The 57,671-nt window shown below is 60.2% G+C and carries 46 protein-coding genes and 1 pseudogene (2 of these 47 running past the window's edge); 21 read left to right on the plus strand and 26 right to left on the minus strand.

The genetic code is table 11. The features are described from left to right. On the minus strand, positions 1-118 hold the 5' end (the start) of the coding sequence (gene tpx, locus J3D54_RS24685; protein WP_253423890.1) for a thiol peroxidase. It extends 395 nt beyond the left edge of the window; the window shows 118 of its 513 coding nt (coding positions 1-118); the start codon lies at positions 116-118; its stop codon lies off the left edge, out of view. Positions 119-467: 349 nt separating this feature from the next. On the opposite strand from tpx, the gene J3D54_RS24690 reads away from it, so the two are divergent. Further along, the gene (locus J3D54_RS24690) at positions 468-893 is read left to right on the plus strand and encodes a YciI family protein (protein ID WP_253423893.1); all 426 of its coding nucleotides are present in this window, start codon (positions 468-470) and stop codon (positions 891-893) included. 156 nt (positions 894-1,049) lie between these two features. Here the strand turns inward: J3D54_RS24690 and J3D54_RS24695 are convergent, their stop codons facing one another. From J3D54_RS24695 to J3D54_RS30435, 4 genes are all read right to left on the minus strand, one after another. Beyond that, entirely contained in the window at positions 1,050-2,615 is a 1,566-nt protein-coding gene (locus tag J3D54_RS24695) for a bacteriocin immunity protein (RefSeq protein WP_253423896.1), read from the minus strand. 106 nt (positions 2,616-2,721) lie between these two features. Continuing rightward, positions 2,722-2,997: a bacteriocin immunity protein gene (locus tag J3D54_RS24700; protein ID WP_253423899.1), complete on the minus strand. Its 276-nt coding sequence runs from the start codon at positions 2,995-2,997 to the stop codon at positions 2,722-2,724. Beyond that, on the minus strand, positions 2,997-4,991 hold the full coding sequence (locus J3D54_RS24705) for an S-type pyocin domain-containing protein (protein WP_367399631.1): 1,995 nt from the start codon (positions 4,989-4,991) through the stop codon (positions 2,997-2,999). The genes J3D54_RS24700 and J3D54_RS24705 overlap by 1 nt, the downstream gene beginning before the upstream one ends. 82 nt (positions 4,992-5,073) lie before the next feature. Next, positions 5,074-5,586 (minus strand): hypothetical protein, encoded by a 513-nt coding sequence (locus J3D54_RS30435; RefSeq protein ID WP_367399632.1) that lies wholly within the window; start codon positions 5,584-5,586, stop codon positions 5,074-5,076. 307 nt (positions 5,587-5,893) lie between these two features. Here J3D54_RS30435 and J3D54_RS24710 point away from each other — a divergent pair, with 307 nt between their 5' ends. Beyond that, positions 5,894-6,031, plus strand: a complete 138-nt coding sequence (locus J3D54_RS24710) for a hypothetical protein (protein ID WP_253423902.1) — start codon at positions 5,894-5,896, stop codon at positions 6,029-6,031. Between the two features lie 59 nt (positions 6,032-6,090). On the opposite strand, the gene J3D54_RS24715 is transcribed toward J3D54_RS24710, so the two are convergent. The 3 genes from J3D54_RS24715 to J3D54_RS24725 form a co-directional block, all read right to left on the minus strand. Beyond that, on the minus strand, positions 6,091-6,762 hold the full coding sequence (locus J3D54_RS24715) for a DUF3313 domain-containing protein (protein ID WP_253423905.1): 672 nt from the start codon (positions 6,760-6,762) through the stop codon (positions 6,091-6,093). A gap of 134 nt (positions 6,763-6,896) precedes the next feature. Continuing rightward, positions 6,897-7,406 carry a DUF934 domain-containing protein gene (locus tag J3D54_RS24720; protein WP_253423908.1) on the minus strand — a complete coding sequence of 170 codons (510 nt, stop codon included), beginning with the start codon at positions 7,404-7,406 and terminating at the stop codon, positions 6,897-6,899. Then, on the minus strand, positions 7,403-9,076 hold the full coding sequence (locus J3D54_RS24725) for a nitrite/sulfite reductase (protein WP_253423913.1): 1,674 nt from the start codon (positions 9,074-9,076) through the stop codon (positions 7,403-7,405). Before J3D54_RS24725 ends, J3D54_RS24720 begins: the two co-directional genes overlap by 4 nt. A 427-nt stretch (positions 9,077-9,503) precedes the next feature. On the opposite strand from J3D54_RS24725, the gene ccoN reads away from it, so the two are divergent. Beyond that, the gene (gene ccoN, locus J3D54_RS24730) at positions 9,504-10,931 is read left to right on the plus strand and encodes a cytochrome-c oxidase, cbb3-type subunit I (RefSeq protein WP_253423916.1); all 1,428 of its coding nucleotides are present in this window, start codon (positions 9,504-9,506) and stop codon (positions 10,929-10,931) included. Positions 10,932-10,946: 15 nt separating this feature from the next. Next, complete coding sequence (locus J3D54_RS24735; RefSeq protein ID WP_253423918.1) at positions 10,947-11,168, plus strand: cbb3-type cytochrome c oxidase subunit 3; 222 nt, start codon at positions 10,947-10,949, stop codon at positions 11,166-11,168. Between the two features lie 175 nt (positions 11,169-11,343). On the opposite strand, the gene J3D54_RS24740 is transcribed toward J3D54_RS24735, so the two are convergent. Both J3D54_RS24740 and J3D54_RS24745 read right to left on the minus strand, forming a co-directional pair. Next, the gene (locus J3D54_RS24740; RefSeq protein WP_253423921.1) at positions 11,344-11,838 is read right to left on the minus strand and encodes a hypothetical protein; all 495 of its coding nucleotides are present in this window, start codon (positions 11,836-11,838) and stop codon (positions 11,344-11,346) included. Between the two features lie 70 nt (positions 11,839-11,908). Next, positions 11,909-12,685, minus strand: a complete 777-nt coding sequence (locus tag J3D54_RS24745; protein WP_253423924.1) for a helix-turn-helix domain-containing protein — start codon at positions 12,683-12,685, stop codon at positions 11,909-11,911. 77 nt (positions 12,686-12,762) lie between these two features. On the opposite strand from J3D54_RS24745, the gene J3D54_RS24750 reads away from it, so the two are divergent. Further along, the gene (locus J3D54_RS24750) at positions 12,763-13,455 is read left to right on the plus strand and encodes an aspartate/glutamate racemase family protein (RefSeq protein ID WP_253423927.1); all 693 of its coding nucleotides are present in this window, start codon (positions 12,763-12,765) and stop codon (positions 13,453-13,455) included. Position 13,456: 1 nt separating this feature from the next. Here J3D54_RS24750 and J3D54_RS24755 read toward each other — a convergent pair whose 3' ends face one another. From J3D54_RS24755 to J3D54_RS24765, 3 genes are all read right to left on the minus strand, one after another. Further along, on the minus strand, positions 13,457-13,975 hold the full coding sequence (locus J3D54_RS24755; protein ID WP_253423930.1) for a GNAT family N-acetyltransferase: 519 nt from the start codon (positions 13,973-13,975) through the stop codon (positions 13,457-13,459). A 106-nt stretch (positions 13,976-14,081) separates the two neighbouring features. Then, a complete protein-coding gene (locus J3D54_RS24760; protein ID WP_253423933.1) occupies positions 14,082-15,068 on the minus strand; it encodes a LysR family transcriptional regulator in 987 nt (328 codons plus the stop codon). Between the two features lie 115 nt (positions 15,069-15,183). Next, positions 15,184-15,624, minus strand: coding sequence for a carboxymuconolactone decarboxylase family protein (locus J3D54_RS24765; protein ID WP_253423936.1), 441 nt, complete (start codon positions 15,622-15,624; stop codon positions 15,184-15,186). A 207-nt stretch (positions 15,625-15,831) separates the two neighbouring features. On the opposite strand from J3D54_RS24765, the pseudogene J3D54_RS24770 reads away from it, so the two are divergent. The 3 genes and pseudogenes from J3D54_RS24770 (at position 15,832) to J3D54_RS24780 (ending at position 18,384) form a co-directional block, all read left to right on the plus strand. After that, positions 15,832-17,264, plus strand: a pseudogene (locus tag J3D54_RS24770) (PLP-dependent aminotransferase family protein). Between the two features lie 123 nt (positions 17,265-17,387). After that, positions 17,388-17,681: an antibiotic biosynthesis monooxygenase family protein gene (locus J3D54_RS24775; protein ID WP_253423939.1), complete on the plus strand. Its 294-nt coding sequence runs from the start codon at positions 17,388-17,390 to the stop codon at positions 17,679-17,681. 283 nt (positions 17,682-17,964) lie between these two features. Beyond that, complete coding sequence (locus J3D54_RS24780) at positions 17,965-18,384, plus strand: cupin domain-containing protein (protein ID WP_253423941.1); 420 nt, start codon at positions 17,965-17,967, stop codon at positions 18,382-18,384. A 201-nt stretch (positions 18,385-18,585) separates the two neighbouring features. Here J3D54_RS24780 and J3D54_RS24785 read toward each other — a convergent pair whose 3' ends face one another. After that, positions 18,586-23,493, minus strand: coding sequence for an NAD-glutamate dehydrogenase (locus J3D54_RS24785; protein ID WP_253423944.1), 4,908 nt, complete (start codon positions 23,491-23,493; stop codon positions 18,586-18,588). A 515-nt stretch (positions 23,494-24,008) separates the two neighbouring features. Here J3D54_RS24785 and J3D54_RS24790 point away from each other — a divergent pair. From J3D54_RS24790 to J3D54_RS24835, 10 genes are all read left to right on the plus strand, one after another. Beyond that, entirely contained in the window at positions 24,009-24,362 is a 354-nt protein-coding gene (locus J3D54_RS24790) for a hypothetical protein (protein WP_253423947.1), read from the plus strand. A gap of 224 nt (positions 24,363-24,586) precedes the next feature. Then, positions 24,587-25,546 (plus strand): MoxR family ATPase, encoded by a 960-nt coding sequence (locus tag J3D54_RS24795; protein ID WP_007941298.1) that lies wholly within the window; start codon positions 24,587-24,589, stop codon positions 25,544-25,546. A 5-nt stretch (positions 25,547-25,551) separates the two neighbouring features. After that, positions 25,552-26,496 carry a DUF58 domain-containing protein gene (locus J3D54_RS24800; RefSeq protein WP_253423950.1) on the plus strand — a complete coding sequence of 315 codons (945 nt, stop codon included), beginning with the start codon at positions 25,552-25,554 and terminating at the stop codon, positions 26,494-26,496. Further along, positions 26,493-26,987, plus strand: a complete 495-nt coding sequence (locus tag J3D54_RS24805; RefSeq protein WP_253423953.1) for a DUF4381 domain-containing protein — start codon at positions 26,493-26,495, stop codon at positions 26,985-26,987. The genes J3D54_RS24800 and J3D54_RS24805 overlap by 4 nt, the downstream gene beginning before the upstream one ends. Further along, a complete protein-coding gene (locus J3D54_RS24810) occupies positions 26,980-28,074 on the plus strand; it encodes a VWA domain-containing protein (RefSeq protein ID WP_253423956.1) in 1,095 nt (364 codons plus the stop codon). Before J3D54_RS24805 ends, J3D54_RS24810 begins: the two co-directional genes overlap by 8 nt. Next, on the plus strand, positions 28,071-29,807 hold the full coding sequence (locus tag J3D54_RS24815; protein ID WP_253423959.1) for a tetratricopeptide repeat protein: 1,737 nt from the start codon (positions 28,071-28,073) through the stop codon (positions 29,805-29,807). The genes J3D54_RS24810 and J3D54_RS24815 overlap by 4 nt, the downstream gene beginning before the upstream one ends. Beyond that, positions 29,804-31,456, plus strand: coding sequence for a BatD family protein (locus J3D54_RS24820; RefSeq protein WP_253423962.1), 1,653 nt, complete (start codon positions 29,804-29,806; stop codon positions 31,454-31,456). The genes J3D54_RS24815 and J3D54_RS24820 overlap by 4 nt, the downstream gene beginning before the upstream one ends. A gap of 270 nt (positions 31,457-31,726) precedes the next feature. Next, positions 31,727-32,971 (plus strand): exonuclease SbcCD subunit D C-terminal domain-containing protein, encoded by a 1,245-nt coding sequence (locus tag J3D54_RS24825; protein ID WP_253423965.1) that lies wholly within the window; start codon positions 31,727-31,729, stop codon positions 32,969-32,971. Next, entirely contained in the window at positions 32,968-36,609 is a 3,642-nt protein-coding gene (locus J3D54_RS24830) for an AAA family ATPase (protein WP_253423968.1), read from the plus strand. Before J3D54_RS24825 ends, J3D54_RS24830 begins: the two co-directional genes overlap by 4 nt. Further along, complete coding sequence (locus J3D54_RS24835; RefSeq protein WP_253423970.1) at positions 36,606-37,208, plus strand: glutathione S-transferase; 603 nt, start codon at positions 36,606-36,608, stop codon at positions 37,206-37,208. Before J3D54_RS24830 ends, J3D54_RS24835 begins: the two co-directional genes overlap by 4 nt. A 180-nt stretch (positions 37,209-37,388) precedes the next feature. Here the strand turns inward: J3D54_RS24835 and J3D54_RS24840 are convergent, their stop codons facing one another. The 9 genes from J3D54_RS24840 to J3D54_RS24875 form a co-directional block, all read right to left on the minus strand. Further along, positions 37,389-37,646 (minus strand): hypothetical protein, encoded by a 258-nt coding sequence (locus J3D54_RS24840; protein WP_253423973.1) that lies wholly within the window; start codon positions 37,644-37,646, stop codon positions 37,389-37,391. Beyond that, positions 37,643-37,855 (minus strand): hypothetical protein, encoded by a 213-nt coding sequence (locus tag J3D54_RS24845; protein WP_253423976.1) that lies wholly within the window; start codon positions 37,853-37,855, stop codon positions 37,643-37,645. Before J3D54_RS24845 ends, J3D54_RS24840 begins: the two co-directional genes overlap by 4 nt. A gap of 115 nt (positions 37,856-37,970) precedes the next feature. Continuing rightward, positions 37,971-38,096 (minus strand): hypothetical protein, encoded by a 126-nt coding sequence (locus J3D54_RS30365; RefSeq protein WP_007901166.1) that lies wholly within the window; start codon positions 38,094-38,096, stop codon positions 37,971-37,973. Between the two features lie 205 nt (positions 38,097-38,301). Next, positions 38,302-38,481, minus strand: coding sequence for a hypothetical protein (locus J3D54_RS24850; protein ID WP_253423980.1), 180 nt, complete (start codon positions 38,479-38,481; stop codon positions 38,302-38,304). 155 nt (positions 38,482-38,636) lie between these two features. Continuing rightward, the gene (locus tag J3D54_RS24855; protein WP_253426747.1) at positions 38,637-39,806 is read right to left on the minus strand and encodes a lactonase family protein; all 1,170 of its coding nucleotides are present in this window, start codon (positions 39,804-39,806) and stop codon (positions 38,637-38,639) included. Then, complete coding sequence (locus J3D54_RS24860; RefSeq protein ID WP_253423983.1) at positions 39,799-40,095, minus strand: DUF5629 family protein; 297 nt, start codon at positions 40,093-40,095, stop codon at positions 39,799-39,801. The genes J3D54_RS24855 and J3D54_RS24860 overlap by 8 nt, the downstream gene beginning before the upstream one ends. A gap of 203 nt (positions 40,096-40,298) precedes the next feature. After that, positions 40,299-41,879, minus strand: a complete 1,581-nt coding sequence (locus tag J3D54_RS24865; protein ID WP_253423986.1) for an aldehyde dehydrogenase (NADP(+)) — start codon at positions 41,877-41,879, stop codon at positions 40,299-40,301. Positions 41,880-41,889: 10 nt separating this feature from the next. Continuing rightward, positions 41,890-42,882: an AraD1 family protein gene (gene araD1 / locus J3D54_RS24870; RefSeq protein ID WP_253423989.1), complete on the minus strand. Its 993-nt coding sequence runs from the start codon at positions 42,880-42,882 to the stop codon at positions 41,890-41,892. Positions 42,883-42,958: 76 nt separating this feature from the next. Further along, positions 42,959-44,281 carry an MFS transporter gene (locus J3D54_RS24875; RefSeq protein ID WP_253423992.1) on the minus strand — a complete coding sequence of 441 codons (1,323 nt, stop codon included), beginning with the start codon at positions 44,279-44,281 and terminating at the stop codon, positions 42,959-42,961. Positions 44,282-44,475: 194 nt separating this feature from the next. On the opposite strand from J3D54_RS24875, the gene J3D54_RS24880 reads away from it, so the two are divergent. The 3 genes from J3D54_RS24880 to J3D54_RS24890 all read left to right on the plus strand — a co-directional run bounded on the left by J3D54_RS24880 (position 44,476) and on the right by J3D54_RS24890 (position 51,999). Further along, positions 44,476-46,212, plus strand: a complete 1,737-nt coding sequence (locus J3D54_RS24880; protein WP_253423995.1) for an IlvD/Edd family dehydratase — start codon at positions 44,476-44,478, stop codon at positions 46,210-46,212. A gap of 208 nt (positions 46,213-46,420) precedes the next feature. After that, complete coding sequence (locus J3D54_RS24885) at positions 46,421-47,140, plus strand: FadR/GntR family transcriptional regulator (RefSeq protein WP_253426750.1); 720 nt, start codon at positions 46,421-46,423, stop codon at positions 47,138-47,140. Between the two features lie 143 nt (positions 47,141-47,283). Beyond that, a complete protein-coding gene (locus tag J3D54_RS24890; RefSeq protein WP_253423998.1) occupies positions 47,284-51,999 on the plus strand; it encodes a DUF6543 domain-containing protein in 4,716 nt (1,571 codons plus the stop codon). A 59-nt stretch (positions 52,000-52,058) separates the two neighbouring features. On the opposite strand, the gene J3D54_RS24895 is transcribed toward J3D54_RS24890, so the two are convergent. The 3 genes from J3D54_RS24895 to pepN form a co-directional block, all read right to left on the minus strand. After that, on the minus strand, positions 52,059-54,443 hold the full coding sequence (locus tag J3D54_RS24895) for an RND family transporter (RefSeq protein ID WP_253424001.1): 2,385 nt from the start codon (positions 54,441-54,443) through the stop codon (positions 52,059-52,061). 28 nt (positions 54,444-54,471) lie between these two features. Next, positions 54,472-55,539, minus strand: coding sequence for a YCF48-related protein (locus tag J3D54_RS24900; RefSeq protein ID WP_253424004.1), 1,068 nt, complete (start codon positions 55,537-55,539; stop codon positions 54,472-54,474). 388 nt (positions 55,540-55,927) lie between these two features. Beyond that, on the minus strand, positions 55,928-57,671 hold the 3' portion of the coding sequence (pepN, locus tag J3D54_RS24905; RefSeq protein ID WP_253424007.1) for an aminopeptidase N. 914 nt of this gene lie beyond the right edge of the window; the window shows 1,744 of its 2,658 coding nt (coding positions 915-2,658); its start codon lies off the right edge, out of view — the gene reads right to left on this strand; the stop codon is at positions 55,928-55,930.

A 57,671-nucleotide genomic window follows, 5' to 3' on the forward strand; every position in this document is an offset into this window, starting at 1 on the left:
CCAGGGTCACGTCGGACAGATTGCCGGCAACCAGGGAAAAGGCTGGCGCCTTGGAACCGGCTTGTGGCAATTGGCCGTTGACTTGAACCGGGTTGCCTTTAAGAGTGACTTGAGCCATGAACGGAGTCCTTCTGAACGTTGATGTAGAGAATTTTGACGAGGCCGAAGTTAACCACGAAATTGACTGACGACCTATGCAAAAACACAAATTGTCATGAGCCCGAGAGAGACCAGCCTCGCTCCTACAGACAGGCGTCAACCCGGCAACTGCAACCTATCGCGCGAAGGCTGCGATTTTTTGATCTTCAGCGCCCCCCAAGAGGTCAATAGAAAGAGATCGCAGCATGGGCAACGCCTGCTAGGGGGATCAGAAGGTTTGCGGCGATCTTTCTTTGGCCGCGCTGTCGATTTAGCGCACGGCCATTCGACTAGACAGTGAGTCACTCAAAACCAGTGGAGGCAAAACCATGCGATTCATGATCATTGTAAAAGCCAGCCCCGATTCCGAGGCCGGTGTGATGCCCAGCGAAGAACTGATGACCGCAATGGGCAATTACAACGAGGAACTGGCCAAGGCCGGCATCCTCATCGATTGCGACGGCCTGCAACCCAGCAGTAAAGGCGCCCGTGTGCGTTTCTCGGGTGACAAACGCACGGTAATCGACGGCCCGTTTATTGAAACCAAGGAACTGATCGCCGGCTACTGGCTGTGGCAGGTGAAGTCGAAAGAGGAAGCGATCGAGTGGGTCAAGCGCTGCCCCAACCCGATGCCGGGTACAGAGGCCGAGATCGAGATTCGCCAGGTGTTCGAGGCCGAAGATTTCGGTGCCGAGTTCACCCCGGAACTGCGTGAGCAGGAAGAGCGCGTGCGGGCACAGGCGAAGAAGCACTGAAGCATATCTGATACACCCATTACACCGTAGGAGCAGCCTTCGGCAGCTCCTACGCACACGTCTTCACGAGCAAGCCCGGAAGGTGGTGAGCTCCAGAACACGCATAGACGAGAAACATTCCTTTGTTTGGCGAGAGTGCGTTAGGACAAAGTCGCCTTAGGACTTCGCTTCAGCAAGGGCCATTTCGGGATATTCGCGCCGGTCTCTGAACAGGATGTAAAGCGGGTCCAGGCCAGATGCTGGCGGAAAGACGACGACATAGTCATCGAAACCAATCGCAGCCAAGTCGCTGAAGGACTCCAATACTGGCACGGGTGAAGACCGGAGGAATCCCAGCCGATACTCGGGGGCTGGGGCCAGGGTCGAGGTAGTTTCAAAGGTCGCTGGCGCGCTCCAACTCACGATCATCGGGGCCGTCCCGTCAGCGGTGAAGCAGTAGGTTTTCAGTTGCTCATTCCAGATGGCGGCTCGCGTCCTCACCCTGGACGGCAATACGCTGCCATTCGTTGGTGTAATGGCAACCTGGAACAACGTCTTTATTTCTCTCAGGCCTCGGGACATCGTCCCTGGCGGAACAGCGTAGGTGCCGCTACTCATCCTGAACGGAAGATCGACGTCAGCCCCCGACGCGGCCAGGCCTTGCCAATCCTGGCCCTCGATCGGCAGCAACTCATGCAAAGGAACGCTGAGCCCATACCTCCCCACTTCGGCGCGACTGGAAAAATCGAATTGCAGCACGGCTGCGTATTGACCTTGATGGTCTTGGGCGCCCGAGGTGATCTGCCACGTAAACTCCGCCACCGCCGAGCGTATGGCTTTTTGCAGCGCGACCCGATGGGTCTCCAAGGGTTGCGAAAGACCACCATCGAGGAAAATACCTGGTCGCGCATTGGCAAAGGCAAGCGGTGCAAACAGCAGCCCGGACGCCTGAGTCGGCCCTGTTCCCTGCTGATAACGCTGATCGACGAGTTGTGTTTGCGCGGCCACCAGCGACACTTCAGCGTCCACTTGAAAGCGGTGGAGGCGTTGATTGATCTCATTCAAATTCGTCAGATAACCGTCGTAAGTGGCGTTGATCTGCTGGGCGATGCTTTGCCACTGCGCCTGCTCGGACCCGGCGTAGGACAGGTCGCGCCGGGCGCTGTCCTTTTTGAACTCGATGCGCATTTTCCAGAATTCGTACCGGCGGGCTGCCAGGCGCGCTTCAAGTTCAGAAGCCTCCAGAGCACGGATGTCCGCTTCACGCTCACGGATGTCCACATGTGCACCTTGCTGGTGACGCAGGTGTTTGATGCGTTGCTCGAAAAGACTGAGTGCGACTTCTGCCGCGCGCTCTGAAGCCGCCAGATCGACGGCGATTTTTTGTACGTCAGCCAGATTTTGCGCAATACGTTGCTGCGTCATCTGCGCCAAGGTCAACCGCGCTTGCGGCCTTGGCGCAACAGGTTTGGGGACAGGGACATTTTCCCCTTTGAATGCCGCACGGCCCTGTTTGTGATGCCAGTCTTTGACGTAGTACACGACCGCGACCGATGAATTAGTGTTCGTATTGTCCTCTGGATAAAACAGCAGGTCCGCCCCTTTGGGATGATCGACGATGCGGTCGAAATGATTGATTAGCCGATCATGGTCCGCTTTTGACAAATCGACGGCCCAGATCCTGTCGACCAGCGCCTGGAATTCGGGGGCGGTGTAATCTTTGAGTGTAGTTTTAAGTTCCATCTTTGGTTCTTCCTTGTTCTGGCACACAACTGCAGCCAGATAACAACATCTGCTCATAGGGTGATGAGCAGATGCGTGTGAATTGTTTGCGCTTACGTCAGTGCAGTTACTCTGGCTTGAAGCCGGGTTTGTTATTGAGTGCGCGCCATTCTTTGACTTCTTTCAGGATGCGTTCGGGGCTATCTTCCTGGCCTTCCTTAGGATGGAGGATGACATCCGACCCATCCGGATGCTCAGTCACCGCCTCGAAGTGCAATACACCTTTGATTATGTATGCGTCGAAATCATCATCGGATAAATCTCGCCCACCTTCAAAAAGGCCTCGAAGAAATTCCAGAAATTCAGACTCTGTGTAGTCCTCAAAATGCTCTTTAAACTCCATCAGTCAGTTCCTTTGCCATGTAGAAGAATATGCCGCTTAGGCGTCATGACTAACAAGTTATCCATGTCGTAAACACTTCCTCCTTGTGCAACTTCAAAAATATGATGAATCTCAAACTTAACTCGGCCTCCATTCCGATCGTTAGGCGAGGCGAAAGGCGCTTTGCCTTTTCGCATCAAGATCAAATCAATGGTTTTAAATTGGTTGCTCAACTCTGCATCCGCCGCAACAGCCTTCCAAAACGCCCGCCTGAACCCATGAAAATTCCTGAACTCCTGCCACCGCAATTGATCCGCAATGGGCGAAGGAATCGGTGCACCCTCTCCCCTCGCGTTTTCCCCTAGCCAAACCTCCGAGGCATCGGATCCCCAACCTGTCGCAGTTCCTGGATCATCACGCCGATCCAGAAACAGAACATCCGACGAAGGCAACTCCATATCCGCCGGATACCCAGGAATACTGGCACCGATCTGCCCTTCGTCAACAGCCGGAAACGTCTCGTTTTGCGGTAGGACCGGGATGGCCGGGGTGCCGGGATATACCGCTGGAATCGACGGTGTTACCGGTAAGGTTGTAGGACCAAGGTGTTCGATACCCGGCGGAACCAGAGGTGTCCAGGTTCCGACGCCAACGGGGCGAATTGGCCAAGGCAAAACCGCAGGGGTGATCCCCAACCGTCCTTGGGCGCTTTGCGGCGTGGTGATGCTGATTTTGTCGAGGTTGAAAGGATTGGCGCCCAGTTCCGCCCGTTCCTGATAACGCAGTTCGAACTCGCGTCGCTCACCGACCCAGGTACTTTTCGGCGCATAGGGCGCGAAGCCTTGTTCGATGCGTTTTTTGTTCACCTCATCGAACTGGGTAATGAGCGCCGAATGCTCGCCCAGTGTTCGCCACAGCGCTTGGTCGAAAGCACCAAACGAGCTGATTTCCCGGCCTCGGAACTGGTCGCCAATCTGCACCGGGATGGCTGCGCCCTGGGCCTGGCTCGCGGTTTTCCACCAGCCATTGGCAGCCGGCTTGCCGCTGCCCACAACGATGCCCGAACCCATCGGCAACAAATTGAAGGTGAAGTAGATCGGCGGCTGTCCAGGCACGCACACAATGCAATCGCTGATACGCAGATCGACGCCCGTCGGGATTGTCTCAACCTGTGGAGACATCACCCTCAGCCCGGGCGGATCCGACGCGGCAGCCTGAGCCGTGACGTCGGGAGTAAACTGCAGGTGCCGCGTCGGTGATCCGGGAATTTCGGCGCTGTAGAGGCCGGTCAACGGGTCAAGCACTGCGTTGACGACCGGCACATGGGCACCTGTCTCCTTATCGGTGCTGGCAATGACGATCGCGGTGCCTTCCGGCACGGTCTCAGGTTTGAGTCGGTACGCGACCTCCACGGAACCGCCCGCATCGGCAATCGATTGCAACGACTGGTGGTCAGTAAGGCCCAACGCTTGCGCCGGCACCCCGACAGCCTGGAACAAACGCCGACGTTGCTCAGGGCTCAGCTCGCCATGGCCGAGGGTGGGCGAATACACCATCGCGGTGACGAACACCGGCCCCGTTTTTGCGGCATTGCGTCCGAAATCAGTGAGCGTTCTGACCGCAGACTGGACTGCCGCTTCAAGCACTGCCGCCGCTTGCCGCGCCACGAATGCGCCGTCACGCGTCAGAACCATCCCGCCAGCGTTGGTCACCGAAGACACCGGGACCGTCAGCGTATTGGCCTGCCGGACCCGTTCTATGCGCGCATCTTCATCGGCCTGCTGCTTGAAGCGAATGCGCGCATCGCGTTGTTCGGCGTACTGACGCTGGGCCTCCCAGACGGCTTCCCTTTCGCGCCAGACCACGGTCTGGTCAGCGTGATGCATTGCCAGCGCGTTGGATTTTTCCGTAAGCGCATTGATTTGCGATGTCAGCAACTGCGCTTCATGGGCCGCGTTGTAGGCGTTTTCCCAAATTTGGTGGCCGTCATTGGGCGCCTGGCCGAACGCCCCCAATCGCGTCAGGTAATCATTCGAAGTGCGGGTAAATGGATCGTGCCCATCGAAGGACCGAGCAAGCGCGTTTTTTGCATTGAGCTCAGCGGTCTTGCGGGCGAGCAGCCCGTCGATTTCGTTTTTTTTCTTTGGTGATGGTGTAGAGCTGCCAACGCTCGGTCTGGTTGGCGTCAGGGGGCCTCCTTGTTGCGAGAACTTCCTGTTCGAGCGCTGGGGCGAGTTGTCTGGCCTTCTCGGCAAAACGGCGATCCACCTCGGCTCGGATGGCGTCATGGCGCTGCGTCAGGCCTGCCAGAAATTGCAAATGCGCTTGATGCTGCGCCTGCTCCTGCGCTTGCGCAGCGGCCGCTTGTGCTCGCGCCGCTTCGGCTTGAGCGTTGGCTGCAGCCTGAGCCCGCTCTTTTTCCTGCGCCTGACGGTGAGCTGCCAAGGCTCGTTTACGGGCTCTTTGCTTCTTCTTGCTGGTTCCACCAAACCCGCCGGAAACCCCGCCACCACTACCGAAGCCACCGCTCGAACCACCACCCGAAGCAGGCGGCCCGGATCTGATGACGACACTTCCTGACGATCCATCGTTATGTATTTGTTGTGCCATACAGTCACTCCTTGTCTGTAGGGCACAGCATGTCGATGGAGCAGTGGTCAGGTGCGGTACATAGTTATCGGATGGGATCTATATCGAAGGTCGGCGTTTTCAGAGCAGCCTGTCGTAACGCAACATGTCGCCCAGGTGGTCCGGAACCGAGTGGTAGATCGCAGGGGTCGAAGGGCCTTTCGTTCAAAGGGATTGCTTCAATAAAAAAGCGGCGTGGTTAGACAGTTGACGCGACAACCACCTGCTAGAGTAAAAAAGACTTCATGTAGGCCGAACTGAATATCATCTTCGGAAATGAGGAACGTCTATGAATGGTTTGCTTCGCGCTGCGGCATTCAGCCTGATGGCGCTTTTCGCAAGTTGTGGTGTCGGTGCTCAGACAATGCAAAGTCATGCGGCGCCGATTGCGCTCACCGTCACACCGGCCGATATCCAGGGAGGATAGCCAAAGACATTGATCGTTCCCATACCTGGGAACGATCTTGCGCGAACAGTCATCCCGCGTTACTTGGACTTGAACTTTACAAACGACTGACTCATGTCCGAAGCCCAGCCATCGATCACGTTTTTCACGTCATCGACCTTCATCACCTGAGCTTCGTTTTCCAGCGGTTTGCCGGTGCCCTTGCGCACCACTTGGGCGATGACTTTGTGGGTGCGGCCATCGAGAAACACCGCTTCGGTAGCCAGATCGGTTTGCTGATCGCGAGCACCGCTGGCGGTGGTGACGGCCGCCGCTACCAGGGCGATCGGGATCACTTCATACGGCTTGAGGCTTTCGGTCTTGCTGCTGACGGCGGTGATCGCCGCACGTACCACAATCACGCCTGGGCCGGGGGCGCTGGCCAGTGGCAGGGATTTACCCAGCTCACGTTTGAGTGCCTGATCGTAGTAACTGATGATGCCGTTCAGCGTGGTCTGAGGGATTTTCACTGTCGGTTGCGGTTTGGGATAGAGCTGAGTCGGCTCGATGTAGGCACTGGTGTATTTGTTGACGTCGAGCTTGGGATCGAACCAGCGCATCACCACCGCGCCCGATGGCGACTTGGCCTCCTTGAGCTGGCTGTAGTCCTTGAGAAAGCCGGAGTACTGGTCTGGCTCGACGACTTTGCTGGCGCAACCCACCACCCCGATCGAGACGATGCACAGTGCGCTCGTCATTAACGCAAGCTTCATGCTGTAACTCCTGTCAGAAAGACGGCAACGGTATTGCCTACGAGAGTTACAGGTATAGCCAATGCCCGGTGTTTTTTTATCGAAAATCACAATGCGGCAATATTCAAAGGCCCCTTCGCGGGCAAGCCTCGCTCCTACGGGTTCTGTGGGCCGCGTCGCCGAAACAAAGGCCTGGGCTCAATCACCGAACGCCCATACAACACACTCATCCCCGCCAATCCCTTGAGCGCATCTTCGGCAGACTTGTCTTCGCGCACGGCAAAGCTGTCGAAGCCGCATTGGCGCATGTGGCTGAGTTGATCACGCAGCACATCGCCAATCGCGCGCAGTTCACCTTGCCAACCGAATCGCGTGCGCAACAGATAAGCCTGACTGTAGGCACGTCCGTCGCGAAAACTCGGGAAGTCCAGGGCAATCAGCGGCAGGCTGGGAAACCATGGGGTCAGGTTAGTCACTTCATCGTCAGGGCCCAGCCAAACGCCTTCGAGCGCGGATGACCGGTCGGCATTCAGAGCCAGCCACTGGGGTAACGGCAGGATCAGCGGCCCGGCCGGCAGCTCACCGGCCGTTTCACGAATCAACTGCCACGGGTCATCGCGCACCCACTCGGCACCGCCCTCTCGCAAACGCAGCAGATTGATCATGCCGACACCTCCAGGACTTTCGGGTAGACGCGCTCCTTGAAGGGCTCCAGACCGATGCGCGCCAAGGTATCGACGAACAGCTCCTCGCTCTCGCGGTAGCGCACGAACGTGCCGATAATCCGCTCAATCACATCGGGCACTTCGGCGGCGCTGAAGGACGGGCCGATGACCTTGCCCAACGCACTGTCCTTGCCCTGGGCACCGCCGAGGGTGATCTGGTACCACTCGCTGCCGTTCTTGTCGACGCCAAGAATGCCGATGTTGCCAATGTGATGGTGGCCGCAGGCGTTCATGCAGCCGGAGATGTTCAGGCTGATGTCGCCCAGGTCATGCAGGTAATCCAGATCCTCGAAACGCGCCTGAATCGCTTGCGCGATGGGGATCGACTTCGCGTTGGCCAGGGCGCAGAAGTCGCCACCGGGGCAGGCGATGATGTCGGTCAGCAAGCCGATATTGGCACTCCCCAGGCCTTGCTCGCAGGCCACGCACCACAGCGCGAAAAGGTCGGCCTTGGGCACGTCGGGCAGGACGATGTTCTGTTCATGGGCGATGCGGATTTCGCCGAAACCGAACTGCTCGGACCACTGCGCCACCGCGTCCATTTGCTCGGCCGTGACATCCCCTGGCGGCGAGGCGATGCCCGGCTTGGTCGACAGCACCACGCTGGCATAACCCGGCACCTTGTGCGGCTGAACGTTGCGCGCCACCCAACGGGCGAACGCCGAGTGCTCGGCCAGGCGCGTGCCGAAGTCCAGGTCGGTGCCGGCCAGTGAACGGTAATCGGGCGGCACAAAGGCGCTGGCAACACGCTCATACTCGACGTCGGTCAACTGCGCCGGACCGTCCTTGAGGTGTTGCCACTCCTCCTCCACTTCTTTGGCGAAGGCTTCAATACCCAGGGCCTTGACCAGAATCTTGATCCGCGCCTTGTACTTGTTATCGCGCCGCCCGTGGCGGTTGTAGACCCGCAATACTGCCTCGACGTAAGACAGCAAGTGCTGCCACGGCAAGCCTTCGCGAATCTGCAAACCGAGAATCGGCGTACGGCCCAACCCACCGCCAACGATCACCCGCAAGAGCATTTGCCCACGATCATCGCGATAAAGATAAAGGCCGATGTCATGCATCATGATCGCCGCGCGGTCTTGCCTGGCCGAGCAGATGGCAATCTTGAACTTGCGCGGCAGAAACAGGAATTCCGGGTTGATAGTCGACCATTGCCGCAGGATTTCCGCCAGCGGACGCGGGTCCATCAACTCGTCCGCCGCGACGCCGGCGAAGGCTTCGGTGGTGATGTTGCGCACGCAGTTGCCGGAGGTCTGGATCGCATGCATTTCCACTTGGGCCAGGCGCTCGAGGATGTCCGGCACTTGGGCCAGTTCAATCCAGTTGAACTGCATGTTCTGCCGGGTGGTGAAGTGGCCGTAACCACGATCGTAGTCCCGGGCAATGCTCGCCAGCATGCGCATTTGCCTGGCGCTCAGCGTGCCATAGGGAATCGCTACGCGCAGCATGTAGGCATGCTTTTGCATGTACAGGCCGTTCTGCAAACGCAGGGGCAGGAATTCTTCTTCGCTCAACTCGCCGGCTATGAAACGTTCGACCTGATCGCGAAACTGCGCAACACGCTCGAACACCAGGGTCCGGTCATAGTCATCGTACTGATACATGTGGCTGCCACCTCATCAGGAATTTTGCGCAGAACCTGTGGGAGCTCCTGTGGCGAGGGGGCTTGCCCCCGTTTGAGTGCGTAGCACTCACAAGATCTTCGGTGTATCAGAGATTTTGGGGCTGCTTCGCAACCCAACGGGGGCAAGCCCCCTCGCCACAGGAGCTCCCACAGGAGTTGCGGTGGATCGAACTCTGCGGCTCGTTCTTGGGGTGCAACTATGCGGCAGCAGCGCAGCGTGTTACAGATTCAGCTAAACACTAAAAAACCGTATCAGGACGCGACTTATGGCCGCAGGCGTGCCCCGCATCTGATCCGTATAAATGAAAGTTTCCTGAGACTGTTTTGTTTCCGGCAGGGTTTCTACAGTTCATGGCATGCCAGACCGAGTGGCCTGGCAAGACTTTGCAACCGTGGAAGAACTGACCATGAGCACAGCAACAATCGGACTGGCCTATAACTACAAGGTGGTCCGCCAATTCGTCGTGGCAACCGTGATATGGGGTGTCGTCGGGATGGCGATGGGGGTATGGATCGCCTCGCAACTGGTATGGCCCGAGATGAACCTCGACCTGCCGTGGACCACCTTCGGTCGCTTGCGTCCGCTGCACACCAGCCTGGTGATTTTCGGCTTTGCCGGCAGCGCGCAATTCGCCGCCAGTTACTACGCCGTGCAGCGTACCTGTCAGGTGCGACTGTTCTCGGACAAACTGGCCGCGTTCACCTTCTGGGGCTGGCAATCGGTGATCGTGGTGATGCTGATCAGCCTGCCGCTGGGCTACACCACCACCAAGGAATACGCCGAGATCGAGTTCTCCGGCGCGGTGTGGATGACGGTAGTGTGGCTCGCCTATGCCATTGTGTTCTTCACCACCGTGGTGCGACGCAAGACCAAACAAATCTATGTCGGCAACTGGTTTTTCGGTGCGTTCATCGTGGTGATCGCCATGTTGCATGTGGTCAATCACCTGTCGATTCCGGTGGACTGGTTCAAGTCGTATCCGGTGTATTCCGGGGCCACCGACGCGATGGTGCAGTGGTGGTACGGGCACAACGCGGTGGGCTTTTTCCTCACCACCGGGTTTCTCGGGATGATGTATTACTTCGTGCCGAAACAGGTGGGTCGACCGGTGTATTCCTATCGCTTGTCGATCGTGCACTTCTGGGCGCTGATCACCCTGTACATCTGGGCTGGCCCGCATCACTTGCACTACACCGCACTGCCGGACTGGGCGCAGTCGCTGGGCATGGCGATGTCGCTGATTCTGCTGGCGCCAAGCTGGGGCGGGATGATCAACGGCATGATGACGCTGTCGGGGGCCTGGCATAAGCTGCGCACCGACCCGATCCTGCGGTTTCTGGTGCTGTCCCTGGCCTTCTATGGCATGTCGACCTTCGAAGGGCCGATGATGGCGATCAAGACGGTCAACGCCCTCTCCCACTACACCGACTGGACCATCGGCCACGTTCACGCCGGCGCCCTCGGCTGGGTGGCGATGATCACCTTCGGCGCCATCTACCACATGGTCCCGAAAGTTTTTGGGCGCACGCAAATGCACAGCGTGCCGCTGATCAACCTGCACTTCTGGCTCGCGACCATCGGCACCGTGCTGTACATCGCCTCGATGTGGGTCAACGGCATCACCCAGGGCCTGATGTGGCGCGCAATCAACGACGACGGCACGTTGACCTACTCGTTCGTCGAGGCACTGCAGGCCAGTCATCCAGGCTTCATCGTGCGGTTTGTCGGCGGGCTGTTCTTCCTCAGCGGCATGCTGCTGATGGCTTACAACGTATGGCGTACGGTGCGAGTTGCGGACATGAAGATGGCCGAACTTGAAGCGCAGTTTGCCTGAGGCAAGGAGCCTGAAATGATCGAGATGGCGTTGAATCTATTGGGTGTGCTGGGGCTTTGGCTGGCGATCGAGTACTGCCTGAAACAGCAGACGGCCGAGAGCCTGGACGATGCCAGCCTGATTCCGTTTGCCGATGATCCCGAAGTGGCGCGGCGGGTTGAACTGGCTACCGGCAAGACCGTGAAAGCGGTGGCGCCGGAGGAGCTGAAGCCTGGCTGGGGTAACCTCGAAATCTGACACACCTTATCCATTGTGGAAGCGGGCTTGTGGCGAGGGGGCTTGTCGGACCGCCGCACCGCCCCGTTCGAGTGCGCAGCGCTCGCAGGTTCTGGGTCCGCTGCGCGGCCCAACGGGGGCAAGCCCCCTCGCCACAGGCCCGCTCCCACAGGGTTGAGTGTCGATCACATGGACGTTAACTCCGCTCGCGGGGAATCAGGCTCTGTAGCTGTTGCGCCAGGAAATTCGCATCAAAAGCAAAGACGTCCGGGTCTTTCAGCCCATTGGTCTTACGCCATTGCCAGTCGCTGGACGGCGGCAGGCACACCAGCGAAATACTGCCATAGCGCGCCGCGGTCAATCCCATCACGGCCAGGGAAATCTGCCCACCAACGCCCATCACGTCCGGCACAAACTCCACCGGTTTGCCGGCGATAACGATGCTCAGTTTCTCGGTCTTGAACGTCGAAGTCTCGACCGGCACGCTCGGCCCGGACGCAACATACGCCTCGCGGCTAACCTCCAACAGATTCGGCGCCAGGACCGGTGCCAGCCACTGCTGGATCTGATCGAACAACTCACCAATGCGCGTCGCCCACACGGCCGATTGCGCTTCAAACAGTTGCTTATTGTGCGCTTCGCTTTCTGCGTAGTGACGAAGCATCTCGCCCAGTTGCTGTACGTCGTCCATTGCGGTGTTCCTTTGGTTGAAGCGGTGCTGCGGACTTTGAGCATGGCAGATGCGCGCTGCCGGCGTGCGACTAAAAGCGTGAACGGTACTGGCTGGGGGTCACGGCCAGGTATTTGCGAAAGGCACTGCCCATGTGGGACTGATGAGCGAAGCCGACATCCAGAGCGATGCTGGCCAAGGGTAGCGATGTGCGCTCGATCAGCCTGCGTGCGGCCTGAAGCCGCACCTCAATGAGGTAAGCGTGGGGTGTCAGGCCAATCGCCCGGGTGAAATCGCGCAGAAAGCGCAGTTCGTTGTGCCCATAAGTGGCAGCCAATTGCTCCAGCGTCAGAGCTTGCTGGAACTGCTCGGCGATCTGTTCCATGACTCGGGCGAACACCTTAGGCGTGGCACGCTGCGTTGTATTGGTTATCGAACTCGCTACGCCAACCAGCGCCACGGCACATTGCTCAAGCGCCAGCAGATCAGATTGCGTGGCGAGCAACTGACGCCGTATATCTCGCGCCAGGGTCAGCGCACGCCGATTGCCGCAAGATTGCATGCGGTGAGTGGCGGCCGGTAACAGTTCGCTGGCGAACGGCTCATCCAGCCGCATCAGCAGATACTCACCACCGGTGGCCGATTCGGAAAACACCTCTACGCCGACCGGCGTGTGCGCCAATACGCCCGGCCAGGTATCGAAATCCGTCCGTCGATCAGAATCGATCGCGTGCACACCTTGCTGACGTTCCAGCGTCACCCCGAGGGTTTGCGACTGTGCCGGATCCTGCACGCTGTACGGCGCACGGGGCAAGAGCTGCAAGCAGAGTTTGCCGCCCGACAGGTTCTGGCTCAGCACATTGGGCATGTGAAATTTCCTGATAGATCAGAACAAGGATCCACTGGCACTCTCGTGCAAGGGTTTGCCATTCACAGGAGCACGACATGCGCACCATCGGCCTTATCGGCGGCATGAGCTGGGAGTCCAGCGCCGAGTATTACCGCCTTATCAACCAGCAGGTACGCGATCGCCTCGGGCCGTTGCGTTCGGCAAAATTGCTAATGTACAGCGTCGACTTCGGCCCTGTCGAACAGGCCCAGCATGCCGGGCGCTGGGACGATGCGGCGGCGATTCTGGTGGATGCAGCGCAACGTCTGGAGGCTGGCGGCGCTGACTGCGTGGTGCTGTGTACCAACACCATGCACAAGGTGGCCGGGCAAATTCAGGCGGCGATCGATATTCCGTTCCTGCACATTGCCGACCCGGCCGCTCAGGCGGCGCTGGACGCTGGTGCGCTGCGGGTGGGCCTGCTCGGTACTGCATTCACCATGGAGCAGGACTTTCTCAAGGCACGTCTGACGGCCAAGGGCCTGACGGTGCTGGTGCCGGAGGCTGAAGAGCGTCAGGCCGTGCACCGGATCATCTATGACGAGTTGTGCGTCGGGGTAATCAGCGAGGTATCGCGCCAAGTCTATCAACGGGTGATCGAAGCGCTGACCGAACGCGGCGCCCAGGCGATCATCCTCGGCTGTACCGAAATCGGCCTGCTGATCAAACCCGAGCACAGCGCCCTGCCCTTGCTCGACACCACCGAACTGCATGCGCAGGCGGCGGTGGCGTTTGCGTTGGGCGACTGACTCAATCGGCCTTGGGCGTACGACGCAGGCGCGCCATGCTCAGGGTATCGACCAAGCGACCGTCACGCACGGCATAGTCGCGAAACAGGCCTTCGGTCTCGAAGCCGAATTTTCGGTACAGGCCGATGGCCGCTTCGTTGTCGGCGTACACCGAGAGCTCGACCCGTTGCAGGTTCATCCAGTTGTCGGCGACATCGAGCGCCGCCGCCAGCAGTGTCGAACCGACACCCTTGCCCTGCCAAGCCACGGCGACACCCATGCCGAGGCTGCCGGCGTGGCTGCGGCGAATTCGCGAAAACTGTTCCAGACCGATGTTGCCGATGACCGATCCCTGGTGCAGCGCCACCAGTTTCACCGCCCGTTCGTTGTCCGCCATCAGGCGTTGGCGCCAGACCTCGGTGGACTGAAACGGCATCTGTAGCATCTGACGGGCCACAGCCGGGTCGTTATAGAGGGCAGTCATGCCCTCGATGTGAGATTCGTTGAAGCGTTCGAGGGAAATGACGGAGTCGGCGGGCATGAATGTTTCGTCCTTGATGCGTACATGGCCACTTACTCTATAACGGTGCAACCCCTAGTGGCGAGGCCGCTTGCCCCCTCGCCGCAAAAGTGTTTTTGCCAGAAAGTTAGTCAATCAACTCGAACCACTCCCGCCGCTCATTGAAAGTGTTGTGGATCAACTCGACGATCCCCTGCACCTCGGCCTCGTTCCGGGAGTCAGCATTGACCGCCATCCACACCTGGCGCTGCATCGGTTGGTTGAACAGCCCAGGCAACGCCAGTAGCCCTCGATCGAATCGGCTCATGTAGTGCGGCAGCAAACCGATGCAGGCGCTGCAACGGATCATCTCCAGCATCAACTCATAGGAATGCAGTTGCACCACTCCCGCCAGGCGCTGCTCTACCAGATGACTCCACGGTCCGAAGGCGGCGACCTGACGGTCGTGCTGCCATTGCACCAACATGAAATCGGCCAGGTCATCCAGACTGTCCGGGCGGGCCGCGACTCGTGAATAGCGCTTGGCGATGTGCGGCAGATAGTGCAGCCGCGCAAGCCGCTGGGGCTCGCTGACAGCGAAGCTGGGGCTTGGCAACGGCGAGTCGGTGCCCGCCAGCCACACCACCACATCGGCACTGACGGCTTGCAGGGACAGTTCGCTGTCCAGAGAAATGATGTCCAAACGCACGCTGGCGTTGCGCCGCAGCAACGAAACCAAGTCGCGTCCGAGGATGTCGTGGAGGATCGATTCGGCCACGGCCAGACGCACCAACGGCTGTTCGATCACCGGCAGGTTGCGGTCATGGGCTAATGCAAGCAACTGCGCCTGAAGCTGCAAGCCGTCACGACTGAGGGCGAAGCCATTGCCCGAATGGCAGAACAGCGAGCGCTGCAGTTGTGCTTCAAGTTGCACCAATTGTTTACGCAACTGGGTCGACTTGATGTTGAGGCTGCGGGCCGCTTGCATAAAGCAGCCACAGCGGGCGCTGACCCTGAAAGACTGCAGCAACACCGGATCGATTCCGGCTATCCGTGAGTGTAAGGCGTTGCTGTGTTCTACGGGCGAACGGTACTCGGCCACGCCCTGACGCCCGGCGGATTCCATAAATGACATTGATGACTCCCTGTCGATCTGTCCTTGAGCGTTCATCCTGCTGATCGTTCATGAAACTGATGTGACAGCCGGAAAAAAACCAGATCAACGTCCAATGCCTGTAGGCGCGCTTGATTCAGCCAGCGGGCGTTTGCCGAAAACTCACCGCCAGACGATTCCAGCTATTGATGGTACTGACAGCCATCGTCAGATCGACCAGCTCGCCTTCACTGAACTGCTCCCGGGCCAGTGCGTAAACGTCATCCGGTACATGGCTTTGCGCGAGCAGGGTCACTGCTTCGGTCCAGGCCAGGGCCGCCCGCTCCCGAGGAGTGAAGAAGCCGCTGTCGCGCCAGACCACGATCGCGTACAGCCGCCGGTCGGTCTCGCCGAAACGGCGCGCGTCCACCGAGTGCATGTCGGTGCAGAAGGCGCAGCCATTGAGCTGCGAGGCGCGGATTTTGATCAGGTTCAGCAACGCCTGCTCGATGCTCAAGTCGCGGGTCAAGGCCTCCATCGCGATCATGGCCTTCATCGCTTTGGGCGATGCGCTGTAGTAATCCAGACGAGCGTTCATGGCGGGGCCTCGTGGAGCGGATCGGTGCCTCCACGGTAGGCGCTGATGCACGCGTGTTACAGAGCCAATTAATCGAAAAAACCATGGACCGCCCGGCAGCAGGCCAATCGCAGGTTTTTCGCCCACGCAACTTCTGCGCAGCCGTTCATGCGGGTAATCTGGCGCGACGCACAGTCGCCTCACAATCGCCCCAGGAGCCCCGCCGGTATGGAACTTCATGTTGTCATCAACGGCCGCAAGGACCTAGCGGGCCAGTTGTACCGGCAACTGCGCAGCGCCATCGAGTCCGGCCGTCTGGCAGCCGGCACGCAGCTGCCGCCCAGCCGTTTGCTGGCCGAACAACTGGGGATTTCGCGCAAGACCATTTACGACACCTATGCGCAACTGACCTACGAAAACTTCCTCACCGGGGTGATCGGCAAAGGCACTTACGTCAATGCGCGAGCGGCAAAAGTCGTCCGTAAGCAAAGCCATTTGGAACTGGCCAGTTTCGAGGTCATCGAGAGCTGGCGCAAACTGCCGACGTTCTTGCGCCACCCGACGCAGGAAGGTTCGCTGCGCTACGATTTCATCGGTGGCGCCACCAGCAAAGGCCAGTTCCCGCAGGACGACTGGCGCCGTTGCACCTCTCATGCGTTGCGCCAGATCGCCGGCTCCAAGGGTTTCTACAGCCTGCCCGAGGGCCTGCCGGCGCTGCGTAATGCCATCGCACAGCACATCGCATTTTCCCGCGGGGTCAATTGTCAGGACGAAGACGTGGTGGTGTGCAACGGCGCGCAGCAAGCGCTGGACCTGATTTCCCGGGTGTTGACTCAACCAGGCAGCCTCGTGGCCATGGAAGACCCCGGTTACCCACCGGCGCGCCTGTTGTTCGGGACGCATGGCGCAACAGTGGTCGGCGTACCGGTCGATGCGCAAGGCATCCAGGTCGAACACATTCCCGACGGCACCCGGCTGATTTATGTCACCCCCTCGCACCAGTTCCCCTTGGGCATGCCCATGAGCCACGAGCGTCGGGTAGCGTTGCTGAAACGGGCCCACGAACTGGGGGCGATCATCATCGAGGACGATTACGACAGCGAGTTCCGCTATGAAGGCCGGCCCACCGACTCGCTGCAAAGCCTGGATGAGCGCGGCATTGTTGCCTACGTCGGCACCTTCTCGAAGACCCTGTTGCCGGAGTTGCGGCTGGGGTACGCGATTTTGCCGCCGGCGATTCTCGAAGCGGTGATCAGTGCCAAGCAGCTCACCGACCGGCACACCTCTACCCTGCCCCAATGGGCGCTGGCCAAGTTCATCGCCGAAGGCTGTCTGCTCAAGCACATCCGGCGCTGTCATACGATTTACGCCGGGCGCCGCGAACGGATTTTGGCGCGCATGGCCGGCGACCTTTCGCCCTGGTTTGAAGCGGTGCCGACCACGGCCGGGTTTCACATGGCGGTACTGTGCAAGGTGCCGGTCGATATTCCATTGGTGATCGAACTGGCAAAAAAAGTCGAAGTGGGGCTCTATACCCTGGACGATTTTTTTACCAGCAAGCGCCACGGGCCGGGCTTTTCCTGGGATTCGGGGCGATCGAAACCCTGGACATCGACATCGCCCTGGACCGTTTGCGGGACATTTTGCAGCAGGTTGGCTGAGGGATTGGTCTGCGGTTTTATCCGGTGATTGGCTATTGGCGGCCCGAGGGGGCAGGCCTATCCTGAATGGGCGTTATCCCTCAATGAGCAGGATTCGTCCGGCCTGATTCAGGAGTGTGAGTAATGTCCAACCAAGTGTTCAACACCGTACAGATAAGGGCTGCCGCCGGTCGCTCGGACGAACTGGGCAAACAACTGCAAAAGATTGTCGACACCCTGCGCGAACTTCCGGGCTGTGACGCCTATATGGTCGACCGCTGCCCCGAGGACGACACCCGCTGGACGGTCAGCGCCCGCTGGCAATCGGAAGCAGCCATGCAAGCGCATTTCAACTGCCCCGAAGTGCAAGGCTTTATCGGCCTGATCGACAGCCGACTGGCCAATGCCGTCGACTTCAATAGCTTTCCTATCGTCTGACAAACACCTGTGGCGAGGGAGCTTGTCGGATCGCCGCACCGTCCCGCTCGTCTGTGCAGCCGACGTAAACCCAGCGAACGCGGTCTGTCTGGCCCTTTGCGCCCACCGGTTTTGGGGCCGCTTCGCAGCCCAACGGGAGCAAGCTCCCTCGCCACAGTTCATCACCCTTTAGCTCTTCGCACTCGTGATTGGTCCCCTCACCTTCCGGAAAATTGGCCGTTTGATTAGCCGATAGCGCGGCTTACTGTGGTCCCTGACGACTCACCACCGCAGGTAATCAACCATGAATGCACTTCGTTTTTTTGCCGCCTCTCTCACCGCCCTGGCCCTGAGCGTTTCAGCCTCGGCATTCGCCGACAAAACTGCCGCCCCTTCGGAAAATGTCACCATTCTGCAGGACCAGATGCTGAAAAATGCTCCCGGCAAAAAAGCCTTGATGATCGAAGTCGATTACCAGCCGGGACAATCGTCCATCGCCCATAAACACCAGGGTACGGCCATGGCCTACATGCTGTCGGGGGAGATCACTTCTCAAGTCAAAGGCGAAAAAGCGACCACCTACAAGGCCGGCGAATTCTGGTACGAGCCAGCCGGATCGGAACATCTGGTGTCGAAAAACGCCAGCACCACCCAACCCGCCAAGCTGCTGGTGTTCATGGTGTTGGCCCCGGATGAACGCGTGTTGATTCCTTTGCAGAACTGATCGCTGAGGCGATGCTGAGGGCCTTATCGCGGGCAAGCCCGCTCCCACAGGGATTCCTGTTGTTCAACGGTAATGTGTTCAACACACAAATCCTGTGGGAGCGGGCTTGCCCGCGATAAGGCCAGACCAGCCACCACAAAACTTTCAGACATAAAAAAGCCCCGCCTCTTTCGAGACGGGGCTTTTTCATTCAACGCCTGATCAGGCAGCCGGCTCCAGCTCGGCGCTCGCAGTGGCGGTGATAGCCGCAGGCACCACCGCTTGACCGCTCAACGCCACATCCAGCAATTCACGGTTGGCCACCGCGTACATGGCGTAGTCAGTGCCGCTGGCGGCACGGATTTCCACCAGCATGGCGCGCCAGCGCTCGATCATGCCTTCGTTCTGCTCCATCCACAGCTCCAGGCGTGTTTCCACGTCCTGGGTGCCATCGCCCTGTTGCAGGACCGAGATGGTGATCGCGCGCTGTTGCCAGTCGACGTCATCGCGGAACGCTTCACGGGCCAGGGCCTGCCAGTTGTTTTCAACCGGCAAAGCGCTGATCTGTTGCAGGTACCAGGTGATGTCCAGCGCACTGCCCACGGCGAAGTAGGCCTTGGCCACGTCCGCAGGGTCCTGACCGGTCACGTCGGAAGCCTCGATGATCGGCAGCAGGGTGTACAGGTGCGTGGTGCCAGCCACCATGCGTGCCAGCAACTCCGGCACACCGGCTTCGACGTACGCCTGATAGCGGGCCTGCCAGGTGTCGCGAATCTCGCCACTGAGCAGTTCGTCAAGCTTGAGGCCCAACTCCTTCAGGTGCGGACCGAAATGCGCGACGTCACGGGCAGCGTTCTGCTCGTTGCGGCGAGCACGCAGGAACCAGCGCGTAGCGCGACGGCCCAGGCGCATCAGCTCGTCCATCAACTCCAGTTGTACGTCGGCCGACACCTGGTAGTCCAGGGCTTCGATCTGACGGAACCAGTGCGGGAGGTGGAAAATGTCACGCACGATCACATACGCACCGGCCACGTTCGCCGGGCTCATGCCGGTCGACTCTTTGAGCCGTTGAACGAAGGTGATACCCATGTGGTTGACCAGATCGTTAGCGATCTGGGTGCTGACGATTTCGCGCTTCAGACGGTGACGGCGCATGGCGGCAGAGAACTTGCTCACCAGCGTCAGCGGGAAAGCGGTTTCCATGTCGCGGGTCAGGTAGTCGTCGTCCGGCACCAGGGAGTTGAGCAGTTGCTCCTTGAGGTCGATCTTGCTGTAGGAGATCAGCACCGACAGCTCGGCACGGGTCAGGCCATGGCCTGCCGCGACGCGCTCGTTGATCGCTTCTTCCGCCGGCAGGAACTCGATGGCGCGATCCAGCTTGCCGCGACTTTCCAGATCGTTCATCAGGCGCTTGTATTCAGCGATCCGTGGCAAGGCACGACGGGCGGCCAGGGACAGAGCCTGAGTCTGTTTGTAGTTGTTGCCCAACACCAGACCACCGACTTCGTCGGTCATGCTCGCCAGCAGCTGGTTACGTTGCTTGTCGGTCATGTCGCCGGCTTGAACCACTTCGTTCAGCAGGATCTTGATGTTCACTTCGTGGTCGGAGCAGTCCACGCCACCGGCGTTATCGATGAAGTCGGTGTTGGAACCGCCGCCATTGAGGCCGAACTCGACGCGACCCAGCTGAGTCATACCGAGGTTACCGCCCTCGCCCACCACTTTGCAGCGCAGTTCGTTGCCGTTCACGCGCAGTGCATCGTTGGCCTTGTCGCCGACATCGGCGTGGCTTTCGCTGCTGGCTTTGACGTAAGTACCGATACCGCCGTTCCACAACAAATCCACCGGAGCCTTGAGCAAGGCATTGAGCAGTTCGGTCGGGGTCAGCTTGTCGGCCTGAATGTCGAAGCGCGCTTTCATCTGCTCGGAGATGGCAATGCTCTTCGCGCTACGGGAGAAGATCCCGCCGCCTTCGGACATGATGCTGGTGTCGTAATCCGACCAGGCCGAACGCGGCAGGTCGAACAGGCGCTGACGCTCGGCGAAGCTGTTGGCAGGCTCCGGGTTCGGGTCGATGAAGATGTGCAGGTGGTTGAACGCTGCGACCAGTTGCAGCTTGTCGGACATCAGCAAGCCGTTACCGAACACGTCACCGGCCATGTCGCCGACGCCCACCACGGTGATGCTGTCTTCCTGAACATTGATGCCGCGTTCGCGGAAGTGGCGTTGAACGCCGACCCACGCGCCCTTGGCGGTGATGCCCATTTTCTTGTGGTCGTAACCGGCGGAACCACCCGATGCGAAGGCGTCACCCAGCCAGAAGCCGTAGTCGATGGCGATGCCGTTGGCGATGTCGGAGAAGGTCGCAGTACCCTTGTCCGCCGCCACTACCAGGTACGGGTCATCGTCGTCATGGCGCACGACGTTGGCCGGCGGTACCAGCGCGCCGTCTTTCAGGTTGTCGGTGATGTCCAACAGGCCCGAGATGAAGATGCGGTAGCAGGCGATGCCTTCGGCCGCGATCTCGTCACGGCTGCCGCCCAGTGGCAGGCGACGCGGCAGGAAGCCGCCCTTCGCACCCACCGGCACGATGACCGAGTTCTTCACTTGCTGGGCTTTTACCAGGCCCAGGACTTCGGTACGGAAGTCTTCTTCACGGTCAGACCAGCGCAGACCGCCGCGAGCCACGTTGCCGAAGCGCAGGTGCACGCCTTCGACGCGCGGCGAGTAAACGAAGATTTCGAACTTCGGAACTGGCTTCGGCAGCTCTGGAATCTGGTGCGGGTTGAACTTGAAGCTGAAGTAGGACTTGTTCTGACCGTGAGCATCGGTCTGGTAGAAGTTAGTCCGCAGGGTCGCTTTGATCAGGTCCAGGTAACGACGCAGGATGCGGTCTTCGTTCAGCACCTGAACATCGTCCAGCGCCGTCAGAATCGCCTGTTCCAGACGTTGCTGCTTGTCTTCCAGATCGTCACCGGACAGCTTGCGCGCCAGGTAGAAACGGGTCTTGAACAACCGGGTCAACTCGCGAGCGATGTCGGTGTGGTTGTTCAGGGTGCTGGCGATGTAACCCAGGTCGAAGCCCAGACGGATCTGTTTCATGTAACGGGCGTAGGCACGCAGCAGCGCCACGTCGCGCCATGGCAGACCGGCGGTCAGCACCAGACGGTTGAAGGCATCGTTCTCGGCATCGCCACGCACGATGTGGACGAAAGCGTCCTGCAAAGTGTCGTTGAGTTGCTGGATGTCGAGTTCCAGGCCTTCGGCAGCCGTAAACGCGAAGTCGTGAATCCAGAACTCGCGGCCGCTGTTGTGGCGCAGGCGATACGGGAATTCACCCAGCACGCGCAGGCCGAGGTTTTCCAGGATCGGCAACACATCGGACAACGCCAGCGGCGTGTCGGCGTGATACAGCTTGCAGTGCAGCTCACGTTGGCCCGATACCTGACCCAGCGGCTGATAGAAGCTCATCACCAGCGGATTTTTTTCGTTCAGGCTCAGCAGGTGCTGCATGTCGACCACCGCCGAGTGGGCGGCGAAACGCTCGCGGTAACCGGCCGGGAAGCCTTTCGGGAAGTCGGCCAGCACGTTGGTGCCCTGGGCTTCACCGAAGCTCTCGACCACCAGGCTCGCGTAATCGTCCTGCCAGCTGCGGCAGGCCTGCACCACTTCTTTTTCCAGGAGAACCGGGTCGATGTCCAGACGGTTCTTCGGGTCGACCCGCAGAATCAGCTGCACACGGGCCAGCACGGATTCGGAGAAGAAGGTCCAGAACTCGCAGTCAGAGGCTTTCAAGCGATCCATCAGCACTTGCTGGATCTTCTGGCGCACTTCGGTGGAGTAGATGTCACGCGGCACATAGGCCAGGCAGTAGCAGAAACGACCGTACGGGTCTTTGCGCAGGAACACGCGGATCTTGTTGCGTTCCTGGATCTGCACGATCGACATCACGGTGGTGAACAGCTCGTCCACCGGAGTCTGGAACAGGTCATCGCGAGGCAACACTTCAAGCACCTGGGCCAGTTCCTTGCCCAAGTGAGCCTTGGCCTGGAAGCCCGAACGCTGTTCGATGATCTCGACCTTGCGACGGATGTAAGGAATGACCCGCACGCTTTCGCCATACACCGACGAGGTGTACAGGCCCATGAAGCGGCATTCCTTGACGACGTTGCCGTTGGCATCGATCTGGCGAATCGATACATAGTCCGGGTAGGCCGGACGGTGGACACGGCTTGGGTGTGCCGCCTTGGCGAACGACAGCGGCGTCGGTTCACGCAGATAGTTGACGGCGTAGTCTTCGATGCGCAGGTCATCGACGGTCAGGCCGGCGCGCAGCAGTTTGGTCAGGCCGAGGAACGAGCTCTGGTCATAGTCGATGTGACCGCCGTTCTGATCTTCGCCCACCACGAATTCTTCGTAGCCCAGGAACGTGAAGTGGTTGCCCACCAGCCATTCCAGGAAGCTCTTGATTTCGGATTTTTCGTCGGCGTCGATGGCGAACTGGCTATTGTCGATGCCTTCGATCAGCTCCTGGACCTTGGCTTTCATCGGTTCGAAATCGGCGACCGCGACGCGGACTTCGCCGAGAACCTGCTCCAGTTCCTTGGCCAGGACATTGAGTTCGGCCGTGTTGGCACAACGATCGATTTCCAGGTACATCAGCGATTCTTGCAGAATGCCTTCGCCCTGAGTGCCCTTGGGCAGGATTTCCAACAGCTCGCCCTTGCTGCCGCGACGCACGCTCAGCACAGTGGTTTGCAGGGTATGAATGCTGTAGCCACGACGGTTCAGCTCGGTACGCACCGAATCCACCAGGAACGGCAGATCGTGGTGCAGCACTTCGACCGCGGTGTGGGTCGACTGCCAGCCGTGACGTTCGTAATCGGGGTTGTAGACGCGCACTTGCGGTTGCGCGTGATCGAAGCGCTCAAGCAGGCGCCACGCAGAAAGGGTACAGCCGGCGAGATCGGACAACCGACGCTGGGTCAGTTCGTCGAGGGAAATGATGCCGAAAAATTGTTCGGCGAACAGCGCCACTTGTGGCAGTGCCTGTTCACTGATGTGCTGCGCCAGTGCCGCTTGCAGTTGGTGCTGGAAGTCGGCTTTGCTGGCTGCGGTGAAGAACGCCATCTGTGGTACTCCGCTTGGGCTTGTTATTGATGGAAGCGTCGCGTGCAAACCCCTTTCGGGGCAATCCGTCACCCTGTTCCTGATTCTCGGGCAGAGGAAACAGGATGACAGTTGGGTGAAGCTGGACGAGACACTCAGGTCACATTCACCTTCCATTAAATGGGCATCTGCAAAAACGACTGTCGGGGCTACCATCGCAGCCATCGTCAATGCCTTTACGGGTGCTCATCCGTTGCGCAGCTTAACCAGTGCGGCAAGGGCTGTGCTTGCAGCGCTGCGACATATTCGGTCATCGGCACGTAACTCGCGGCATGCGCCTCGAACAACACTAGCAGTCGTGCAGGAAAATGGGCGTTTTATGCCCGGTTTTACGGCACCCGCGTGCCCGAAATGACCGAGGAGGCCCCGAATGTTCACGACACATTCTCTGACACTCAGCCGAGCAGAAATTCCCCAGGGCTGGCAGAATTGTCGTTTGTTGTGTTCACAACGCTCGCCGAGCCAGGATTTTTCCCATGCAAATGACAACCGACCTCTTGATCGTCAACCCGTGCGATGACGAAGAAGACAATCTGGCCATGCTCTGCTGCACCAGTGCCGAGGGCGAAATGTTCCTGATGAGCCGCTTTCCGGACGAGGACGAGCTGGAAATCATCTTCCACGACAAGCCTTCGGCCCTGGATGGCGTGAAAGTCACCCTCAGCCCTGACCGCCTGCTGATCGAAATCGCCGCCGTGGACGCCGATGCGCTGGGTGGCAATGATTCGCTGGAAATCCTGCACAGTACCGATGCCAGCGATCTGGCTGAGGTGGAGGAAACTCTGCAGAACATCCTTAAAGGCATCGGCACTTACATCAGCCAGCGCTAATGGTGCTTGAGCGGGCCTCATCGCGGGCAAGTCGGATCGCCGCGATGAGGCCAGAACAGCCACTGTCCGGCCCACCCTGGATTAATCCAACAATTTTGCCCATCAATTCCCGCACTTTGCACAAAATGCCGTTAGTCGGCACCCCCCGCGATGGATTAAAGTAACGCCCCCAGCCCTGGCGTTATTCGAACGTCTTCGGTCACCCTTTCCAGGAACAGTCATCGATGGAACATCGTGAAGCGCTGCTCGCGCTGCGAACCTTTCTTTCAACGCAGATTCTCGGCCAGGAAAAACTCATCGAGCGCTTGCTCATCGCCCTGCTCGCCGACGGTCACATGCTGGTCGAGGGCGCCCCAGGACTGGCCAAGACCAAGGCCATCAAAGAACTCGCCGAAGGCATCGAAGCACAGTTCCATCGCATCCAGTTCACCCCCGACCTGCTGCCGGCCGACATCACCGGCACGGAAATCTATCGCCCGGAAACCGGCAGCTTCGTGTTCCAGCAAGGTCCGATCTTCCATAACCTGGTGCTGGCGGATGAAATCAACCGTGCCCCGGCCAAGGTCCAGTCGGCCCTGCTCGAAGCCATGGGCGAACGCCAGGTCAGCGTCGGGCGCAGCACCTACGAGCTGTCGCCGCTGTTTCTGGTCATGGCCACGCAAAACCCCATCGAGCAGGAAGGCACCTACCCGTTGCCCGAAGCCCAGCTCGACCGGTTCCTGATGCACGTAAAAATCGGCTTCCCCGACGCCACCGTCGAACGGCGGATTCTGCAACAGGCTCGTGGTGAAGCGCTGCACGGTGAAACCAAGCCCGAACGTCGGGTCAGCCAGCAGGCGATCTTCGCCGCGCGCAAGGAAATCCTCGGGTTGTACATGGCCGACGCCGTGGAGGAATACCTGGTGCAACTGGTCATGGCCACGCGCATCCCGGCCAAGTTCGACCCGGAAATGGCCGAATGGATTGCCTATGGCGCCAGCCCGCGCGGCTCCATCGCCCTCGACCGTTGCGCCCGGGCTCACGCCTGGCTGGCCGGTCGCGACTTCGTCAGCCCGGAAGACATTCAGGCGGTGCTGTTCGATGTGTTGCGCCATCGCATCATTCTTTCCTTTGAAGCCGAAGCCGCAGGCATCGACCAGGACCGGGTGGTCCAGCGGATTCTCGACGTCGTAGCCGTCGCTTGACCCCGATGAACACCCTTCTGCCGCCCGAGCCGGGCATCCGCATCAGCCTCGCCGAGCTGATCGAGATGCGCCATCGCGTGCGCGAAGTGCAGCTGTTTTCCACGCCGAGCCAGCGCAGCCCGCTCATCGGCCTGCACCACTCGAAACTGCGCGGGCGCGGGGTGGACTTCGATCAGGTGCGGGTCTATCAGGCCGGCGATGACGTGCGCAGCATCGACTGGCGTGTCACCGCCCGGACCCAGGAACCGCACACCAAGTTGTTCCATGAGGAACGCGAACGACCGATTTTCATCATGGTCGAACAGAGCCGTCGGCTGTTTTTCGGCTCCGGGTTGATGTTCAAGTCGGTGCTGGCTGCCCAGGCCGCGAGCCTGATTGGCTGGGCCGCGCTGGGGCATAACGACCGGGTCGGCGGGCTGGTGTTCGGCGACGACGAGCACTACGAAATCAAGCCACGACGCAGTAAGCAGAGCCTGCTGCAACTGCTCAACCGGCTGGTGCGGGTCAATCAGTCGCTGCACGCCGAACGCGAGCCGGACCGCGATGCCTTCGGCATTGCCCTGCGCCGCGCGCGGGAAGTGCTGCGCCCCGGCAGCCTGGTGATCGTGATCTGCGACGAACGCGCCTTGTCCGACAGTGCCGAGCAGCAACTGAGCCTGTTGTCACGCCATTGCGACCTGTTGCTGCTGCCGGTGTCCGACCCGCTGGATCACGCCCTGCCCGCCGCCGGGCTATTACGCTTCGCGGAACGGGGCGCGCAACTGGAACTCGACACCTTGAATTTCGACTTGCGCCAGGCCTACCGCGCCCAAGCGGAAGCGCGCATCGCCCGCTGGGAATTGCTGGCGCAGAAGCTACGGGTGTTGCTGATGCCGTTGAGCACCCAAAGCGAGATGGTCGAGCAATTGCGCGAATACCTGAACCCACAACGTCCGGGGAAAGGTCGATGAGCAACCTCGATCAACTGCAACCGTTGATTTCCCCGCCACCGATCGGCTTCTGGCCGCCGGCACCGGGCTGGTGGCTGCTGCTGTTGTTGCTGCCGCTGATCGGTTTCGGCGTATGGCAGTTGCGACGCTTCATTCCGGACAAGCGCCCTGTCGTGCGCGCCGAACAACCGCTGGACCCGGTGCGCCTCGCCGCCCTGGCCGAACTCGCCCTGATGCCCAAACCCTACGACGGCGCCCCGGCCGGTGCCTGGCTGCAGCAACTCAACGGCTTGCTCAAACGCCTGTGCCGCAACCATTACCCTTACAGCCAGAGCCACACCCTCAACGGTCGCCAATGGCTGGCGTTCCTTGATAACCGCTGCCCGGCTGCCGGTCTCACGCGCTGGATGGTGCTGGTGGAAGGTGCCTACAAGCCCGAATGCAAACTCGACGACAAGGCCATCGCTGGCCTGACTCAAGCCGTCGACACCTGGATTCGCAAACATGTTTGAGTTCGCCTGGCCGTGGATCTTCGCCCTGCTGCCGCTGCCGTGGCTGATGCGGGTGCTGCTGCCGGTGGCCGACAGTGGCGAACCGGCGCTCAAGGTCAGCTTCCTCAGCGACCTTGAAAGCCTCGCTCGTCGCCGCGCCCGGGCCAACCTGCCGGCCTGGCGCCAGCAGGCCCCGTTCATTCTCCTGTGGCTGTTATTGCTGATCGCCGCGGCGCGCCCGCAATGGCTCGGCGAACCGCTGCCGATTGCCGCCAGTGGCCGCGATTTGCTGGTGGCGGTGGACGTGTCCGGTTCGATGGACTTCCCCGACATGCAGTGGCAGGACGAAGACGTCAGCCGACTGTCATTGGTGCAGCATTTGCTCGGTGATTTTCTCGAAAGTCGCGACGGCGACCGGGTCGGGTTGATCCTGTTCGGCAGTAAAGCCTACCTGCAAGCGCCGCTGACCTTCGACCGCCATACCGTGCGGGTGTGGCTCGACGAAGCGCGAATCGGCATCGCCGGCAAGAACACTGCGATTGGCGATGCCATCGGCCTGGCCCTCAAACGCCTGCGCCAACGTCCGGCACAAAGCCGCGTACTGATTCTGGTCACCGACGGCGCCAATAATGGCGGCGAAATCGATCCATTGACCGCCGCACGCCTGGCGGCTAATGAAGGTGTGAAAATCTACCCGATCGGCATCGGCGCCGACCCCGAACAAAGCGGCACCCTGGGCTTCCTGGGCATCAACCCGAGCCTGGACCTCGACGAACCAGCCTTGAAAGCCATCGCTCAAGCCACCGGAGGGCAGTACTTCCGCGCCCACGACGGCCAGGAACTGCAGGCAATCAAGGCCACCCTCGACAAACTGGAACCGGTGGCCCAGCAACCTACGCAGGCCCGTCCGGCCCAAGCGTTGTATCACTGGCCTCTGGCGATGGCGTTGCTGTTGAGCATGCTGCTGGTTGTCCGCGTGCGCTGGCCGGATAACCTGTTGCAACGACTATTTACCGAGAAGCTGTTTACCAAAGAGCGGTTTCTGCAAACGCAACTGCCCGACTGGCGTCAGCGTCTCAAACGCCTGCGTCTGCGGAGGCGCCGATGATTACCTTCTGGCCGCACTGGTTCCGCCCCTGGTGGCTGTTGTTATTGCCGCTGCTGGGCTGGTTGCTCTGGCAACTCTGGCACCGACAGAAGCGCGCGGGTCGCTGGCAAATGATTTTGCCACCGGCCTTCCATGCCGCCTTGCTCAGTGGTGGCAGCGGTCGCGAGAGCAAACTGCCATGGGTTGCCCTGGGCCTGGCCTGGGTACTGACCGTGCTGGCCCTGCTGGGGCCGAGCTGGCAACGCGTCGAGCAAACCGGCCAGAAACCCGCTGACCCGCTGGTGGTATTGCTTGAGTTGACCCCGGAAATGCTCGCCTCCGACGTTGCGCCAAACCGGCTGGAACAGGCCCGGCGCAAACTGCTGGATCTGCTGCAAAACCGCAGCGATGCGCAGACCGCCATCGTCGTCTACGCCGGCAGCGCCCACACGCTGGTGCCGCTGTCGGATGACCTGTCGACCAGCCGCAATCTTTTAGATGCACTCAAGCCGTCGCTGATGCCCCAGGCCGGTCATCGCGCCGATCTGGCGGTGGCCAAGGCCCTGGCGCTGCTGGATCAGGGTGCCCTCGGCCAGGGGCGGATCCTGCTGATCGGTTCGTCGCTGACGGAGCACGAACGCCAAGGGATTCGTCAGGCGCTGGACGCCAAGCCCACAGAATTTCTGATGCTCGGCATCGGCACCGCCGAAGGTGCGCCGGTCGCGCAGGACGACGGCAGTTTCCTCAAGGACGATCAGGGCGCGATTCTGGTGCCGCATCTGGACGGCACCAGCCTGACAGCCTTCGCCAACGGCCTGGGCGGACGTTATCGCCAGGCGCGCCTGGATGATGCCGACCTGCGTGGCCTCGGCCTGTTCGATAGCCCGCGGGACTTGCGCAACGATGGCCAGACATTGCGCCTCGACACCTGGGCTGATCAGGGTTACTGGCTGCTGCTGCCGTTATTGTTGCTGGCCGCCTGTGCCGGGCGCCGCGGCTGGTTGTTCTGCCTGCCGCTGCTGTTCCTGCTGCCGCAACCGAGCTACGCCTTCGATTTCGAAGACCTGTGGCTGCGGCCCGATCAGCAGGGTTTGCACTTGCTCAAACAAAAGCGCCCTGCTGAAGCCGCGCAACATTTCGAAGATCCGCAATGGCAAGGTGTGGCGCTCTATGAAGCTGGCGACTACAGTGGCGCCGCCCAGCGGTTTGCCCAAGGTAACGACGCCCACGCCCACTACAATCGAGGTAACGCCCTGGCCAAAAGCGGTGAACTGGAAGCGGCGCTGGATGCTTACGACCAAGCGCTGGAACGTCAACCGGACCTGCGCCCAGCCCTGACCAACAAGGCACTGGTGGAAAACCTGCTCAAGCAGAAATCCACCACGCCGCCCGTCGAACCGGACAAAACCGCCGAGGGCGAAACCGAAACCATGCCTCAGGAACCGCCACCGGGCAGCGCCACCCAACCGAGCGATGGTGAGCCAAAAACCGACGCCCAACAGGCCACGCCGGACGCCGAGCAGCCACCCACGTCCCCCCCGCAACCGGGCGCCAATGAAGTCCCTGGCAGCGAGTTGGGGGATGAACAAAGCACCACGCCACCGCGGCACCCCGCCAGCGAAATGCTCGAAGGCGAACAGCAACAAGCGCTGGAGCAATGGCTGCGCAAGATCCCGGATGACCCCGGCGAACTGCTCAGACGCAAATTCTGGTACGAACAGCAACAACATCAGGATCAGGGAAAAACTCGATGACCCGCTTCACCGCCTTCTTGCTCGCAGCGCTGTCCGCTCTGTTGCTTTGCGCCGTTCAGGCTCAGGCTGCAGGGCTGGTCGCCAGTGTCGATCGCAGTCGCCTGAGTTCCGGGGAGACGGTCGAACTGACTCTGGAATCCAGCGACGTGACCCAGTTCGGCAAACCCGACCTGACTCCACTGGAGCCACAGTTCGAGGTGCGCGGCACTCGTCAGGTCAACCAACTGAACACCCTCAACGGCAACACTCAAGCGACCACCCGCTGGATCATCACGCTGCTGCCCCGGCAGAACGGCAGCGTGGTGATTCCGTCGCTGCAACTGGGCGAGGCGCAGAGCCAGCCGATTACGGTGCAGGTGATCGAGAGCGAAACCCAGGACAGCAGCAACACCCTGGCACCGGTGTTCATCGAAGCCAGCCTCGACCAGAACAGCGTCTATGTGCAGGCTGAGGCGATCCTGACCTTACGCATTTACCATTCAGTGTCACTGTTCGACGACAGCAGCCTGACCCCGTTGCAGATTCCCGATGCACGCATTGAACAGCTGGGTGAGTCGCGCACCTACGAGAAAGCCATCAACGGCCTGCGCCATGGCGTGATCGAAATGCGCTACGCGATCTATCCGCAGCACAGCGGTGTATTGACCATTCCGGCGCAGGTGTTCAGTGCCACGCTGGTCGATACCCAGCCTTCCCCGGACGCTACATCCCAAGGGCCCAAAGCGGGCAAGTTGATGCGCGTCACTTCCGCCGAGATCCCGTTGACGGTCAAGGCCAAACCCGGTTCTTACCCAGCCGATGTGCCCTGGCTGCCGGCTCGCAGCCTGAACCTCAGCGAAAGCTGGAGCCCGGAACCGGATCATGCGCAGGTCGGCGACTCACTGACCCGCAGCCTGACCTTGAGCGCCGAAGGCCTCGCCAGTTCCCAACTGCCACCTTTGCCCGCCACCGAGATCAACGGCCTGCGGCGCTACCCGGATCAACCGGTGCTGAGCAACCAGAGCGGCGAACGCGGTTTGGTCGGCAGTCGCGAGGACCGTGAAGCGCTGGTGCCGACCCGCACCGGTGACATCGACTTGCCGAGCGTTGAAGTGGTCTGGTGGAACACCTTCGAGGATCATCTGGAACACACCAGCCTGCCGGCCCGCACGCTGCAAGTGGCGAGCAATCCGAGCCTGATCGTCGACACCCCGGCGGGCAGCCCGCAGGTGATGTCCGGCGCCAGCAACGAAGCCCTTTGGTGGTGGAAGCTCAGCACGGCGATTCTGGCCTGCACCACTCTGCTGGGCTTCGGCCTCTGGTGGCGCGCCCGCTCGCAACCGGCGATCCAGCGGGCGGCACAGACCGGCCCGAGCCCACGCACCCTGCTCGACGATCTCAAACGCGCCTGCCAGGCCAACGACACCCACGCCACCCGCCAGGCCCTCGACGCCTGGGCCCGGCAACAACCGGAAACCCTGGCCGACATGGCCGCCCGTTTTGTGCCGCTGTCCGATGCGCTGGACGGCCTGAACGGCGCGCTCTACAGCGAAACCGGGCAGTATTGGCAAGGCGAAGAACTGTGGCGCGCCATCCGGGCGATCCCGACGGCCGAAGGGGTTCAAGGCGTGGTCGGCGATAGTGGTTTGCCGCCGCTTTATCCCAAATAATCCCGACCAATGGGATGAAGGGGCTGTTGTGGCGAGGGGGCTTGTCGGAACGCCGCATCGCCCCGTTCGGCTGCGAAGCAGTCGTGAATCCAGGCAACTCGGTGGCACTGAAGCATTGTAGGGGGGCGCTTCGCACCCCAACGGGGGCAAGCCCCCTCGCCACAAAATCAGTGCCTGACCACATCCCACCTGTTTGCCAGTAAACTCTCCCCTCTTTAGCCGCCATCAGTTCCCCCGCGGCCATCACCTTATTTTGTTGCGGAGTACGCCTTGCGTCTGTTCCACACCTCCGACTGGCACCTTGGGCAGAACCTGCACGGCCAGGAACGCGATTTCGAGCACGCCTGTTTTCTCGACTGGCTGCTGCGTCAGCTGAAGCTGGACCAGCCCGATGTGCTGCTGATTGCCGGCGATATCTTCGACACGGTCAACCCGCCGGTCAAAGCCCAGGAACGCCTCTACGATTTCATCGTCAGCGCCCACGAACAGCAGCCCTTGCTGACCATCGTGATGATCGCCGGCAACCACGACTCCGGCTCGCGGATCGAACTGCCCGCGCCGTTGATGCGGCGCTTGCGCACTCATGCCCTGGGTCGCGTGCTGTGGCTGGATGACGGTCAACTGGATGCCGAACGCCTGTTGCTGCCGTTGCCGGATGCCTCGGGTGAAATCGCTGCCTGGTGCCTGGCGCTGCCGTTCCTGCGCCCCGCCGAAGTGACGGGCGCGCACCTGGGTGACAACTATTTGCGCGGCATCGGCCAGGTTCACGAGTGGCTGATCGAAGCGGCGAACGCCAAGCGCAAGCCGGGCCAGGCGCTGATCGCCATCAGCCATGCGCACATGGCCGGCGGTTCGGTGTCCGAGGACTCCGAGCGCAGCCTGATCATCGGCAACGCCGAAGCCCTGCCCGCCAGCCTGTTCGGGCCGGGCATCAGCTATGTCGCCCTCGGGCATTTGCACAAACCGCAGAAGGTCAACGGTGAAGAACGCATCCGCTACAGCGGCTCGCCGATTCCGTTGTCATTCTCCGAGATCGGTTACCAGCATCAGATTCTCGACATCAAACTGGATGGCGAAACCCTGCTCAGCGTCGAACCGAAACTGATCCCCCGACCGGTAAACCTGCAACGCCTCGGCCCCGCGCCGCTGGCGGAAGTCCTGCTGCAACTGGCCGACCTGCCCAACATTGACCTGCTCGCCGATATCCAGCGCCAGCCGTGGCTGGAAGTGCGGGTGCGTCTCGACGAACCGCAACCGGACTTGCGCCATCAAGTGGAAACGGCCTTGCAAGGCAAAGCGGTACGGCTGGTGCGAATTGCCGCCGAATACGCCGGCAACGGCAGCCGCGACGGCGTCGAGGACGGCGCCACGTTGATCGAACTGGATCAACTGACACCGCAGGAACTGTTCAGCCGCGCCTGGCAGGACAACTACGGCAGCGAGGTCGACGAGCAAACGCTCAAGGACTTCGCCGAGCTGTTGCAAGACGTGCAGATGGAGAGCGAACAGCCATGAAAATCCTCGCGATCCGTCTGAAAAACCTCGCTTCCCTGGCCGGGCCGTTTGAAATCGACTTCACCGCCGAGCCCTTGGCCAGTGCCGGTCTGTTTGCGATTACCGGGCCGACCGGCGCCGGCAAAAGCACGCTGCTCGATGCGCTGTGCCTGGCGCTGTTTGGCGCCGTACCGCGCCTGAACAACGCTCAAGCGTCCGCCAAAACGCCGGACGCCGACGGTGAAATCAGCACGGGCGATCCGCGCACGCTGTTGCGTCGTGGCACCGGTGAAGGCTTTGCCGAAGTGGATTTCGTTGGCATCGATGGCCGTCGTTATCGCGCACGCTGGGAAGCCAATCGCGCCAGGGAAAAGGCCGGAGGCAAGCTACAAGCCAGTCGCCAGAGCCTGCGCGATATCGATCAGGATCAACTGCTCGCCAGTCAGAAACTTGAATTCAAAAGCCAGATCGAGTCCGTACTGGGCCTGAACTTCGAACAGTTCACCCGCGCCGTGTTGCTGGCCCAGAGCGAGTTCAGTGCGTTCCTCAAGGCGGACGACAACGACCGCAGCGAACTGCTGGAAAAGCTCACCGATACCGCGCTCTACACCCGCCTCGGTCGCCGCGCCTTCGACAAGACCAAAGAAGCGCGCGAAGTTCATAAACTGTTGCAGGACCAGGCCACCGGGGTCACGCCACTGTCGCCTGAAGCCCGGGCCGAGCTCGATGAGCGCTTCAACGACGCGCAGCAACTGCTCAAGGCCCAGCAGGCGCAGCTCAAGCAATTGGAGCTGCAACACACCTGGCTCAAGGACCTGCGCCAGTTGCAGGACGCGCAACAGAGCGCCACCGAGCAACTGCAATCCGCCCAACGACACTGGAACAGCCTGGCCGGCGAGCGCTTGAAGCTGACCCGTCTGGAGCAATTGGCCCCGCAACGGCACCAGTTCGCGCGAAAAACCGAACTGACTGCCCAGCTCACACCGCTGGCGGCGCAGATTCAGCAGCACATTCAACAGCAGACCGAACTGAACGCACGTCAGGCTCAGCTCGAACACAGCCTGAGCGCAGCGCAAACGGCACTGGCCGCCGCACAAAGCCAACACAGCAACAGCGCGCCACTGCTGCGTCAGGCCTTCGAAGAGCAAAGCACCCTCGCCCGCCTGGCCAGGGACGCCAGCCTCAGTGCCGACCTCAAGCAGCAGGCAGAACTGGCCTGCACGCAGGGCCAAAGCACGATTCAGGGTTTGCTCGACCAACAGAAACAGGTCGCAGAACGCTTGCAGCGTATCGCCGCGGAGCTTGAACAAAGCACTCATCTGGCGCCGCTGAGCGATGCCTGGAACGCCTACCGCGATCGTCTGCAGCAACTGATGCTGATCGGCAATCGCTTGAACAAGGGCCAGGCCGAACTGGCCGCCCTCGAGCAAAGCGCCACCCGGGCCGCCGAGGATCTGGCCACCCAGCGCCAGAGCCTTGAGCTGCTGTATAAAGAGGCCGGCGCCGAACCCGAAGCCGTGGCCGAGCAGATTCAGATCCTCGGCAGCCTGCTACAGGACAACCGCAAGCAACTGCGGGCCGTTGAAGAGCTGACGCGGCTGTGGGCCAGCCAGCAGGAACTGGACAAGCGCGGCGCCGAACTTCAGCAACGCCAGCTCGCGGCGCAGCAAGAGCGTGATCGTCTGACCCAGGACGGCGTGAAGACCAAGGCCGAACTGACCGTCGCCGAACAGACCCTGACCGTCACCCGCGAACTGCTGGAACGTCAGCGCCTGGCGCGCAGTGCCAGCGTCGAAGAACTGCGTGCACAACTGCTGGACGATCAGCCCTGCCCGGTTTGTGGCAGCCCGGACCATCCTTATCATCAGCCCGAAGCCTTGTTGCAAAGCCTCGGCCGTCACGATGAAAGCGAACAGGCCAACGCCCAGAAAGCCGTGGACCTGCTCAAGGAAAAACTCACCGATCTGCGCGCCGAAGTCGGCGGCCTGATTGCTCAGCAAAAAGAACTGCTGCAACAACAAGAACAGCTCGCGACTCAGCAACAAAGCCTGGCACCGAGCCTGGAAGCACACCCACTGTCTGCTCAACTGTTGGCCCAGGACGTAAACAAACGCGATGCCTGGCTGACCCAACAAAGCAGCCAGTTGAACCAGAGCATTACGCAGGACGAACAACGGCAAACCGCCCTGCTCACCCTGCAACAGGATGCCGCGCGCCTGGCGCAACTATTGCGCAGCGCCGAAGTGGCGAACCAACAGGCGACACAACACCTGCTCAACCAGCAACGGGAGTTGAGCAGCGATCGCCAACGCCTGGACGAGGAACTGACTGCATTCAGCAGCCTGTTGCCAGCCGAGACACTGGAGGCCCTGCGCAACGAGCCTGCCGCGACCTTCATGCAGCTCGACCGGCAGATTGCCCAACGTCTGCAACAACTCGAGCAGCAGCGCGATGAACTCGGCGAACAGCAACAACGCCAGCAGACGCTGGACAAAGAACAGGACCGCCAGCTGACCCGCACCCAGCAACTGGACGCCGCGCAGCAGCAGTTCACCGCGCTGGCCGGGCAACAACAGGCTTGCCAGGAAAAACTGACGCAACTACTGGGTGAGCACGCCAGCGCCGAACAATGGCAGCAGCAATTGGATCAGGCCGTCGAACAGGCACGCAATGCTGAAGCAACAGCCAATCAGGAACTGCAAAGCGTGCGCACGGGGCTGGTGCAACTGGCCGCCGAACTCAAGGCGCAGCAGGAGCGTGCGCAAGCCCTGGAAAGCGAAGACCGCGAGCTGAGCGCCAAGATCGCCGACTGGCGCGCGCAGCATCCCGAGCTGGACGACGGTGGACTGGAAGCGCTGCTCGGCGTCAACGACCAACAGCTCAGCGAGCTGCGTCAACGATTGCAGCAAAGCGAACAAGACATCGCGCAAGCCAAGGTGCTGTTGCAAGAGCGGGATCAGCGCTTGCTCGATCATCAGGCGCAGCACAACGGCAACCTGGACACCGAACAACTGGCCACAGCACTGGCCGAACTGCAAAACCTGTTCGCCACCAGCGAGCATCGCTGCGCCGAATTGCGCGCCGAGCAAACCGAAGATCAGCGCCGACAGAACGCCAATCAGGCGCTGGCGCAGCAGATCGCCGACGCCTACGCCGAGTACCAGCGCTGGGCGCGCTTGAATGCGCTGATCGGTTCGGCCACCGGCGACACCTTCCGCAAAATCGCCCAGGCCTACAACCTCGACCTGCTGGTGCATCACGCCAACGTGCAGTTGCGGCAACTGGTGCGGCGCTATCGCCTGAAACGGGGCGGCAGCATGCTCGGGTTATTGGTGATGGACACCGAAATGGGCGACGAACTGCGCTCGGTGCATTCGCTGTCCGGCGGCGAGACGTTCCTGGTATCGCTGGCCCTGGCGCTGGGGTTGGCATCGATGGCGTCGAGCACGCTGAAAATCGAATCGTTGTTCATCGACGAAGGCTTCGGCAGCCTCGACCCCGAATCTCTGCAGTTGGCCATGGACGCCCTCGACGGCCTGCAAGCGCAGGGACGCAAGGTCGCGGTGATTTCCCACGTGCAGGAAATGCATGAACGGATTCCGGTGCAGATCCAAGTCCACCGCCAGGGCAACGGCCTGAGTACCCTGGAGGTGAAATGATCACGCTGTATTCGTTCCGCCGCTGCCCCTACGCCATGCGCGCTCGCATGGCCCTGCGGTATTCGGGGGTTGAGGTGAATATCGTCGAAGTCAGCCTCAAGGCCAAACCGGCCGAAATGCTCGCACTGTCGAGCAAAGGCACGGTACCGGTGCTGAGCGTGGACGGCCGGGTGATCGACGAAAGCCTGGAAATCATGCGTTGGGCGCTGGCGCAGAACGATCCGCAGGACTGGCTAGTCAAGGATGACCCTGTCGGGCAGCAATCCATCGCCGGGCTGATCGAAGAGAACGATCAAGTGTTCAAGGTGCACCTCAATCGCTACAAATACGCCGAACGATATCCCGAGCAATCGATGACGTTTTATCGCGCCGAGGGCGAAGTGTTTTTACGCAAGCTGGATGAGTTGCTGGAGGGCCGCGACTACTTGCTGGACGAACACCCGAGCCTGGCGGATGTCGCCTTAATGCCGTTCGTACGACAGTTCGCCCACGTGGATCGCGAGTGGTTCGGGCAGACGCCGTATGTGCGATTGCAGGGCTGGTTGCAGCGTTTCATCGAGTCAGAACTGTTTACTGACGTGATGGCAAAGCAAAAATAACAGCATTCCTTTGTGGCGAGGGGGCTTGCCCCCGTTGGGGTGCGAAGCAGCCCTGAATCAGGTTATCGCGATTTGTCAGATGAACCTCAGTCGCCGGTTTTACGACTGCTGCGCAGCCGAACGGGGCGATGCGGCGTTCCGACAAGCCCCCTCGCCACATTGGCTTCATCGACCGCGGATTCAGGCCAACACGTCACACATCCCCAACGCCGAGCAATCCACCTGGAACGGCCCGAAAAACCCGCCATTGGATTTGCTCGGCGGATTACCCACCAGCAACTCCAGGGCTTTGGCGGTCTGGATGTTGTGGGCGATGTTGTGGTTGCATTCGATGGCCCGGGCCACCGAGCCCGCCGAGCCTTGCCCGATCCCCAACAACGAAGCGCCGTTGGTCATGAACGCCAGAAAGGCGATGACCCAGAGTCTGCGTCCTTTCATACCCCTGTCACCCCCGCCAAGTCGGCGTCATCAACCACCGCGTGTTGAGCGCGGTGTTCGAACTGGATGCCGGGATAAGCGACCTGAATCGGTGCCTGAAGGCTGTGTTGCGACTGAGCCGAAAGGCTGACGACCAACACCATGGCTACGTAAAGACCAATGGCCAGGTAGGCGCCGTGTTTGGCAGAAGTGAGGATGGTGCTGGCCATGGTGTTCTCCGTGGGCATGTTTCAATGCCCACAGAATCGATCAAAAAAGCCGTGATAACCACTCAGGGTTATCCATAGTAACCATCAGCTTCGTTGATCATTAAGCCAGTCTATTTCAGTCTTCAATAAAACTCATCAAGCGCTCACGGGCCGCATCCGGCTCGTTGGGAACGGGCTGGGCAGCCGACAGAATCGGGGTGGAATAGAGAAACAGGAGAACAACTGCCAGACGCATCGCCATGCTGTCGATCCTTTAAGGGAAGGAGTCAAAAAATCAGCGTCAAATTTAAACACATGGCCATGTGATATCAAGCAATACATTGATAGCAATATGATGCTGTCGTAAATGCGTTATGCAGGAGCGACATCACTTCGGGCTTTTCGACGCCTTACAGGTCGATCGGCAAGTGACTTCGCTCCTGCATAAAGGATGCAGGGCTGACATTTCAGTGTTGGTTTTTGTGATCCAGCGCGGCGTAGAAGTTGGCGCTCTGTTGCAGGTATTTCTGGGTGTAGCTTTGGGTGTGGGATTTTTTGTCGCTGATTTCAACGCTGGCGCTGGCAGGCAGAGCAACAGTGGCGGAAATAGCGGAAGCGGCGATGATGGAGAAGAGATTGAAGTTCATGGCGGTATTCCTCGATTCAGTTGGCTTGCTTGCCCGGTTGGGCCGTGAAGCAAACTTAACTCCCGAGGGTCGACGCCTTGAAATGCTTTGTAGCATTAGCCGATATCAGTCTCATTAATAGAAGGTTGCAGGCCCCATCAACCGGGGCCTGCGGTCTATTGACGCAGCAGGAACTTGAGATCGCTCGGCGCATCCATCGGCAGTTTTTGCACGGTTTTGCCCAACAGACCGGTCTTGGCATCACGCTCGATGACGACAATCTGGTTGCTCTTCTGGTTGGCAATCAGCACGAACTTGCCACTCGGGTCGAGGCTGAACTCACGCGGGTGATCGCCGTCCACCGAGCGGCGCTGAAGCTCTTTGAGGTGGCCGGTGGCCGGGTCGATGGCGAACACCAGCAACTGATTGGCGGTGCCACGGTTGCTGACGTAAAGGAACTTGCCATCGGCCGAGGCGTGAAGCGCAGCCGCGGCCTTGCCCGATGTGGACAGCCCCGCCGCCAGATCGACCAACTGCGTTTGCTCGAGTTTGCCGTCCTGGTAGTCGAACACCGCCACCTGCGCGCTCATTTCCAGGGTCAGCCAGGCGTGCTTGCCATCGGCGCTGAACAGCAAATGTCGTGGCCCAGTGCCAGGTGGCAACTGGACAGAGGCTGGTTTGGCGGCGGTCAACGGCCGTTCCGGATTGGCCTTGGGATCGAAGCGATAGACAAAGATCTTGTCCGCGCCCAGGTCATTGGAAAACACATAATGGCCGTCCGGCGAAGAAACCACCGAATGCACATGCGCCGACATCTGCCGCTCGGGGTTGACCCGGCTGGCCGGATGACTGCTCATCTGCACCACCGGTTTAAGCGTGCCATCGCTGCCCACCGGTAACACCGCCAGAGTGCCGCCCGGGTCTTCAGCCACCGAGTAGTTGCTGACAAAGAGATGGCTGGCATCGCCGCTGATGCTCGAATGGGTCGGCTCGTTGCCCAGGGTTTGCACCTGGTTGATCAGGCTCAGCTCATGGGTTTTCGGATCGATTGCATAGCTGCTGACGCGCCCCACCGGATCGGCCTGCCCCGGGCCGTTTTCGTTGACCGCGAACAAGCGACGTTGATCCTTGGACACGGTCAGCCAGGACGGGTTGGCGCTCTTCACCACTTGCAGCGGCTTGGCATCGATCTGCCCGGTGCGGCTGTCGAAGTTCAGGCGATAAATCCCCTGGCTCTGGCCGGCGGTGTACGACCCCACCAGCAATTCGTAGTTGTCGACCGGCGCCGCCTGCACGCCCATCGCGCCGACGCTGCCGGCGATCAACAGTGGCCAGAAGTTACGCATCCTCATTCGTTTCATCCTCGTCGTCCTGACCACCGAACGCTTCCATGGGCACCAGCCGGTGTTCGCCGGCATCACCGGTGATGATCCAGCTCTTCAGAGAGGGATCGAACGTCGCCGCCTCGATCTGCGCCATGCTGAACTCCCAGCGCTTGAGCGCCCGACCGTCCATGCATTCGATGTGCAGGTTGTCGTCTTCATCGAGAGAGAAGTCGAAAGCGTGCAGTCCGTCGATCTCCAGCATGTCGCAGTGTTCGAGGGCGTTGAGCAAGGTGTCGTTTGCGGCAGTCATGGCAGTCAATCTTTGAATGGGAAAGGGCAATGATAGCTCAATGTGGGAACGGACTGTGGCGAGGGGGCTTGCCCCCGTTGGGCTGCAAAGCAGCCCCAAAAAATCTCTGATGTACCAAAGATTTTGTGAGTGCTACGCACTCAAACGGGGCGGTGCGGCGTTCCGACAAGCCCCCTCGCCACAGTAGGGGTTGTGCTTGACGGCTAGAGAGCGTCGCGCGATGGCTTGCCATCGACCAGACGCTGGATGCGCAACGGATTGCCATTCTTCAACGCTTCCGGCAGCAGGCTGTCGGGGTAGTTCTGGAAACACACCGGACGCAGGAATCGGTCGATGGCCAGAGTGCCCACTGAAGTGCCGCGCGCATCGGAAGTCGCCGGATACGGTCCGCCATGAACCATCGAATCGCAGACTTCCACACCCGTCGGATAACCGTTGAGCAAGATCCGCCCGACCTTCTGCTCCAACAAGGGCGTCAGCTCGCCGAAGCGTTCGAAGTCCGCCGGCTCACCGATAATCGTTGCCGTCAGTTGCCCGTGCAAGCCGTTCAGCGCAGCACTGAGTTGCGCCTGATCCGTCACTTCAACAAACACCGTGGTCGGGCCGAACACTTCCTCTTGCAGCACTTCATCGCCATCGAGCAACAGACTCACATCCGCCTTGAACAATTGCGGCTGCGCCTGATTGCCTTGTTGCGGATTACCTGCCAGATGCTCGATCTGCGGATGCGCGAGAAGCTTGTGCAGGCCTTTGCCATAGCTGCTCAAGGTGCCGGCATTGAGCATGGTTTGCGCCGGCTGATCGCCGATCAGCCCGGCCACCTGTTGCACGAACGCACTGAACTGCGGCGAACGAATGCCGATCACCAACCCCGGATTGGTACAGAACTGTCCGCAACCCTGCACCACCGACGCCGTAAGGTCACGGGCGATGCTTTCAGCACGAGCTTGTAGCGCCTGCGGCAACACGATCACCGGGTTGATGCTCGACATCTCGGCAAACACCGGAATCGGCTGCGCTCGCGCCGCGGCCATGTCGCACAGCGCCCGGCCGCCTTTCAATGAACCGGTAAAACCGACCGCCTGAATCGCCGGGTGCTTGACCAGCGCCTCCCCCACTCCGCCGCCATAGATCATGTTGAACACACCGGCCGGCATGGCGGTTTTCCCGGCGGCGCGGATCACTGCGTCGGCCACCCACTCAGCGGTTGCCATGTGGCCACTGTGAGCCTTGAACACCACCGGGCAGCCGGCGGCCAAGGCTGAAGCGGTGTCGCCACCCGCCGTGGAAAACGCCAACGGAAAGTTACTCGCGCCAAACACCGCCACCGGCCCCAGACCGATGCGGTACTGACGCAGGTCCGGGCGCGGCAATGGCTTGCGCTCCGGTAGCGCCAGATCGATCCGCGCGCCATAGAAATCACCACGACGCAGTACCTTGGCGAACAAACGCATCTGGCCGCTGGTGCGCCCGCGCTCGCCTTGAATCCGCGCCGCTGGCAACGCGGTTTCGCGGCAGACCACGGCCACAAACTCATCACCCAGGGCATCGAGTTCATCGGCAATGGCATCGAGGAACTGCGCACGCCGTTCGGCGCTCAGGCTGCGATAGGCCGGGTAAGCAACAGCGGCAGCCTTTGCGGCGGCATCGACTTCTTCAGGGGTCGCCTGATAGAAATCGTGGGGCAAGGCCTCGCCGGTGCTGGCATCGACGCTCTGGAGTTTGACGGTGCCGGCAGCGCTGTGCTCACCGCCAATGTAGTTGTGACCAAGAATCCGGGTCATGGGTGTCTCCTTAAAGTGTGCCAACGGTGCCGGGTTCGAACGCCGCTTCAACCGGTGCGATGCCGTTGACCAGAGGGGCGCCGAATTCGGCCTGGCTGATCTCGAACACATCGCCCGGCCGGGTGCGGATGCCATCGGCGAAGGACAGGGTCGCGGTGCCGAAGAAGTGAATGTGCACGTCGCCGGGGCGCAGGAACTGGCTGTACTTGAAATGGTGGTATTCGAGGTTTTCCAGGCTGTGGCACATGTTGGCTTCGCCACTGAGGAACTCGTTCTGCCACAGCACTTCGCCTTCGCGCAGGATGCGGCTGGTGCCCGCCAGGTGTTGCGGCAATTCACCGACCCGAAGCTCCGGGCCATAGCTGCAACTGCGCAGTTTCGAGTGGGCCAGATAAAGGTAATTCTTGCGCTCCATCACATGATCGGAGAACTCGTTGCCCACCGCGAAGCCGAGACGATACGGTTTGCCGTCATGGCCGATGACATAGAGACCGCTGAGCTCTGGTTCTTCCCCCGCATCCTCGGCAAAGGGCGGCAACGGGAACGGTTGGCCCGGTCGCACGACAATGCTGCCGTCGCCCTTGTAGAACCACTCCGGTTGCACGCCGGCCTGGCCGGTTGCCGGTTTACCGCCCTCCACGCCCCACTTGAAGATGCGCATGGTGTCGGTCATCGCCGCTTCGTCGCCGGCCTGCTGATGCATCTTGTCCCGGGCCGAGGCACTGCCCAAATGGGTCAGGCCGGTGCCGCTGACCAGCATGTGCGCCGGGTCCGGGTGATCCAGCGGTGGCAGGATTTGCAGATTGGCCAGCAGCGCCGAATAGTCGTGGCTGATGCCCAGACCCAGGGCCTGAACCTGTTGCTCAAGATTGACCCCCGACTCGATTGCCGCCAATGCCAGATCCCGCACCGTGTGCGCAGCCTGTACTTCGCGCACCTGATCGCCTTCGACCACACCGACGCGGCGTTCGCCATTACTCAATTCGAATTGAACTAAACGCATGTCTTTCTCCTGTTAACGCAAAACTTCAAAACAACGCAGGACCTTGTGGGAGCGGTGGTGTTGGCCAAATTTCGTGTCAGGTACGGGTAGCTCCCCGGGCACTGGCCGCGAACTGGTCGGCCGGCAACACATGCTTACGCTCCAGCAGGCGATACACCACGCCGGTCAGGATCAGGCCGAACACCATCACGCAGGACAGGAAGTACAGCCCCGACGCCAGGTTGCCGGTGTACTCCTTCAGCGCACCGATCACGAACGGGCCGATGTAGCCGCCGAGGTTGCCCACCGAATTGATCAAGGCGATCCCCGCCGCCGCACTGGCGCCAGCGAAGAAACGCCCCGGCAAGGTCCAGAACACCGCTGTGCAGGAAAACAGCGCGAACGCCACCAGACACAGCGCCGCCAATTGCAGCACCGGCACCGACAGCCAGGCGCTGAGGAACAGACCGATGGCACCCAACACATACAGCACCGCCAGATGACCGTAGCGATCGTTCAGGCGGTCGGAACTGCGCGGAATGATCAGCAAACCGATGATCCCGAAGATGTACGGCACCGACGACACGAACCCGGTCACCAGGTCTGTACCGCCGAACTGCTTGATCAACGTCGGCAGCCACAAACCCAGGCCGTAGATACTCAGGGTTACCGGCAGATAGAACAGCGCCAGCAGCAACACCCGTTTGTCCTTCAGTGCATGCAGTGGATTGCCGTGGCGGGTCTGGCCATATTCGGCGAGATCCTTTTTCAGCTCACCGATCAGCCAGTCTTTCTCGGATTGATCCATCCATTTCACCTGTTGCGGACCGTCCGGCAAATAACGCAGCACCGGCCAGGTCAGCAGAATCGCTGGCGTACCGATGACGATGAACAACCACTGCCAACCGTGCAGACCAAGCGTGCCGTCCATGCCGAGCAAACCGCCGGACACCGGGCCGGTGATCATCATCGCGATGGGTTGGGAAAGGATGAACAGCCCGAGGATCTTGCCGCGATGGCGAATCGGGAACCACTGAGTGATGTAGTACAGCACGCCCGGAAAGAACCCGGCTTCGGCCGCGCCAAGCAAAAAGCGCATCACATAGAAGCTATTCGGTCCCTGGACGAACGCCATGCCGATGGTGATGGCGCCCCAGGTGAGCATGATCCGCGCGAACCAGCGTCGGGCGCCAAAGCGGTCGAGCATCAGGTTGCTGGGGATTTCCAGCAAAAAGTAGCCAATGAAGAACAGCCCGGCACCGAGCCCATAAGCCGCGTCACCGATGCCGATGTCAGCGCCCATGTGCAGCTTGGCGAAACCTACCGCGGAGCGATCCACATAAGCGATCAGGTACAGCAGGATCAGGAAGGGAATCAGTTTCAGCGTGATGCGACGAATAAGCCGCAGTTCCTGGCTCATGAGTTCGGTCTCCGATTGTTGTTGTTATAGAACCTCGGGGGACGCCTCTCGCGGAAAACCACCAGGGCCGATCCCTCCGTTGAAACCGACTATATAGTAATACTATTTAACCAACAACACTTCCAAACCGTGGAATTTGCGCTTATGTTACGCCACAGCCCGAACAATATAGTCATACAATAAGAGAACCGATCATGACTGATAAGAAACCCACCCTGCGCTCCGCCCAATGGTTTGGCACTGCCGACAAGAACGGCTTCATGTACCGCAGCTGGATGAAGAATCAGGGCATCGCCGACCATCAGTTCCACGGCAAGCCGATCATCGGCATTTGCAACACCTGGTCGGAACTGACCCCGTGCAACGCGCATTTCCGCCAGATCGCGGAGCACGTCAAACGCGGGGTGATCGAAGCCGGTGGCTTTCCTGTGGAATTCCCGGTGTTCTCCAACGGCGAATCGAACCTACGCCCCACCGCCATGCTCACCCGCAACCTGGCGAGCATGGATGTCGAGGAAGCCATTCGCGGCAACCCAATCGATGGCGTGGTGCTGCTCACCGGTTGCGACAAAACCACCCCGGCGCTGCTGATGGGCGCGGCCAGTTGCGACGTGCCGGCGATCGTCGTCACCGGCGGGCCGATGCTCAACGGCAAGCACAAGGGCCAGGACATCGGTTCGGGCACGGTGGTGTGGCAGCTCAGCGAACAAGTGAAAGCAGGCACCATCACCATCGACGATTTCCTCGCGGCCGAGGGCGGCATGTCCCGTTCGGCCGGCACCTGCAACACAATGGGCACCGCCTCGACCATGGCTTGCATGGCCGAAGCCCTCGGCACTTCCCTGCCCCACAACGCGGCGATTCCAGCGGTCGATGCCCGTCGTTATGTACTCGCTCACATGTCCGGCATGCGCGCAGTGGAGATGGTGCGCGAAGATTTGAAACTGTCGAAAATCCTCACCAAGGAAGCCTTCGAAAACGCCATCCGGGTGAACGCGGCCATCGGCGGCTCGACCAACGCAGTGATCCACTTGAAAGCCATCGCCGGTCGCATCGGTGTCGAACTGGACCTGGATGACTGGACCCGCATCGGTCGCGGCATGCCGACCATCGTCGACCTGCAACCGTCCGGGCGCTTCCTGATGGAAGAGTTCTACTACGCCGGTGGCTTGCCTGCGGTGCTGCGTCGCCTCGGCGAAGCCAACCTGATTCCCAACCCGAACGCCCTCACCGTCAACGGCAAAACCCTCGGCGAGAACACCAAGGACGCGCCGATCTACGGCCAGGACGAAGTGATCCGCACCCTCGACAACCCGATCCGCGCCGACGGCGGCATCTGTGTGCTGCGCGGCAACCTGGCGCCGCTGGGTGCGGTGCTCAAGCCCTCTGCGGCAAGTGCCGAGTTGATGCAACATCGCGGGCGGGCGGTGGTGTTCGAGAACTTCGACATGTACAAGGCGCGGATCAACGACCCGGAACTGGACGTGGATGCCAACTCGATTCTGGTGATGAAAAACTGCGGGCCGAAGGGTTATCCGGGCATGGCTGAGGTCGGCAACATGGGCTTGCCGGCCAAGCTGCTGGCCCAAGGTGTGACTGACATGGTGCGGATTTCCGACGCACGCATGAGCGGCACGGCGTACGGCACTGTGGTTTTGCATGTGGCACCGGAAGCCGCCGCCGGCGGGCCTTTGGCGGCGGTGAAGGAAGGCGACTGGATCGAACTCGATTGCGCCAGTGGGCGTTTGCATCTGGACATTCCGGATGCCGAACTGGCCGCGCGCATGGCCGATCTGCAACCGCCGCAGCAGTTACTGGTAGGCGGTTATCGCCAGCTGTACATCGACCATGTGCTGCAGGCGGATCAAGGCTGCGACTTCGACTTCCTGGTTGGCTGCCGTGGGGCCGAGGTGCCGCGCCATTCTCATTAAATCACCACAATCGCTGTGGGAGCGGGCTTGCCCGCGATAGCGGTGGATCAGTCGCCATCAATGTTCAATGGGATGGCCCCATCGCGGGCAAGCCCGCTCCCACATTTTGATTTTCATCTGATTCAGGACTGTGCTTGCTCTGGCGACCGTCCTCGCCGCGCCTGCTATCATGCGCAGCACCCCATCGCACAGGACCGCGCCGTTCCCCATGGATTACCGCAAACCCTCCGACCGCAAAAGCATGCACTCGCGCATCGTCCAGGAACTGGGCATGCAGATTGTCTCGGGACGTTTCAAACCGGACGACAAACTGCCCGCCGAAGCCCTGTTGTGCGAGGAATACGCGGTCAGCCGGCCAGTCCTGCGCGAAGCGACCCGAGTGCTGGTTGCCAAGGGCCTGGTGTATTCCCGTCCGCGGGTCGGCACCGTGGTCAAGCCGCGTCGGGAATGGCACATGCTCGACCCGGACGTGTTGCACTGGTTGATGCAAAGCAGCCCGCAGAATGAGTTTTTCAGCCTGCTGACCAGCGTGCGCAGCATCATCGAACCGGCCGCCGCCGCGTTGGCCGCGCAGTTCGCCACCGACGAAGACATCGCCTCCATCGGTGAAGCCTACCAACGCATGGAAGCCGCGCCGACGCCTGAAGCCTTGTTGCAGCCGGACCTGGACTTCCACAGCCGCATCGCCGACGCGACTCACAACGATTTGCTGGCGAACCTGTGCAACATGTTGTCGGTGGCGATTGCCGAAGCCTTGAAGCATTCCAACCAACGACCGAACCTGCATGAACTGGCGTTGCCTCGGCATAAGGCGATTCTGACCGCTATCGAGAACCGTGATGCGCTGGGCGCGCGGCATGCGACGCTGGTGCAGCTGGATGATGCGCGCAGTGCGCTGAATGTTGTGCTCGGCAGCGATCCCTCATAACCACCACAATTCCCCTGGCTCATTGCCGCCCCGTAATTATCATTTAGATCATCGAATTGCCAGACGTGCGGTATCCCGTTACCGCACATCCATTCCGGCCTCGCCTTACTTTGCGCAATTCAACCCATGCAAAGGATTGCATCATGCCGACACCTGCATCCCCCTCTGCCACGGCGGATTTGACCGACATCATCGCGCACGCCGTCAGCGCCCGATTCAGCTCCCGCCCCACGCTGCGCTCGGAAACCGCTCGCCTGCTCAAGGAGAGCCTACTGGAAAAGTACCCGCAACTGGACTTTGACCCTGAGCGAACCAAAATCGCGCAGCCGATTCCCAACGGGGCCTGGCGCCTCACGTTGCTGCTGGACTTGGTACTGGATTATCTGGCCAGCGGCACACCTGTCGATTTCAGCGAGCAGTTCAGTCGTGCCTGCTTTCTGACCAACCGTGCGTCCGCGCAACTGACTGTCGGCAAAACCACATCGCGCCTGCCTGATCTCCAGGTGATTGCGGGGGTCATCCTTGAGCTGCCCGACTTGCTGCACATCGGGCTTCAGGAATCGCTGACCCATTACTGGAACCAGAAGGACGAGACCGGCGTCAGCCGCTGGCAATGGCTGGGAAACTTGCTGGCTGGTGTCCTGCAGACATCCGCGACCCGCCTGTCGAAAAGCAACCCGGTGCAGGCCGGGATTCTCACGGAACTGGCCAGCCACCCGGACAACCTGCAGCGTCTCCAGCAACCCGGATCAAAAGGCCCAATGCAAGCCTGCACCCTGCAAACCACCCTGACCAAAGGTGACGTGTCCATTACGCTGCAGGCCTGCGAGCTCCTGGTGACTTGTGGTGAAACCCATTTGTTGTGCAGCGTGACCGGCAAAATCGAGCCCTTCTCCTCCCTGGAAGCTTTCGGCCTGGCCTGGGGCGCACGGTTTCAGCAGGCATACAAGGCCGAGGTCATCACCTGGAAGCGGTTTGAACCGGACGGCAACATCTTTGACATTCAGGCTGCCCTGCTCCTGAACCAGCAACTGGAAGATCTGGCTGCGCTCAAATTGCCCGCCAGCCAGAGCCTGGGCGAGTTGACGAAACACGTTGACGCGATCACCGAAGTCGCCACGCTGTTCATCGATAGCCAACCGGACGATGCCGTTTTTCAACCGATACAGGCATCGATTCCTCGGTGGTTGCAAGCGGCGACACCCACTGACCGCATGGCCTATCGCAAGCATGTCCTGGCAATGGCCAGCGTCAAACAACAGACCCAGGGACGCACCTTCAACGATGGCATCGACGACCTTCGTACGTTTGCCCGAAAAGCCCTGCACAAGCAGATGCGGGAAGATTATCCGTTGGCACCCGGTTACAACTCCGACGAGCTGGAACTGACCTTTCATGTGCCCGTCGGTGACCTCGGCAGCGGCTACATCGAAACCGTCAAAATGACCCTGACCGAGTTGGCCGTCAAAAATCTCGCCGCAAAACCCAAGGGCCGTATGACTGTCCGTCATACGGGAGATCAACTGATTCAGGACTGGACTACCGACGCCTATCTGCTGGACCTGGTGAGCCGGGTCAACGTCGGCAAACACTATCCCGAACTGATCGAAACCTTGCTGCTCGGCGAGACCGACGACGCACGGGAGCGGGAACGATTGTTCGCGCTGGAACTGTCGGTTCATCTCCCCCTTCTGGCCCTTGAGCACTCGATCAAGGGTGAGCACGGGTTCACCCATCAAGGGTATCGCTATGTCGATGCGTTGATGAATCGCACCGCCGCCGAACGGGTCGTCGATGAACAGGCCGTGGTCATCCGGCCTCTGGCGTTTCAACGCAAGGACGGCGCCGACTGTGATGTGGCCGCCAACATGTTCATCATCGAGCCCAAAGACTTGCAGGCCACTGGTCCACATATCCTGTATCGCCCGTTGTACACCCCATCACTGCAGCAATACGCCGCACGCAGCGACTTGCTCAAAGCGGTCGCACAACAGGGCGCGCTGCAAACCAGCGTGCTGACCTGGCTCCCGGACCGCGCACGTCCGGTTTACGACAACAACGGTTTCAACGAACCGCATATCAACCACTTTCACATCGGCGACGATTTCTCGCCGCCCGACAAGCCGAAACCGGCGATTCTGGCGGGCGACGAAGCTGCGGCCCAGTGGCTCAGTGCAGTGGAGGAAGGTCGATTGCCGGCCAGCCTGTTCGCCAGCAACGCCCGGGCGCTGGCCGATCTGGCTGACAGGCAATCGGTGTCCGATGCCGAAAGCCGTTGGGCGATCATCCTTGAGGGTGGCTGGCTGGTCTTTAACAATCTGGTACTGCCACTGTTGCGTGGCCCGGCGATGCTGGTGGGCTGGATGCTGCAAATCACCCATAGCCTGATCAATGACCTGCCCGCACTGGACAGTGATGACCCAACTACCCGGAATCTGGCCTGGATCGATGTGCTCTTGAACATCGGCCTGCTGCTTTTGCATGTCGCACGAACTCAAGCTGAACTGCCTGCACTGGCGCCAGAGCGCATGGGCGAAGACGGTCCGAGGACCCTCGATCCGCTGCGCCGTCTGTTGCCACTGGACTTGCTGAGTCCCAAAACAGCCATCACTCAAGAAACACCCGGACTGCCCTCCGAACCGCCAGGCAGTGGCAGTACGTTGCTGGATTTCAACCTGTCGACCGCTCGGGACTCGACCTCGACGCGGCTCTTTAACAAGCTGTTGGCGGTCAAGGTTGAATGGCCAGCGTCCCTGCCAGAGCCTGTTGTAACCGGTCCCTTCAAGGGGTTGTACCTGATCGACAACAAATGGCACGCCACGGTCGCAGGCCTGCTGTTTCGCGCGAGTATCGTGCCCGGTTTCGGTGAGGCCTACCTGGTGCATCCCGAGCATCCTGACCATCCGGGAATCAAGCTCAAAACCGATGGATACGGCCGATGGACGCTGGATCAAGGGCTGAAACTGCTCGGGGGAGGACGTAACGCCAGGCGGGATGCCCTGCGCGAGAGTAAACAGCAACGCATCAGCCTGCTGGAGCTGAACCACCAGGAATTTGTGCAGCAACAGACGCAGGTGCAAAAACGCGTTGATATCGCGGAAAAGCTGATGGAGCTGAAAAGAAACGACCCCGCCAGCAGCGAGCAGGATCGCGCCACTTTTCGCCAACGGTTCGCGGACGAACTGGACAAACAGAGCGAAACCTACGTCACGGCGCTTGCCGAAATCCACGAAAAAAGCGTTCTGAGCAAATCTGATCCCGATCCAAAACTGCAGCGTGGCCTGTTGGAGAATCTCATCAACAACGCGCGCAAACGAGTTGTGATCGCTGACCGGGAACGGGAAGCCACCAATCGAACTTACGCGGACTTGACCCGCGGTATCGAACACTTGCGCGAAGCAATCAAGGACAAGGGCAGCGTCGTGCTGGACCGATACTTCGAATTCATGCGCAGGACCTCCGAAGTCAACGAAACCATGATCAGGTTCTACGAAGAAACAGAGAGCCGACTTGTGGAGCTTAAACACCTGTCTCGCTTGGGCTTTGAGGACTGGAAACGATTGACCGACAATCGCTCCGAGAATGAATTGACCGCATTGCGAATCAAGTCCTACCAACTGAGCATCTTGCGTATTCTCAGTCTGAAGGAACTGGGTAGCGCCACCATGGCCTCACTCGAACTCGCGCTCGATCCTCTGATGCTGCTGTCTCGCTCCCACTCCGAACTGCAAACGTCTCGTACTTATAACAGCAGCGATCGGATCGCCGTTCTGGACAACCTGGTCGATCATTACCGCAAAGCGCTGGACGGGCTTGAAAGTATCGGCATCTTCAATACCGAAGAATTACAGCCGGCGGCTTTCAATCGCCTGCGAGAGATCATCGGTGAACTACGCCTCGATGCCGAGCGACGTCTGGCCGACGACCTTCAAAACCTCCCGCAACCTTCGGTCTCCGAGCCCGGTCCGTCTTCACCCGGAACCAGCAAGCCACCGATCCAGCGCCCCTCTTCATGGGCCAGTCGCAAGCGGGTCATCAAAACCGCCAAGGGCACTCTGATCGGCGATATTCGCCCCCGCGTGGCTAATCAGGGCGGAGATATTGTTGATATCAACGGTCCACTCGAAGATGCACCACTGGCGTCTTTCCATGAACATGAGCCGAATGTCTGGGTAGAAATGATCGAGGTCAGGCAGCCCGCCCCCAAGGCCTCCGCGCACTCCCACGCACAGCTCAAAGGGGATGCCCGCAAGGCAATCGCCAATGTCGACAAGCAGGTAAGGAAGATCGAGGGTTACGCGCAACGCGCAAGCTCACCCAAGGAAATTGAAGAGCAATTGCAACGCGAAGCACAAAAGCTGACCGGGTATGCCGAGGGGCTGGAACACCATGAGGCCCCCTCGCCAAACGGGGAACAAGATGCCTCGTTAATCAGAGATTTACGCGATAAAGCGCGAGCCCTCGACAGTAAGGCATCGGAACTGCGCATCCGCATGACACAGGCCCAGCCCCCCAGCAGTGAGGGTGTGGAGTATCTGATACGGTGCAAGGAGGTTTACCCACGCATGATCGGCAATCGCGTACAACTGAAAACCGGACGTAAAGACTTCATGCAGGAGTACGTCCTGTTAAACAAAGACGATCAACCCTGGTGGTACGCGCATTTTCACTATGCACGCTTCGATGATGCCAAGACGCAATATACCCAGGCCCATCTGAAAACCAGGGAACAACGCTTCGAAACCTACGAATCGGCGATGGCCAAGGCTACAGATCCAAAACAGAAAATCGATATCCACCGCGGGATCATCAGCAAGGAGCTGGCCAACAGTGCATTCCTGACGCTACAACCACGCTGAGTGATTCGCCCATAAAAAAGCCGCAACCTGAGTTGCGGCTTTTGGGGTCAGACTGACGCTTAGTGAGCAAACAGCGAGTTGCCCTTCTGCCCTGCCAGTTTTTCCGGCTTGATCAGGAACCGCGCCAGCGCTGGCAGCAGCCACAACGCGCCGAACATGTTCCAGAGCAGCATGAAGGTCAGCATCAGGCCCATGTCGGCCTGGAACTTGATCGCCGAGAAGATCCAGGTGCACACGCCGATCGCCAGGCACAGACCGGTGAACAACACGGCTTTACCGGTGGACTTCAGCGTCTGGTAGTACGCCTCTTGCAACGGCAGGCCGGCACGCAGGAAACTTTCCAGACGGCTGTAGATATAGATGCCGTAGTCCACGCCAATCCCAACCCCGAGCGCCACCACCGGCAAGGTCGCCACTTTCACGCCGATGCCCATGAACGCCATCAGCGCGTTGCCGAGCACCGAGGTCAGCACCAGCGGCAGCACGATGCACAGGGTCGCCGCCCAGGAACGGAAGGTGATCATGCACATGGTCGCGACGCAGATGTACACCAGCACCAGAATGGTCAGTTCGGAGCGCTTGATCACCTCGTTGGTGGCGGCCTCGATCCCGGCATTACCGGCGGCGAGGATGAATTCCAGGCCTTCCTTGTTGTTGTCCTTGGCAAAATCCTGCACCGCATGCACGGCACGGTCCAGGGTTTCGGCCTTGTGATCGTTGAGGAACACCAGCACCGGCGCCAGGGAGCAATTGTTGTTGTACAGGCCATCGGCACGGGCGATGGAGTTGTTCAGCACGTCCGGATTGCGCGACAGGGTTTCCCATTTCAGGTTGCCCTCGTTCATGCCCTTGATCATTTGCTTGGACACGGTCACCAGCGAGATCGCCGACTGCACGCCCTCGGTGTTCTGCATCTTCCACATCAACTCGTCGATCGGCGCCATGGCTTCGTAACGCGAGCAACCTTCGGGCTTGGTCTTGACCATCACCACCAACACGTCAGAACTGGTGGAGTAGTTGTTGATGATGAAGCTGTTGTCCTTGTTGTATCGCGAGTCCGGACGCAGTTCCGGCGCGCCCTGGTCGAGGTCACCGATTTTCAGGTTCTGGCTGTACCAGAGGCCACCACCGAAGGCGATCAGCGCCAGGGCAATGGAGACCGGTGCGACTTTCGGGCTGGCGAAGTTCGCCAGCCGGCGCCAGAACGGATGCTCGCGGTGCGCGTCTTTCTTACTGCGGTCAACGGCGCGTTTGCTGATACCGACGTAAGAAATGGCTACCGGCAGCAGGATCAGGTTGGTGAACACGATCACCGCCACGCCGATGGACGCACCGATGGCCAATTCGCGAATCACGCCGATGTCGATGATCAACAGCGTGATAAAGCCCACCGCATCCGCGAGAATCGCGATCATCCCCGGCAGGAACAATTGACGGAATGTACGCCGCGCCGCAGTCAGTGCGTTGTCCGCCTCGCTGGACTGCAAGGCGATACCGTTGATTTTCTGCACGCCGTGGGAAATCCCGATGGCGAAAATCAGAAACGGCACCAGCATCGAGTACGGATCCAGCCCGAAGCCGAAAAAGTGCATCAAGCCCAGCTGCCAGACCACCGCCACCAGTGTCGTACTCAGTACCGCCACGGTGCTGCGCATGCAGTTGGTGAACCAGTACAGCAGGATCAGGGTAATGACGAAGGCGACGCCGAAGAACATCACCACCATGACCAGTCCATCGATCAGGTCGCCGACTTTCTTCGCGAACCCGACAATGTGGATCTTCACGTTAGGGTTCTGGGCTTCGAACTTGTTGCGGATCTTGTCTTCGAGTTCATGCGAGAACTTACGGTAGTCCAACGCCAGCAACTTGCCCTGGTCTTGTGGGTCCGGGTAGGACTCCAGCAGCGGGATGTCGACGATGCTCGATTTGAAGTCGTTGGCCACCAGACGCCCGACCTGCCCGGACTTGAGCACGTTGTTGCGCAGCAGGTCGAGGCTTTGCTGGGAACCGTTATAGCTCTGGGGGATCACTTCACCGCCAGCGAAGCCCTCCTCCGTCACCTCAGTCCAGCGTACGCTCGGGCTCCACAGTGACTTGAGGCCGGAACGGTCGACGCCGGAGATGTAGAACACCTCGTCGTTGATCTGGCGCAGAGTCTCCATGTACTCCTTGGAGAAGATGTCGCCATCGGTGGCTTCAACGGAAATCCGTACGGTGTTGCCCAGGTTCGCCAGATCGTTGCGGTGCTCCATCATCTTTTCAATGAACGGATGCTGGAGCGGGATCATTTTTTCGAAGCTGGTGGACGGCCGGATCAGCGTCGCCTGCCAGAACAGGAAAATACTGACCAGCAGGCAAATGACGATCACCGCCGGGCGGTTGTTGAAGATCAGGCGTTCAAGAAACGTCGCCTTGTCCTGATGAGGAGTGGTTAAGGATGTCATAGACCCGCCTTCTTATTATTTGCCCGGCTCATTTGGACGACCCGTTTTTTCCGTTCTCTGCGCCCGTTGGCGAAGTGACGCGAACGCCGCCCTGGCCTGCAAGAATCAGATTGCCGTTGCCCGCCGCCGTGACCGCCGAGACGGAAATGCGATCGGGACGGTTGAACACGCTGAAGGTCTCGCCGTCGTCGCTGCTGCGAATGACACTGCCGCCATTGCCGACGATCACGATGGAACCGTCGTCGAGCAACGTGGCGCCGGACAGGCCGAATTCCAGCGCACCGCGTGCAGCCTTGAGTTCGACCTGTTCCCAGGTGGTGCCGAAATCCGTGGAGCGGTAGAGATTGCCCCGCAACCCATAGACCAGCAGCGTGGCCGGTTGCGCGGTGCCGATTACGCCGAACAGCGAGCCTTCATAGGGACCTTCCAGCTTTTCCCAGGTCAGCCCCTGATCGGCGGAACGGAACATGCTGCCCTGCTCGCCGACGATGAAAATGCCGGAATCCTTGACTGCAGCAATGGCGTTGAGGTGGTACTGGTCTTCGTTGGCCAGGCGATCGCTGACGTCTTCCCAGTTCTTGCCACCGTCGGTGGTTTCCAGCAAGGCACCGTAAGCGCCCACGGCAAAGCCGCTGTTGACGTCCTTGAACCAGACATCAAGCAGCGGCGATTCGCGTCGCAGGTCTTCGAATTGTTTGGTCCAGGTGACACCGCCGTCTTCACTGGCGAGGATCTGCGCGTCATGGCCGACGGCCCAACCGTGCTTGTCATCGACAAAAAATACCGCTGTCAGCAGTTGCCGGGTCGGCACCTTGGCTTGGGTCCAGGTCACGCCTTGGTCATCGGAATAAAGAATGTGCCCGCGATCGCCCACCGCCACCAGGCGTTTGCCGGCGTGTACGACATCGAGCATCAGGCCTTTGCTGGCCTTGGCGGATTCAATGGAATAAACCACGTCGGCGGTCGGCGCGGCAGCCGCCAGTACAGGGGCCGACAACACGGCACAACCCAACAGCGAGAGCGCTGTAGCCAGCAACGCGAACCTGCGTAACGCCGGCGGGCGGCAAATACTCACACCCATGACAGGCTCACTCATAGACCTTCCCCCATTATTATTGTTAGGTCATTCAACCTTTCAGGGCGCCGTAAGGGGGTGCTCACCGGGACTGCCCTATTTCAGAGCATAGTCCTGAAACCCGCAATCCAGAGCCCCTTCGGAAGCTGGGCTTATCCTATCGGGGTTTGGAAAGGTCTGACAATCGACGCCACGTTATCTTTTGTTAACCGGGGGGATAACGGTTGCGGGTGAATGGGGAGGCATTTCGAGGGGTGATGGTGCCTGGTCTGGCGCGATCGCGAGCAGGCTCGCTCCCACAATGGATCTCCATTTGCCACAGACTCTGCGAACAACAAAGATCAAATGTGGGAGCGAGCCTGCTCGCGATTGAAGCACCGCGGTCTGCGTGGCAGCCGCGGTGTCAGTATCAGGCCAGGCTCTTGCTGACCACTTCGTACACATCGCTGGACAGCTGCCCCGAAGCGAGAATCCGCTCCAGTTCGCCTTTCATCAACGCCTGACGGGCGCTGTCGTACTTGCGCCAGCGCGTCAGCGGTGCCAGTTGGCGAGAAGCGATCTGCGGATTGAAGCCGTTGAGCTCAATCACCAGATCCGCCAGGAAGCGATACCCGGAACCGTCAGCCGCATGGAAGTTGATCAGGTTCTGCCCTGCAAACGCGCCGACCAGTGCACGCACCTTGTTCGGGTTCTTGATGTTGAACGCCGGGTGTTGCATCAAGGCTTTGACTCGCGCCAGACCACCCGGCAACGTGCTGCCCGCCTGGACACTGAACCACTGATCCATAACCAGCGGATTGTCCTTGAAGTGCTCGGCGAAGCTCGTCAGTGCCTTGGCTTTCTGCTCTTCGAACGGCGAATTCACCAGCACCGCCAATGCGGTCAAGCGCTCGGTCATGTTGTCGCTGGTGTCGAACTGCTCAAGGGTCGCCGACAGGACTTCCGGCTTGCCGCTGAGCATCAGGTACGACAGCGCAATGTTTTGCAGCGCGCGACGGGCGAAATGCTCGGCCTCGGCCACATACGGCGTTTTCTTCGAGAGATCGCGATTGCCCTGATAACGCAGCCACAATGCCTCGAACAAACCTTCAGCCAATTGCTTACGGGCAAACTCGCGAGCCGTATGAATGGCGTCTACGTCAGCCACTTCACTGATCTCAGTCAGGTATGCCTCGCCCGGCAGCGAGAGCATTTCGGCGACCATGGCCTGATCCAGCGTCTCGTCGGACAGCACAGTACGCAGCGCTGCAACCAAACGCTGATCCAGCACCAGCGCTTCACCCTTCTGCTGCTGGGCAATCAGCTCTTGCAACACCTGCACCGACAATTGCTGACCGGCATCCCAACGGTTGAAACCGTCGCTGTCGTGCTGCATCAGGAACATCAGTTGATCGCGGTCGTACGGGAAGCTCAGTTTCACTGGTGCCGAGAAACCGCGCAGCAACGAAGGCAGCGGTTTTTCAGCGATGTCGACGAAGGTGAAGGTCTGCTCGGCTTCAGTCACCGAGATCACCCGCGAAGTGCCTTGAGCACTGACTTCACCGGACAGGCGCAATGCAATCGCTGCGCCTTTCGAATCAAGCAGACCCAGCTCCACCGGAATCACGAACGGCAGCTTCTCAACCTTGTCCGGGGTTTCCGGGCAGCTCTGGCGGAAGGTCAGGCTGTAGATTTTCGCTGCGGCGTCGTAGGACTCGCTCACCGCCAAGCGGGGTGTGCCGGCCTGGCTGTACCAGCGTTTGAATTGGGTCAGATCGGCGCCGTTGGCGTCTTCCATGGCCTTGATGAAGTCGTCGCAGGTTACGGCCTGGCCGTCATGGCGTTCGAAGTACAGGTCGCTGCCTTTGCGGAAACCGTCAGCGCCGAGCAAGGTGTGGATCATGCCAACCACTTCCGAACCCTTTTCGTACACGGTCAGGGTGTAGAAGTTGGAAATCTCGATGAAGCTGTCCGGGCGCACGGCGTGGGCCATGGGGCCGGCGTCTTCGGCGAACTGGTGGGTGCGCAGGTACGCCACGTCCTGGATGCGCTTGACCGTGGCCGAGTTCATGTCGGCGGAGAACTCCGAATCGCGGAACACGGTGAAGCCTTCCTTCAGCGACAGCTGAAACCAGTCGCGGCAGGTCACGCGGTTGCCCGACCAGTTGTGGAAG

It is taken from the genome of Pseudomonas sp. GGS8, from assembly GCF_024168645.1.
Lineage (GTDB): Bacteria > Pseudomonadota > Gammaproteobacteria > Pseudomonadales > Pseudomonadaceae > Aquipseudomonas.

Coding starts and splice junctions, on each gene's coding strand:
- J3D54_RS24690 (WP_253423893.1), top strand. CDS start 468: ATGCGATTCATGATCATTGTAAAAGCCAGCCCCGATTCCGAGGCCGGT.
- J3D54_RS24865 (WP_253423986.1), bottom strand. CDS start 41,879: ATGACCCGGATTCTTGGTCACAACTACATTGGCGGTGAGCACAGCGCT.
- J3D54_RS24710 (WP_253423902.1), top strand. CDS start 5,894: ATGAATGGTTTGCTTCGCGCTGCGGCATTCAGCCTGATGGCGCTTTTC.
- J3D54_RS24715 (WP_253423905.1), bottom strand. CDS start 6,762: ATGAAGCTTGCGTTAATGACGAGCGCACTGTGCATCGTCTCGATCGGG.
- J3D54_RS24735 (WP_253423918.1), top strand. CDS start 10,947: ATGATCGAGATGGCGTTGAATCTATTGGGTGTGCTGGGGCTTTGGCTG.
- J3D54_RS24750 (WP_253423927.1), top strand. CDS start 12,763: ATGCGCACCATCGGCCTTATCGGCGGCATGAGCTGGGAGTCCAGCGCC.
- J3D54_RS24830 (WP_253423968.1), top strand. CDS start 32,968: ATGAAAATCCTCGCGATCCGTCTGAAAAACCTCGCTTCCCTGGCCGGG.
- J3D54_RS24725 (WP_253423913.1), bottom strand. CDS start 9,076: ATGTATCAGTACGATGACTATGACCGGACCCTGGTGTTCGAGCGTGTT.
- araD1 (WP_253423989.1), bottom strand. CDS start 42,882: ATGCGTTTAGTTCAATTCGAATTGAGTAATGGCGAACGCCGCGTCGGT.
- J3D54_RS24755 (WP_253423930.1), bottom strand. CDS start 13,975: ATGCCCGCCGACTCCGTCATTTCCCTCGAACGCTTCAACGAATCTCAC.
- J3D54_RS24890 (WP_253423998.1), top strand. CDS start 47,284: ATGCCGACACCTGCATCCCCCTCTGCCACGGCGGATTTGACCGACATC.
- J3D54_RS24820 (WP_253423962.1), top strand. CDS start 29,804: ATGACCCGCTTCACCGCCTTCTTGCTCGCAGCGCTGTCCGCTCTGTTG.
- J3D54_RS24740 (WP_253423921.1), bottom strand. CDS start 11,838: ATGGACGACGTACAGCAACTGGGCGAGATGCTTCGTCACTACGCAGAA.
- J3D54_RS24900 (WP_253424004.1), bottom strand. CDS start 55,539: ATGAGTGAGCCTGTCATGGGTGTGAGTATTTGCCGCCCGCCGGCGTTA.
- J3D54_RS24805 (WP_253423953.1), top strand. CDS start 26,493: ATGAGCAACCTCGATCAACTGCAACCGTTGATTTCCCCGCCACCGATC.
- J3D54_RS24790 (WP_253423947.1), top strand. CDS start 24,009: ATGCAAATGACAACCGACCTCTTGATCGTCAACCCGTGCGATGACGAA.
- J3D54_RS30435 (WP_367399632.1), bottom strand. CDS start 5,586: ATGGCACAACAAATACATAACGATGGATCGTCAGGAAGTGTCGTCATC.
- J3D54_RS24840 (WP_253423973.1), bottom strand. CDS start 37,646: ATGAAAGGACGCAGACTCTGGGTCATCGCCTTTCTGGCGTTCATGACC.
- J3D54_RS24885 (WP_253426750.1), top strand. CDS start 46,421: ATGGATTACCGCAAACCCTCCGACCGCAAAAGCATGCACTCGCGCATC.
- J3D54_RS24780 (WP_253423941.1), top strand. CDS start 17,965: ATGAATGCACTTCGTTTTTTTGCCGCCTCTCTCACCGCCCTGGCCCTG.
- J3D54_RS24855 (WP_253426747.1), bottom strand. CDS start 39,806: ATGCGTAACTTCTGGCCACTGTTGATCGCCGGCAGCGTCGGCGCGATG.
- J3D54_RS24895 (WP_253424001.1), bottom strand. CDS start 54,443: ATGACATCCTTAACCACTCCTCATCAGGACAAGGCGACGTTTCTTGAA.
- J3D54_RS24700 (WP_253423899.1), bottom strand. CDS start 2,997: ATGGAGTTTAAAGAGCATTTTGAGGACTACACAGAGTCTGAATTTCTG.
- J3D54_RS24720 (WP_253423908.1), bottom strand. CDS start 7,406: ATGATCAATCTGCTGCGTTTGCGAGAGGGCGGTGCCGAGTGGGTGCGC.
- J3D54_RS24745 (WP_253423924.1), bottom strand. CDS start 12,685: ATGCCCAATGTGCTGAGCCAGAACCTGTCGGGCGGCAAACTCTGCTTG.
- J3D54_RS24850 (WP_253423980.1), bottom strand. CDS start 38,481: ATGAACTTCAATCTCTTCTCCATCATCGCCGCTTCCGCTATTTCCGCC.
- J3D54_RS24765 (WP_253423936.1), bottom strand. CDS start 15,624: ATGAACGCTCGTCTGGATTACTACAGCGCATCGCCCAAAGCGATGAAG.
- J3D54_RS24860 (WP_253423983.1), bottom strand. CDS start 40,095: ATGACTGCCGCAAACGACACCTTGCTCAACGCCCTCGAACACTGCGAC.
- J3D54_RS24795 (WP_007941298.1), top strand. CDS start 24,587: ATGGAACATCGTGAAGCGCTGCTCGCGCTGCGAACCTTTCTTTCAACG.
- J3D54_RS24880 (WP_253423995.1), top strand. CDS start 44,476: ATGACTGATAAGAAACCCACCCTGCGCTCCGCCCAATGGTTTGGCACT.
- J3D54_RS24695 (WP_253423896.1), bottom strand. CDS start 2,615: ATGGAACTTAAAACTACACTCAAAGATTACACCGCCCCCGAATTCCAG.
- J3D54_RS24845 (WP_253423976.1), bottom strand. CDS start 37,855: ATGGCCAGCACCATCCTCACTTCTGCCAAACACGGCGCCTACCTGGCC.
- J3D54_RS24875 (WP_253423992.1), bottom strand. CDS start 44,281: ATGAGCCAGGAACTGCGGCTTATTCGTCGCATCACGCTGAAACTGATT.
- ccoN (WP_253423916.1), top strand. CDS start 9,504: ATGAGCACAGCAACAATCGGACTGGCCTATAACTACAAGGTGGTCCGC.
- J3D54_RS24800 (WP_253423950.1), top strand. CDS start 25,552: ATGAACACCCTTCTGCCGCCCGAGCCGGGCATCCGCATCAGCCTCGCC.
- J3D54_RS24815 (WP_253423959.1), top strand. CDS start 28,071: ATGATTACCTTCTGGCCGCACTGGTTCCGCCCCTGGTGGCTGTTGTTA.
- J3D54_RS24785 (WP_253423944.1), bottom strand. CDS start 23,493: ATGGCGTTCTTCACCGCAGCCAGCAAAGCCGACTTCCAGCACCAACTG.
- J3D54_RS24810 (WP_253423956.1), top strand. CDS start 26,980: ATGTTTGAGTTCGCCTGGCCGTGGATCTTCGCCCTGCTGCCGCTGCCG.
- J3D54_RS24760 (WP_253423933.1), bottom strand. CDS start 15,068: ATGTCATTTATGGAATCCGCCGGGCGTCAGGGCGTGGCCGAGTACCGT.
- J3D54_RS24775 (WP_253423939.1), top strand. CDS start 17,388: ATGTCCAACCAAGTGTTCAACACCGTACAGATAAGGGCTGCCGCCGGT.
- J3D54_RS30365 (WP_007901166.1), bottom strand. CDS start 38,096: ATGGCGATGCGTCTGGCAGTTGTTCTCCTGTTTCTCTATTCCACCCCG.
- J3D54_RS24835 (WP_253423970.1), top strand. CDS start 36,606: ATGATCACGCTGTATTCGTTCCGCCGCTGCCCCTACGCCATGCGCGCT.